This window comes from Sporosarcina sp. FSL K6-5500, assembly GCF_038005665.1.
Lineage (GTDB): Bacteria > Bacillota > Bacilli > Bacillales_A > Planococcaceae > Sporosarcina > Sporosarcina psychrophila.
Genome location: NZ_JBBOTP010000001.1, coordinates 4,124,113 through 4,181,783, shown reverse-complemented (window position 1 = coordinate 4,181,783; position 57,671 = coordinate 4,124,113). Strand labels below are relative to the sequence as shown.

General features: G+C 36.4%; 58 protein-coding genes, 3 pseudogenes, 1 riboswitch and 1 other annotated feature (2 of these 63 only partly in view). Of the genes and pseudogenes, 44 read left to right on the top strand and 17 right to left on the bottom strand.

What is annotated here, in order from left to right:
- On the bottom strand, positions 1 to 33 hold the 5' end (the start) of the coding sequence (locus MKX62_RS19955) for a YczE/YyaS/YitT family protein (RefSeq protein WP_067209661.1). 597 nt of this gene lie to the left of the window's left edge; only the first 33 of its 630 coding nucleotides appear in the window; the start codon lies at positions 31 to 33; its stop codon lies off the left edge, out of view.
- Positions 34 to 153: 120 nt separating this feature from the next.
- Between MKX62_RS19955 and MKX62_RS19950 the strand changes: the two genes are divergently transcribed.
- The 5 genes from MKX62_RS19950 (at position 154) to istB (ending at position 4,844) form a co-directional block, all read left to right on the top strand.
- Positions 154 to 606, top strand: a complete 453-nt coding sequence (locus MKX62_RS19950; RefSeq protein WP_338656549.1) for a MarR family winged helix-turn-helix transcriptional regulator — start codon at positions 154 to 156, stop codon at positions 604 to 606.
- Positions 607 to 631: 25 nt separating this feature from the next.
- Positions 632 to 1,150, top strand: coding sequence for a GNAT family N-acetyltransferase (locus MKX62_RS19945; protein ID WP_338656550.1), 519 nt, complete (start codon positions 632 to 634; stop codon positions 1,148 to 1,150).
- Positions 1,151 to 1,172: 22 nt separating this feature from the next.
- Entirely contained in the window at positions 1,173 to 1,784 is a 612-nt protein-coding gene (locus MKX62_RS19940; protein ID WP_338656552.1) for an FMN-binding negative transcriptional regulator, read from the top strand.
- A gap of 736 nt (positions 1,785 to 2,520) precedes the next feature.
- A complete protein-coding gene (istA, locus tag MKX62_RS19935) occupies positions 2,521 to 4,074 on the top strand; it encodes an IS21 family transposase (RefSeq protein ID WP_338655197.1) in 1,554 nt (517 codons plus the stop codon).
- Positions 4,071 to 4,844, top strand: coding sequence for an IS21-like element helper ATPase IstB (gene istB, locus MKX62_RS19930; protein ID WP_338656273.1), 774 nt, complete (start codon positions 4,071 to 4,073; stop codon positions 4,842 to 4,844). Before istA ends, istB begins: the two co-directional genes overlap by 4 nt.
- A 55-nt stretch (positions 4,845 to 4,899) precedes the next feature.
- Here istB and MKX62_RS19925 read toward each other — a convergent pair whose 3' ends face one another.
- On the bottom strand, positions 4,900 to 5,172 hold the full coding sequence (locus MKX62_RS19925) for a hypothetical protein (protein ID WP_340742158.1): 273 nt from the start codon (positions 5,170 to 5,172) through the stop codon (positions 4,900 to 4,902).
- Positions 5,141 to 5,809 carry a toxin C-terminal domain-containing protein gene (locus MKX62_RS24500; protein WP_445683540.1) on the bottom strand — a complete coding sequence of 223 codons (669 nt, stop codon included), beginning with the start codon at positions 5,807 to 5,809 and terminating at the stop codon, positions 5,141 to 5,143. Before MKX62_RS24500 ends, MKX62_RS19925 begins: the two co-directional genes overlap by 32 nt.
- Positions 5,810 to 6,678: 869 nt before the next feature.
- Here MKX62_RS24500 and MKX62_RS19915 point away from each other — a divergent pair.
- Complete coding sequence (locus MKX62_RS19915) at positions 6,679 to 7,563, top strand: GNAT family N-acetyltransferase (RefSeq protein WP_338656555.1); 885 nt, start codon at positions 6,679 to 6,681, stop codon at positions 7,561 to 7,563.
- Between the two features lie 731 nt (positions 7,564 to 8,294).
- Positions 8,295 to 8,684 carry a YybH family protein gene (locus MKX62_RS19910; protein WP_067209643.1) on the top strand — a complete coding sequence of 130 codons (390 nt, stop codon included), beginning with the start codon at positions 8,295 to 8,297 and terminating at the stop codon, positions 8,682 to 8,684.
- 606 nt (positions 8,685 to 9,290) lie between these two features.
- On the opposite strand, the gene MKX62_RS19905 is transcribed toward MKX62_RS19910, so the two are convergent.
- Positions 9,291 to 9,926, bottom strand: a complete 636-nt coding sequence (locus MKX62_RS19905) for an FMN-dependent NADH-azoreductase (protein ID WP_338656558.1) — start codon at positions 9,924 to 9,926, stop codon at positions 9,291 to 9,293.
- Between the two features lie 164 nt (positions 9,927 to 10,090).
- Positions 10,091 to 10,534, bottom strand: coding sequence for a carboxymuconolactone decarboxylase family protein (locus MKX62_RS19900; RefSeq protein WP_067209638.1), 444 nt, complete (start codon positions 10,532 to 10,534; stop codon positions 10,091 to 10,093).
- 211 nt (positions 10,535 to 10,745) lie between these two features.
- On the opposite strand from MKX62_RS19900, the gene MKX62_RS19895 reads away from it, so the two are divergent.
- The 3 genes from MKX62_RS19895 (at position 10,746) to MKX62_RS19885 (ending at position 12,272) form a co-directional block, all read left to right on the top strand.
- Positions 10,746 to 11,249: an RrF2 family transcriptional regulator gene (locus MKX62_RS19895; protein ID WP_067209635.1), complete on the top strand. Its 504-nt coding sequence runs from the start codon at positions 10,746 to 10,748 to the stop codon at positions 11,247 to 11,249.
- Between the two features lie 551 nt (positions 11,250 to 11,800).
- Complete coding sequence (locus tag MKX62_RS19890) at positions 11,801 to 12,073, top strand: hypothetical protein (protein ID WP_340742157.1); 273 nt, start codon at positions 11,801 to 11,803, stop codon at positions 12,071 to 12,073.
- Positions 12,066 to 12,272, top strand: a complete 207-nt coding sequence (locus tag MKX62_RS19885; protein ID WP_338656564.1) for a hypothetical protein — start codon at positions 12,066 to 12,068, stop codon at positions 12,270 to 12,272. The genes MKX62_RS19890 and MKX62_RS19885 overlap by 8 nt, the downstream gene beginning before the upstream one ends.
- A gap of 169 nt (positions 12,273 to 12,441) precedes the next feature.
- Here MKX62_RS19885 and MKX62_RS19880 read toward each other — a convergent pair whose 3' ends face one another.
- From MKX62_RS19880 to MKX62_RS19870, 3 genes are all read right to left on the bottom strand, one after another.
- Entirely contained in the window at positions 12,442 to 12,921 is a 480-nt protein-coding gene (locus MKX62_RS19880) for a BclA C-terminal domain-containing protein (protein WP_338656566.1), read from the bottom strand.
- 913 nt (positions 12,922 to 13,834) lie between these two features.
- Positions 13,835 to 14,203: a response regulator gene (locus MKX62_RS19875; protein WP_340742156.1), complete on the bottom strand. Its 369-nt coding sequence runs from the start codon at positions 14,201 to 14,203 to the stop codon at positions 13,835 to 13,837.
- A gap of 30 nt (positions 14,204 to 14,233) precedes the next feature.
- A riboswitch (cyclic di-GMP riboswitch) is annotated at positions 14,234 to 14,319 on the bottom strand.
- A gap of 213 nt (positions 14,320 to 14,532) precedes the next feature.
- Positions 14,533 to 14,931, bottom strand: coding sequence for a hypothetical protein (locus MKX62_RS19870; RefSeq protein WP_340742155.1), 399 nt, complete (start codon positions 14,929 to 14,931; stop codon positions 14,533 to 14,535).
- A 295-nt stretch (positions 14,932 to 15,226) separates the two neighbouring features.
- Between MKX62_RS19870 and MKX62_RS19865 the strand changes: the two genes are divergently transcribed.
- Entirely contained in the window at positions 15,227 to 15,457 is a 231-nt protein-coding gene (locus MKX62_RS19865) for a hypothetical protein (RefSeq protein ID WP_338656571.1), read from the top strand.
- A gap of 376 nt (positions 15,458 to 15,833) precedes the next feature.
- Positions 15,834 to 15,989 carry a DUF6877 family protein gene (locus MKX62_RS24495; protein ID WP_422397638.1) on the top strand — a complete coding sequence of 52 codons (156 nt, stop codon included), beginning with the start codon at positions 15,834 to 15,836 and terminating at the stop codon, positions 15,987 to 15,989.
- Positions 15,990 to 16,119: 130 nt separating this feature from the next.
- On the opposite strand, the gene ytzI is transcribed toward MKX62_RS24495, so the two are convergent.
- Together ytzI and MKX62_RS19855 are read right to left on the bottom strand one after the other, a co-directional pair.
- A complete protein-coding gene (gene ytzI / locus MKX62_RS19860; protein WP_338656573.1) occupies positions 16,120 to 16,272 on the bottom strand; it encodes a YtzI protein in 153 nt (50 codons plus the stop codon).
- 192 nt (positions 16,273 to 16,464) lie between these two features.
- Complete coding sequence (locus MKX62_RS19855; protein WP_338656575.1) at positions 16,465 to 17,325, bottom strand: manganese catalase family protein; 861 nt, start codon at positions 17,323 to 17,325, stop codon at positions 16,465 to 16,467.
- Positions 17,326 to 18,686: 1,361 nt separating this feature from the next.
- On the opposite strand from MKX62_RS19855, the gene MKX62_RS19850 reads away from it, so the two are divergent.
- The 4 genes and pseudogenes from MKX62_RS19850 (at position 18,687) to MKX62_RS19835 (ending at position 21,820) form a co-directional block, all read left to right on the top strand.
- Entirely contained in the window at positions 18,687 to 19,127 is a 441-nt protein-coding gene (locus tag MKX62_RS19850; RefSeq protein WP_338656577.1) for an NUDIX domain-containing protein, read from the top strand.
- A gap of 383 nt (positions 19,128 to 19,510) precedes the next feature.
- Positions 19,511 to 20,014, top strand: a pseudogene (locus tag MKX62_RS19845) (hypothetical protein).
- Positions 20,015 to 20,311: 297 nt separating this feature from the next.
- Positions 20,312 to 21,135, top strand: a pseudogene (locus MKX62_RS19840) (methyl-accepting chemotaxis protein).
- A gap of 106 nt (positions 21,136 to 21,241) precedes the next feature.
- Positions 21,242 to 21,820: a hypothetical protein gene (locus tag MKX62_RS19835; RefSeq protein ID WP_338656579.1), complete on the top strand. Its 579-nt coding sequence runs from the start codon at positions 21,242 to 21,244 to the stop codon at positions 21,818 to 21,820.
- A gap of 244 nt (positions 21,821 to 22,064) precedes the next feature.
- Here the strand turns inward: MKX62_RS19835 and MKX62_RS19830 are convergent, their stop codons facing one another.
- Both MKX62_RS19830 and MKX62_RS19825 read right to left on the bottom strand, forming a co-directional pair.
- Positions 22,065 to 22,547 (bottom strand): GNAT family N-acetyltransferase, encoded by a 483-nt coding sequence (locus MKX62_RS19830; protein WP_340742154.1) that lies wholly within the window; start codon positions 22,545 to 22,547, stop codon positions 22,065 to 22,067.
- Between the two features lie 106 nt (positions 22,548 to 22,653).
- Entirely contained in the window at positions 22,654 to 23,208 is a 555-nt protein-coding gene (locus tag MKX62_RS19825) for a GNAT family N-acetyltransferase (RefSeq protein WP_338656581.1), read from the bottom strand.
- A 384-nt stretch (positions 23,209 to 23,592) separates the two neighbouring features.
- Here MKX62_RS19825 and MKX62_RS19820 point away from each other — a divergent pair, with 384 nt between their 5' ends.
- From MKX62_RS19820 to MKX62_RS19755, 14 genes and pseudogenes are all read left to right on the top strand, one after another.
- Positions 23,593 to 24,270, top strand: a complete 678-nt coding sequence (locus MKX62_RS19820; RefSeq protein ID WP_340742153.1) for a GNAT family N-acetyltransferase — start codon at positions 23,593 to 23,595, stop codon at positions 24,268 to 24,270.
- Positions 24,271 to 24,945: 675 nt separating this feature from the next.
- Positions 24,946 to 25,287, top strand: coding sequence for a hypothetical protein (locus tag MKX62_RS19815; protein WP_338656584.1), 342 nt, complete (start codon positions 24,946 to 24,948; stop codon positions 25,285 to 25,287).
- 123 nt (positions 25,288 to 25,410) lie between these two features.
- Positions 25,411 to 26,496 (top strand): annotated as a pseudogene (locus MKX62_RS19810) (IS3 family transposase).
- A 555-nt stretch (positions 26,497 to 27,051) separates the two neighbouring features.
- The gene (locus tag MKX62_RS19805) at positions 27,052 to 27,684 is read left to right on the top strand and encodes a histidine phosphatase family protein (RefSeq protein WP_338656586.1); all 633 of its coding nucleotides are present in this window, start codon (positions 27,052 to 27,054) and stop codon (positions 27,682 to 27,684) included.
- A 100-nt stretch (positions 27,685 to 27,784) separates the two neighbouring features.
- Positions 27,785 to 28,015, top strand: a complete 231-nt coding sequence (locus tag MKX62_RS19800; protein ID WP_231885671.1) for a DUF3953 domain-containing protein — start codon at positions 27,785 to 27,787, stop codon at positions 28,013 to 28,015.
- A 1,371-nt stretch (positions 28,016 to 29,386) separates the two neighbouring features.
- Positions 29,387 to 29,869 (top strand): GNAT family N-acetyltransferase, encoded by a 483-nt coding sequence (locus tag MKX62_RS19795; RefSeq protein WP_338656588.1) that lies wholly within the window; start codon positions 29,387 to 29,389, stop codon positions 29,867 to 29,869.
- Between the two features lie 76 nt (positions 29,870 to 29,945).
- Positions 29,946 to 30,629, top strand: coding sequence for a class I SAM-dependent methyltransferase (locus MKX62_RS19790; RefSeq protein WP_340742152.1), 684 nt, complete (start codon positions 29,946 to 29,948; stop codon positions 30,627 to 30,629).
- Positions 30,630 to 30,718: 89 nt separating this feature from the next.
- The gene (locus MKX62_RS19785; RefSeq protein WP_338652378.1) at positions 30,719 to 32,071 is read left to right on the top strand and encodes an IS1182 family transposase; all 1,353 of its coding nucleotides are present in this window, start codon (positions 30,719 to 30,721) and stop codon (positions 32,069 to 32,071) included.
- 484 nt (positions 32,072 to 32,555) lie between these two features.
- Positions 32,556 to 32,942: a hypothetical protein gene (locus MKX62_RS19780; protein WP_187047894.1), complete on the top strand. Its 387-nt coding sequence runs from the start codon at positions 32,556 to 32,558 to the stop codon at positions 32,940 to 32,942.
- Between the two features lie 81 nt (positions 32,943 to 33,023).
- The gene (locus MKX62_RS19775; RefSeq protein WP_340742151.1) at positions 33,024 to 33,260 is read left to right on the top strand and encodes a hypothetical protein; all 237 of its coding nucleotides are present in this window, start codon (positions 33,024 to 33,026) and stop codon (positions 33,258 to 33,260) included.
- Between the two features lie 1,505 nt (positions 33,261 to 34,765).
- The gene (locus tag MKX62_RS19770) at positions 34,766 to 34,984 is read left to right on the top strand and encodes a hypothetical protein (RefSeq protein ID WP_067209539.1); all 219 of its coding nucleotides are present in this window, start codon (positions 34,766 to 34,768) and stop codon (positions 34,982 to 34,984) included.
- A 127-nt stretch (positions 34,985 to 35,111) separates the two neighbouring features.
- Positions 35,112 to 35,438: a MazG-like protein gene (locus tag MKX62_RS19765; RefSeq protein ID WP_340742150.1), complete on the top strand. Its 327-nt coding sequence runs from the start codon at positions 35,112 to 35,114 to the stop codon at positions 35,436 to 35,438.
- 571 nt (positions 35,439 to 36,009) lie between these two features.
- Positions 36,010 to 36,366, top strand: coding sequence for a hypothetical protein (locus MKX62_RS19760; protein WP_340742149.1), 357 nt, complete (start codon positions 36,010 to 36,012; stop codon positions 36,364 to 36,366).
- Positions 36,367 to 36,505: 139 nt separating this feature from the next.
- Complete coding sequence (locus MKX62_RS19755) at positions 36,506 to 36,943, top strand: GNAT family N-acetyltransferase (RefSeq protein WP_338656598.1); 438 nt, start codon at positions 36,506 to 36,508, stop codon at positions 36,941 to 36,943.
- Between the two features lie 378 nt (positions 36,944 to 37,321).
- Here MKX62_RS19755 and MKX62_RS19750 read toward each other — a convergent pair whose 3' ends face one another.
- Positions 37,322 to 37,957 carry a pentapeptide repeat-containing protein gene (locus MKX62_RS19750; protein WP_187044895.1) on the bottom strand — a complete coding sequence of 212 codons (636 nt, stop codon included), beginning with the start codon at positions 37,955 to 37,957 and terminating at the stop codon, positions 37,322 to 37,324.
- A 607-nt stretch (positions 37,958 to 38,564) separates the two neighbouring features.
- Here MKX62_RS19750 and MKX62_RS19745 point away from each other — a divergent pair.
- Positions 38,565 to 38,807, top strand: coding sequence for a hypothetical protein (locus tag MKX62_RS19745; RefSeq protein ID WP_338656599.1), 243 nt, complete (start codon positions 38,565 to 38,567; stop codon positions 38,805 to 38,807).
- A gap of 91 nt (positions 38,808 to 38,898) precedes the next feature.
- Positions 38,899 to 39,141 carry a hypothetical protein gene (locus MKX62_RS19740; protein ID WP_338656601.1) on the top strand — a complete coding sequence of 81 codons (243 nt, stop codon included), beginning with the start codon at positions 38,899 to 38,901 and terminating at the stop codon, positions 39,139 to 39,141.
- Between the two features lie 352 nt (positions 39,142 to 39,493).
- Here the strand turns inward: MKX62_RS19740 and MKX62_RS19735 are convergent, their stop codons facing one another.
- Positions 39,494 to 40,111 (bottom strand): cupin domain-containing protein, encoded by a 618-nt coding sequence (locus tag MKX62_RS19735; RefSeq protein ID WP_340742148.1) that lies wholly within the window; start codon positions 40,109 to 40,111, stop codon positions 39,494 to 39,496.
- Positions 40,112 to 40,289: 178 nt separating this feature from the next.
- Entirely contained in the window at positions 40,290 to 40,529 is a 240-nt protein-coding gene (locus MKX62_RS19730) for a hypothetical protein (protein ID WP_340742147.1), read from the bottom strand.
- A 378-nt stretch (positions 40,530 to 40,907) separates the two neighbouring features.
- On the opposite strand from MKX62_RS19730, the gene MKX62_RS19725 reads away from it, so the two are divergent.
- Both MKX62_RS19725 and MKX62_RS19720 read left to right on the top strand, forming a co-directional pair.
- Positions 40,908 to 41,150 carry a hypothetical protein gene (locus MKX62_RS19725; RefSeq protein ID WP_338656604.1) on the top strand — a complete coding sequence of 81 codons (243 nt, stop codon included), beginning with the start codon at positions 40,908 to 40,910 and terminating at the stop codon, positions 41,148 to 41,150.
- A gap of 662 nt (positions 41,151 to 41,812) precedes the next feature.
- Complete coding sequence (locus MKX62_RS19720; RefSeq protein ID WP_340742146.1) at positions 41,813 to 43,012, top strand: MFS transporter; 1,200 nt, start codon at positions 41,813 to 41,815, stop codon at positions 43,010 to 43,012.
- 129 nt (positions 43,013 to 43,141) lie between these two features.
- Here MKX62_RS19720 and MKX62_RS19715 read toward each other — a convergent pair whose 3' ends face one another.
- On the bottom strand, positions 43,142 to 44,011 hold the full coding sequence (locus MKX62_RS19715; protein ID WP_340742145.1) for a LysR family transcriptional regulator: 870 nt from the start codon (positions 44,009 to 44,011) through the stop codon (positions 43,142 to 43,144).
- 117 nt (positions 44,012 to 44,128) lie between these two features.
- Here MKX62_RS19715 and MKX62_RS19710 point away from each other — a divergent pair, with 117 nt between their 5' ends.
- The 10 genes from MKX62_RS19710 (at position 44,129) to MKX62_RS19670 (ending at position 57,182) form a co-directional block, all read left to right on the top strand.
- On the top strand, positions 44,129 to 45,277 hold the full coding sequence (locus tag MKX62_RS19710) for an MFS transporter (protein ID WP_340742144.1): 1,149 nt from the start codon (positions 44,129 to 44,131) through the stop codon (positions 45,275 to 45,277).
- A 235-nt stretch (positions 45,278 to 45,512) separates the two neighbouring features.
- Positions 45,513 to 46,016 carry a GNAT family N-acetyltransferase gene (locus tag MKX62_RS19705; RefSeq protein WP_067209475.1) on the top strand — a complete coding sequence of 168 codons (504 nt, stop codon included), beginning with the start codon at positions 45,513 to 45,515 and terminating at the stop codon, positions 46,014 to 46,016.
- Positions 46,017 to 46,460: 444 nt separating this feature from the next.
- Complete coding sequence (locus tag MKX62_RS19700) at positions 46,461 to 47,249, top strand: AraC family transcriptional regulator (protein ID WP_338656611.1); 789 nt, start codon at positions 46,461 to 46,463, stop codon at positions 47,247 to 47,249.
- Positions 47,250 to 47,496: 247 nt separating this feature from the next.
- The gene (locus MKX62_RS19695) at positions 47,497 to 48,735 is read left to right on the top strand and encodes an LL-diaminopimelate aminotransferase (protein ID WP_338656613.1); all 1,239 of its coding nucleotides are present in this window, start codon (positions 47,497 to 47,499) and stop codon (positions 48,733 to 48,735) included.
- A gap of 13 nt (positions 48,736 to 48,748) precedes the next feature.
- Positions 48,749 to 49,660 carry a diaminopimelate epimerase gene (gene dapF, locus MKX62_RS19690; protein WP_338656615.1) on the top strand — a complete coding sequence of 304 codons (912 nt, stop codon included), beginning with the start codon at positions 48,749 to 48,751 and terminating at the stop codon, positions 49,658 to 49,660.
- A 2-nt stretch (positions 49,661 to 49,662) separates the two neighbouring features.
- Positions 49,663 to 50,988 (top strand): type I glutamate--ammonia ligase, encoded by a 1,326-nt coding sequence (gene glnA, locus MKX62_RS19685; RefSeq protein ID WP_338656616.1) that lies wholly within the window; start codon positions 49,663 to 49,665, stop codon positions 50,986 to 50,988.
- 63 nt (positions 50,989 to 51,051) lie between these two features.
- A complete protein-coding gene (gene asnB, locus MKX62_RS19680; RefSeq protein WP_340742143.1) occupies positions 51,052 to 52,902 on the top strand; it encodes an asparagine synthase (glutamine-hydrolyzing) in 1,851 nt (616 codons plus the stop codon).
- Between the two features lie 236 nt (positions 52,903 to 53,138).
- Positions 53,139 to 53,414, top strand: coding sequence for a GNAT family N-acetyltransferase (locus tag MKX62_RS24490; RefSeq protein ID WP_445683558.1), 276 nt, complete (start codon positions 53,139 to 53,141; stop codon positions 53,412 to 53,414).
- Between the two features lie 409 nt (positions 53,415 to 53,823).
- Positions 53,824 to 54,048 (top strand) — a binding site (T-box leader).
- A gap of 226 nt (positions 54,049 to 54,274) precedes the next feature.
- The gene (thrS, locus tag MKX62_RS19675) at positions 54,275 to 56,194 is read left to right on the top strand and encodes a threonine--tRNA ligase (protein WP_338656618.1); all 1,920 of its coding nucleotides are present in this window, start codon (positions 54,275 to 54,277) and stop codon (positions 56,192 to 56,194) included.
- Positions 56,195 to 56,717: 523 nt separating this feature from the next.
- On the top strand, positions 56,718 to 57,182 hold the full coding sequence (locus MKX62_RS19670) for an NUDIX hydrolase (RefSeq protein ID WP_340742142.1): 465 nt from the start codon (positions 56,718 to 56,720) through the stop codon (positions 57,180 to 57,182).
- Positions 57,183 to 57,399: 217 nt separating this feature from the next.
- Here the strand turns inward: MKX62_RS19670 and msrA are convergent, their stop codons facing one another.
- Positions 57,400 to 57,671 carry the 3' portion of a peptide-methionine (S)-S-oxide reductase MsrA gene (gene msrA, locus MKX62_RS19665; protein WP_338656621.1) on the bottom strand. 259 nt of this gene lie beyond the right edge of the window, so the window shows 272 of its 531 coding nt (coding positions 260–531); the start codon falls outside the window, past its right edge — the gene reads right to left on this strand; its stop codon occupies positions 57,400 to 57,402.

Genomic DNA, 57,671 nt, shown 5'->3' with positions numbered 1-57,671 from the left:
TAAAATACATAATACATAATACATAAAAAACATATTTCACTTCACTCGACCCCTTTATTATTTTATGTTGCAAATGCAACAATAATAAGGTAAACTTAATGTATGTTATTTTTATCGCAAAAGCAATAAAAATATGTTCTAAGGAGTAAAGTTATGAAGGGAATTCTTCGTGAAATTGGAATGATAGCAAGGGCATTAGACTCTATTAGTAATATAGAATTTAAAGAATATGACCTTACAAAAGGGCAGTATTTGTACCTTGTACGAATATGTGAAAATCCAGGAATCATTCAAGAAAAGTTAGCTGAGATGATAAAAGTAGATAGAACTACAGCAGCTCGTGCTATAAAAAAACTTGAAATGAATGGCTTTATTGAAAAGAGGGAAGATGCACATAACAAAAAAAATAAACAACTGATTCCAACAGAGAAGGGGGAAAATGTTTATCCTTTCATAAAAAGAGAAAATGATTATTCCAATGTCATGGCATTAGAAGGATTTTCCGAGAAAGAAGCAGAAACCACTTTCAATCTTCTTCAAAGAATAAGAAAAAATGTAGAAAAAGACTGGGTATTTGTAAAAAAAGGAAACAAGAGAAATTATTGATTATATAAAGGAGTGATATATTCAAATGGTTATAAATATAAAAAAGTGTACCCTTGAAGATTCACGTGAACTTCGAGAAATTAGTCATGAAACGTATAATGAGACATTTAAGCATCATAATTCAGCCGAAAATATGAATGTCTATTTGGAAAGGGCATTTAACTTAATGCAATTAACAAAAGAATTATCCAATCCTTCTTCGCAATTCTATTTTGTTTATTTTAATAATGAAGTCGCTGGATATTTGAAGGTTAACACTGATAATGCTCAGTCTGAAGAAATGGGCGATGAATTACTTGAAATTGAGAGGATTTATATTAGGAACAAGTTTCAAAAACAGGGACTTGGTAAGTGCCTCCTAAATAAAGCGATGGAAATTGCGATGGAATGTAAGAAAAATAAAATTTGGCTAGGCGTATGGGAAAAAAATGAAAATGCGATTGCCTTTTATAAGAAAAAGGGGTTTGTTCAAACTGGAGCCCACTCTTTTTATATGGGTGAGGATGAACAATTGGACTTTATAATGACCAAAACACTCATATAACCATTTTGAAAGGTGGATCACTTTGTATATTCCAAAATATTTTAAAATTGAAAATGTTGATGGAATATTGGATTTTGTTCAAAAAAACTCTTTTGGTACGATTGTCACAACGAAAAAAGGTAAACCAATTGCCACTCATTTGCCTTTAGGCTTAAATAAAAAAGGGGATGATTACTATATTACTGGACATATGGCTTATGGGAACCCTCAATGGAGAACATTCGAAACCTGTAAAGATGTATTGATTATGTTCCAAGGACCACACGCTTATATCTCTTCCTCTTGGTATAATCAGGAAAATGTCCCGACGTGGAACTATCAAGCTGTCCATGTATATGGTAAAGCAATCATTTTAGAGAATGATGAGTTAATAGAAGATTTAACAAAAATGCTGGAAAAATATGAAGGAAATCGTGAAAACCCTGTTTTATGGGATAAACTTTCTACTCATCTTTTAGAAAAGGAACTGAAAGGGATAGTTGGATTTAAGATTAAGGTGGGAGAAATTCAGGCTGCATATAAATTAAGTCAGAACCGAAATGAATCGGATTATATTAACATCATTAGTAAATTACAAAATGAAGGGAATTCAAATTCGGAGCAAATGGCGGAGCTGATGAAAAATAGAATGTAAAATTACATATAAGCACACTTATATTCAACCCTCAGACGCAAGAGTTTAAGAACGGGGCATAGCTGCCATTTTGGCAGTTTCTCTCCAGGTTGTGAGAGGTTGTACTTAAACTAACGGGTGCTAGTTTAGTTCAACAACAGGAGATCGTCAATTGACGGTCTTTTTTATTTGCCCAGTTGTCTGTGAAAAGGTTAAATAAGTACAAAGTAAAAGCGACCATCCACAGATTGTGTGGATGGTCGCTTTTTTTGTTCGGTTCTAAGTGGTAGTTTTATAAAGTTTTTTCACTCTAACTTCTGAAATTAGTCTAAAGGTTCATCGTAAAAAGTATCGAAAATACCTTTATACTTCATTTTTAAATTTTCAATATTCTTAGGGTCTTTAGAAAGTATATTGATTACGTCTCCACTCCCTCCGATATGGATCAGATACTTACTTGTGACAATAATAAACAAAGCTTTGGTGGCGCGATTATTTTTGTAGAGAAGTGCGTCTGTTGTATATAATATCGTTTCATTTACTGAAACATCTTTTATTAAAGCAATTTTGCCAAACCCCTCATGAAGATCAAATTCTTCACTAGTGAATTTGTATTCCTTCCAATTTGTTAACCGTAAGCGCTTTTGTAAACGATAAACTAAAGTGAGCAGTTTTCCACAAATAAGATTGAGCAGTTTCCCTCTAAATAATTCACTTCCTTTATACTAAACGTGTAAAAGGAAGTGAGGAAACTGGAGTGAAGAAAATCATGGTTTATATGAAAATCTGCGAGTTATCCGAAATGGGCTTTTCTAAGTCGGCAATTGCGAGAAAGTTGGACATTTCAAGAAATACCGTTTCTAAATATCTAAAGAGTACATCTGAAGAATTTGAGGATTATTTAGTCTCCTTACAATCACGTAAAAAGAAGTTGGATCCCTACAGGGATGTCATTGTTGGATGGTTGAAGAAATACCCTGATATGAGTAGTGCCCAGGTCTACGACTGGTTGAAAGAGAATCAGGGGTTGAATGAAGATAATATTGTGGAGAATACTACTAGGAATTATGTGAATGAGTTACGTACTGCATACCATATACCGAAAGTGTCTGAACAAAGAGTTTATGAAGCAGTTCCGGATAGTCCGATGGGTTTTCAAGCACAAGTAGATTTCGGTCAAGATTTGGTGACTTGTAATGACGGAATGAGAAGAAGGCTTTATTTTATTGGGTTTGTATTATCCAATTCTAGGTATAAGTACATTGAATTCTTAGATAGACATTTCCATACAAGAGATTTAGTCCGCTGTCATGAAAATGCTTTTGAGTTTTTTGGAGGCATGCCTGAAGAAATGGTATATGACCAAGATGCTTTACTAGCTGTAAGTGAAAATGCGGGTGACTTATTATTTACCAAGGAATTTGATAATTACCGTAAACTAAGAAAATTTTCTATTTATTTATGTAGAAAAAGCGATCCCGAATCAAAAGGGAAAATAGAACAAGTCGTCAAGTTCGTGAAGCATAACTTCATGAAGAATCGTGAATTTCAAGACATCCATTTGTGGAATCAACAAGCCATTCAATGGCTTGAGAGAACCGGAAACTACAAAGTGCATCATAATACAAAAAAAAGACCTTCTGAAGTGCATACAGTCGAAAAACTGCACTTAAGAAAAGTCTCTTCAAAATTCTCTTTCGAGAATTCCCTAATAGAAAGTATAACAAGAACAATTCAAAAGGACAATGTCATACGCTTTGAATCCAATCGTTATTCCGTACCTACAGGTACGTACGATGCGAAAACTAAAAACATGGCATATTTAGAAGTAACCGCAGATGACCACCTAAATATTCGATTACAGACATCTGGAGCAATAATCGCGAGACATTTACTCTGTAGTTCGAAAGGACAGTTAGTTTATGATCCAACTCATCATAAGAAACCAAGTCCAAAGAAAACGCTATTGAGAGACGAAATTGTGATTAGGTTTTCTAATAAAGAATTGATTTGTTGGTTTTTAGATGAATTGAATAAGAAGTATCCAAGACACTTATTAGACCAGTTGAAAGTATTACAAATGGTCATTCGAAATCATCCAGAGCATATAAATGAAGCGCTGGAAACTGTGAAAACTTTGCATATGATTAGTGCTAATGACTTCAGAGATGTCGCTTTCACGCTACATAAAGAATCACAGACGCAAGTAAAAGAAGTAAGTACCAATTCACCAAAATATCAAGAATATAAGGCAGCAGAACGATCAGAAGATTACTACACCGATTTATTATCTGGGGGTAAAAGGTCATGACCTCTCCTATTGAACTATTACAAGAAAAATGTAGAACCCTGAGACTCGCTGAAACCGCAAAAGAGCTTCCCGCTCTTTTGCGTAATGCAGAATCGGGCAGTTGGACTTATCACGAGTTTATTAATGAACTCCTTACCCATGAAATGGTGTGCAGAGAAAAAAAGACCATTCATCGACTAATGCAATGGGCAGACTTTCCCTATCCAAAAACACTGGCAGATTATCGACTGGAAGAACAAAATGCGATTGGCGATAGACAGTTTAAATTATTAAAAGATTTAAATTGGATTGAAGAGATGTTTACCCTAATTCTAATGGGCCCACCTGGGACAGGCAAAACACATTTGTCCGTAGGACTAGGCACTTTGGCTATTGAACATGGATATCAAGTGACCTTCGTTTCAATGGGAGAACTAATATATATTTTAAAAAGCCGTGATTACGTTAGTAAATCAAAGACACGCTATAAACGTATTACAACATCAGATTTAATAATTATTGATGATGTTATGTATATGACTGTAGATCCAAAGGAAGCAAGCCTGTTTTTCCAGTTTATATATGACATGTATGATAAAACCGCATTTATATTAACTTCGAATAAGGGTCCAAATGAATGGGGTAAATTTTTAGGAGATACCTCACTGACAACCGCTATATTGGATCGCCTTCTACATCGAAGTGAGGTGATTTCCTTCGGAGAAGACGAAGAAAGTATGCGTATGAAGTACAGAAAGACTTTGTTTCCCGAAGTAAGTGCTCAAACTTAATTGTGGAAAATTGATCAAACTTAATTTGTGAAAACTGCTCAATTCTACTTGACGGTTACAGCTTTGATAAGTTATTAGTGATATATTTATTTCTTGTATTATATTCTAGAGAAATGAATAAATCGACAGTTGGTTCATTCGTTGTAAGGTAATCGATAAACATTTGAATCCCTTTTACTCGAATTTCTCTAAAATAATCCGTTGAAAATCTAACACGGTTTTCCATCGGTGAATCAAAATACATTGAAGAACCCCACGGCTCGGTTAATGTAACTCCAGACTTTGCCTTAATGGATTTATTTGCCAATACGGTTGAGGTCCTTATCATATGTACCACTCCTAGTAGTTTCATTACAGATTTTTTTGGGTGAAGAGCCGCCCTTCCAAGCTCCACCAATATGACCATCTATATCACAAGAAATATAATCAGGTCCCTTTTTGGTCTTTTTATCCTTGCTGAAAATCGCAACTTTACTACATCGTTCACTTACTTTAGTATAATCTAGTTTGTCTGTGGCTGTTTTTGCCTCTGCATCTGTCTTGTATACAGGTTCGGCTTTAGCGGGGAAAATTAGATCCATTACTTTCTTCGCCATCGCTGATCCGGCTTCCCATATTACATTATTAATAATAATAGCACCTGATACAAGCACGGTAACCGTTCCGATACCTGCGAGCTGATATTCCCCTGCCACTGTGCTTCCACGAAGAGATAGTGTATTTAAGTCTTCTTCTAGAGGTTCTTCTCCAAGAACCTCTCCTTGGGATAGTTCTAACTCTTTAATTATTTCAAGTAATTTCTGCTCAGACTCATCAATGCTGTTAGGGAAAACCCCTTCAAGTTGATTAAAATCGCTAGAAATTGGTAATTCTCTTTCTTCTGCACCGGCCAAAGGAACTGAGATAGTAGTAGTGAATAAAGCGAATAGACATAATAAAGCAAGAACCCTCTGCATCTTCTTCATAAATAATTATCTCCAAATTAATATATTTACTTTAATTAACGCAAATTCCATTACTACACAAAATACCCGGAAAACACATTGCATTAAGCAAGGCGTTACAGTAGAAGGAATGGTAGCTCTCATAAATAATTAAGAAGATAGGTAGGAAAGACTTGTTCTTGGCAGTTGAAAGTGAATAAATAATATTACAATACATCCAGAATGTTCTATTGCGACACGAACGTTCATTCGGTATGTTGAATCAAAAGGAGAGAACGAGTGTGCGTGATAAATTAATTAAGTCTGCAGAGTTCAACAAATAAAGATATACAAATTGCCAAAAAAAGTTATACTGTTTTACCTATTTGGTGGCGTTTAGCCAAAGGGGTGTTTTTATGTCGAAGAGAAGAAGGTGAGAAACGAATAATTTATATAAATAAAACTACTTCAGTATAAGTCGTTCTTTATAGAGCATTGATACTAAAAAATCATGAAACAAAAATAAGACAGAAATCTAACAATGTGTTACTATAGATTCATTCTTAAAAACAGATGGGAGATTAGACTTTTATGCTAAAACTTATTATCGCAATTTAAATTCCAATGAATTTAATAGGAGGGCTATTCTATAATTTATTTATAGATTTATTTGTGATGTCCTTTTGCGATAACTAAGAGAAGCAATATAATGTCTAATTCATATAAGCAGATATATTTAATCCGACTAAAGGCAAACACTTGATTTAGGCCGGTTAATTTTATTTTTTGCGTATAAGAAGACTTTATGAGTTTATTCTCATAAAGTCTTTTTCTGTTTTTAGGAGGTGATAATTCCCATATACACATGTAATGCACCAAGGTGAATGAAACAAAAATCGGAGGGAATTTAAATGGGGAAATATGAATTAGTAAGTGATTATCGTAATAATGAAAGCTTGAAGGAGAAATTTAATACCTTAGCTATGAAAACATTCGAATTAGATTTTCGAGGCTGGTATAACAAAGGGTACTGGGATGACAAATATATACCATATTCATTTGTCGATGAAGGTAAGGTTATCGCAAATGCTTCAATTAATAAAATGTCAATAGTTATTAATGGTAAAATGTGTGGAGGGATTCAGATTGGTACAGTAATGACAGATGAAAATTATCGCAATCAAGGTTTGGCTAAGCAATTAATGCAGCATATTATGAAAGAATACGAAAATACTTGTGATTTCATGTATCTTTTTGCGAATGATACTGTATTAGATTTTTACCCGAAGTTTGGATTTACACGTCTAAATGAAAGTGAATTTAGCTTAGACCTAGCAAAAAGTTCAATTCAAATGAATAAGGATGCGAAAGTAAAGCGGCTTACTATTGAAATTGACCTTGCATTACTTGAAAAATTTGCGAAAAATCGCCATGTAAACTCAACGATTTTAGATGTTGAGAATAATGAAAGTTTATTAATGTTTTATTTCACATTAGCATTCCGTGAAGCCATTTTCTATGTGGAGAATTTAGAAACGATTGTGCTAATGGAGGAAGAGGAAGATACACTGCATATTTTCGATATCATTTCGTTAAATGTGCCAAATATAGAGGCTGTATTAGCAAGCATTGTAAAGGAAACAACGAAAAAAGTGGTATTTTATTTCACACCTGATTTTACAATCGAAGGCATGACAGCAACCATTATGCCAAATGATGATGATGCTTTATTCGTCTTAACGAAAAAGTCATTGCTGAAGGGTAACTTTATGTTCCCGTTAACATCACATTGTTAATTGGAGTGAAATACCTATACAGGAGTTAGTATTGATACAGCTTGCACTTTAGGATTTTGTGCCGCACATGGTGCTATGGCGGGAATCAAAACGGAGGATTATAGAAGGAATCGATTTACGGACCATGGTTGTCATACTTGATAACATCGAGAGGATTCCGGTGTCGGATATCATCGGGGCGCAATGTGAAGGGTTAATTGTAATAGAAGGAACAGCCACCAACTCAGTTGAGAAGGTGGCTGTTATTTGTTATGAGTCGTACGCCTGCCCGCGTTATTTAAAGTTTCCCCAAACGTCCCCCAGCATAGTCCTCCAGTTACACGATTTCATAAGAACTCTTACGTTTCACATTAAGCGGCATGATGTGGCGCTTCAATTAAACAAATGTTGCTGTTGTCGCATTTTCACTCCTTTAAAATTCACATACGGAACGCCCAATTAGTAGAAATAGATATATTTTCTATACACGTAAGTCGATAAAATAAATATTCCATTTTGTCATTGATTTTTATTCAAGCATCTCTCACGAGGTGCTTTTCTATTTGCTTGCAATGCGAAAATTCAAAAGGAGAAGTATTTCTACATGGACCGTCGCTTTTCAATTGTCGAACAAAAGAGGTATTCGTATTAATGGAGACGAATCAAGTACAATGCTCTATTCTTCTTCAACTAACAGGATATTAGAGATTAATTGGGAAATTTAAAATTATAAAGATAAGGAGTGGTGTATTTTGGAACACGAATTAAAGGAGTTTATCAAGAAGTGTGATAAAGCAATAAAACAGGAAGATTTTGACACTCTGAAGAATTACTATACTGATGATGCGATTCTGGTAGTAAAACCAGATATGATTGCACGAGGAAAAGAGGAAATTAAGCAAGCGTTCATTAAAATCGCGAAATATTTCAATAACAGTCTTGTCCCAGTACAGGGAGAAATGATTATTTTAGAAGCTGGAGATACTGCATTAGTTATTTCTCAAACGCTACTTGAGGCTGATAAAAATGAAACGAAATATTCTATGGATAGAAGGTCAACCTATGTGTTTAAGAAAAATTCACAAGGCGAATGGCTTTGTGCAATCGACAACTCATATGGTACAGACTTAATCAATAAGTAGACTTTTGTTAAATAAGACCATAGCAAAAGCGGCTCCTCCACAGATTAGATTGTGGAATGCCGCTTTTTTATTTGTCCAAATATCATTTGGTATAATTTATTAATTTCTGATATTCAGTTGTGATAGGAACTATTGTTCTGTATGCTGATGAAAAATGGGAAACGAGTGTGCATAATCAATTAGTTAGGTCAGTGGAATATCGTGAACACCTAGATATGATGTACATGGCTACCGACGACATCACCGGCATGGAAACCAGACTCATAAGTCTTCTTTACAAAATTAGATAATAAACCGAAGTTGCATGCCCCAGCTAAAACAAATAAAATGTATTTCACGATGCTTTTTTGAGTTCTAACTGGCCCCTCAGAACGATAGATACGACTTTCCTGTTTTGATAGAGGTGTATCGCTAAACCACGAAGACTTAATATAAAGTCACCATTCAAATCCCGCATGAGTCCAAAACTCGTAGTTTTAGGATCATGGTAATCTGCAAATGAGAAACTCAAGTTACTGTTTAACCAACCAAATACAGCATGGTGCGATGATACTGGAAATATTTGATTCATTGTCACACCCGATTCAGTTATTTAGTTCACGAACTTTAGAAGCTTTTGGCTAGTTCGATCGCTTGTTGAATAGCTTTTTCTTTAATCGTAAGTGCTTGATCTGGTGCAGCGCTCATACCCTCGATATAAATAATATCAATTGAAGGTATACCTATGAATTTAGATACAGCTGTCAAGTATCGGTGGCTGAATTCGAACCCTGCCACTGGTCCCTCGGAGAGCACGCTGCCGGAAGCTTGAATATGAAGCAGTTTTTTGTCAGATGCTAAGCCAATAAAGCCTTCTGGCGTATATTTAACTGTTTTTCCTGGTACACATATGGCGTCAATATAAGTTTTCAATACAGGTGGGAATAAGAAATTCCAAACTGGATTGACGACGACGATTTTATCTGCAGCGAGAAATTGATCAACCAGTTCACCCAAACGAACTATTTTAGCCTGAGAACCCGCGCTCAATTGATCAAAAGAACTGCCGCTTCTCAATTGGCCCCAACCACTTAACACTTCGGTGTCTAGTTGCGGGATATCTATTTTATATAGATCTAGATGAATAACTTCATCGTTTGGGTTTGCTCCATGGTAAGCTTGGATAAACTCGTGGCCTACAGACAAACTATTGGATTCACTCTTATCTAGTGGGTGTGCGGTTACGTATAAGACGGTTGACATGATTGATTTCTCCTTGAGGTTAACTAGGACCTGAATTTAATTGATTAGCGATGCTCATTAAGGTAAGCCATGAAGACCGGCCTCGGTCTTCAATGGACATACAATTGTAAGAGCTATCCTAAAGTTATTCTTATTAAATTTCACTATTCTCAGTAAGCTTCTCTTTACTCCTTTTCAGGGAACATCCCCGTGGAGATGGCGATTCGATTCCATGCATTAATGGTATTAATCGCCATAATGATTGCCACATATTCTGCCTCATCCACATGTGCCCGAACTCTTTCATACAAATCCTGCGACACACCTTGCTCTGAAATACGGGTTACAGCTTCCGTAAGCTCAAGCACCACTCTTTCTTTGTCGGAATAAAAGGGTACTTCACGCCACGCGTTAAGTAAATAAATCCGCTGCTCCGTCTCGCCCATTTTCCTTGAATCCCGTGTATGCATGTCCATACAATAAGCACACCCGTTAATTTGTGATGCTCTGATCTTAATGAATTCATATAGCTTAGCATCCAATCCACTTGTCTTAATAAACCCTTCCAGTTTCATCATTGCCTGCAAAGCACCTGGGCTTGCACTGATATGATTTAATCTAACCTTCATAGTAATCTCCTCCGTGAATCTAAATTTGTCCTTGCCTCTACAACCTATCGCCGATAACATCAATCGACGATAGGTTATGACCACAATATAACTCTTTAGTTTATGGCTGTCAATAAAAAATAATAGCTGAAAATTTCCATATTTGACAAGGGTTTTAAATCCACCTAAGATGGTTAGTAGCAATCTTTATATGTAGAAAGCAGGTGTTTGCATGCAGTATAGTATTGGTGTTGAATATGGATTGCATTGCTTGGTATATTTAATTGATATTCCTCCTAATGATACAATTGGGATTAAAGAACTTTCCGCTTTTCAAGGCGTTTCAGAGACCTATCTTTCGAAGATTTTTAGTAAATTAACAAAAGCGGGTATCGTAAGTTCTGTTCCAGGTGTAAAAGGAGGCTATAAACTGGCCAAGTCTCCTGCGGAAATTTCTTTTTGGGATGTAATTGAAGCTGTTGAAGGTGCTTCCCCCATTTTTCAATGTAAAAATATTAAAAATAATAGCTACCTATGCCGGGATGAAGACTATGCAGCATGCGCTCTAGCTTCTCCCTGTGTGATTAACTTAGTTATGCTCGAAGCAGAAGATAGTATGCGCAATATTCTTCGTAACAAGTCACTTACTTGGTTGAATGAAGAGCTTGATCGCGTATTAACCCCACAATCGCGCAAAGATACTCGTGAATATTTTGCTAATAGCAACAATGTTTAATGGTTAATTTAAATGGGGAAGTTTCTGGTTCACTTATTATGGGGAAGTCGGGAGCAAATTCAATGTGAAATCGTTTGGATACAACACGCTGAATAAGTAGGATTGAAAAACTATCTTCATCCTGAATTATTCATACTTGACCAATCAAACAACCGGTTAATCCAAATCCATTGTTTTCGAACCCCTTTAAAGTCTTTACTGTTTTTCTTCTTTCAAAACCTTCAGTTTCCATTTAGCGGCTTGTAAAAAAGGGATTTTGAACAGACTTATCCCAAGATGCCCTAAATCTTTTTTAGTATATTTAATAGATGTTTAAGTTTCTAATTAAAAAATTTTTATGTAAACTCAGGCTTTAATAAAAAGAATCTATTTTGATTAAATTTTTCAAAATGGATTCTTTTAAATTACAGAAAAATGCAGGTTTACATGACGCTGTTGACCGAAATTTACTTCTAAGTGACACAAAATCCAAGGTTTAGAAGACAAATAGTAAACAATTACTTGACAACAGAAACGATGAATGATTTATTGATCTAACTGGAACTGAAAAGTTGTGGGGTGATCCAGAACAAACAGTCAAGGATATACAAGCGGAAATACTGGAAACTTTAAATTTTCCGTCCACAGCTGGCATGGAAATAGAAGTTGCGCAAAAAAGGGAATGCAAAGTACACGTAAAGTTGTGGGATAAAGGGAAAGTCATTTTTTACATGGTTGTCATAAAAGAAATAAATGTTGAGGCGATGTGGATTACGGTCGATAGTCCATTCGGTAGGGACCGTATGCCGGTGGAGGACATAATCGGAGTGGAATGTGTTGAATAATAAACAGGGTAAAGGCGACCTCTCGACGAAAGAAGGTCGCCTTTTCAATCTGGTATCTGGGATAATACCGGATAGGAATTTATTGAATATTGCATTCATTTGTAGTGCAGCGAACTTGTTGAAGTTTGTCGGTGCGCAAATTAGAATCATTTGTTTATTTATGGAGGCATCGACTTGTTTAATTGAACCGGTAAATTAAAACGACCAATCCGAATAGGGAAAGGTCGATTTGTTTTTGAGTTTCTTCTATGGATAGTAATTACTTCCGACTTTTCACCTCTATTTTTAGAAGTTTTGCATCAGGTGATTGTTGAAGCCTGTATTAAAATCCAGTGAAACCAAGATGTTTTATACCGAATAATTTCTACCTAAGCATTGGGATTCAACATCTTAATGACAATAGAAGCATTTACATTAGCTTGTGTACCACCTATCACAGACGCAAGACCAACTGCTGCAGCAGAAGAATGATTTCGAAGGGTAAGAACATCGTTGGCTACTATGGCAATAATAGCCTGCCCGTTGTTTTGCTGAGTGCCAGCACCTGAACCATAGACTGTTCCGGGAACCAGCGATCCATTTAAAAACAGTGCAAATTGGTTAGGTTCCGTACCTGATACAGAGAAAGTAACCTCGTAGTCTCCCGGAACGTTAATCATAATTTGAGAGGTTCCAAGGGTATGCACAATTCCAGGTGTCATTAATCCATTTGAATCAAACAAGACATCAGCTTCTATAGGTACCGTTTGAGGAGTTAGATTGTAAATATACCCGTATTCGCATAACCCGCATGTGGCTCCGATAGTACTAGTGGAGCCAGCCTGCCCGATAGCCCTGATTGGCCCCATGAACACTCTTGGTACTCTACATATATTTTTGCAAGAACATGGACTGATGTGACATTTACTACATTTACGATTAGAGAAGTGGTTATTAAAATTCATTCTTTCACCTCCATCTGTAGTATCCTATTCTTGCAAAAGAGGAAATGAAGGGCAAACTCCTTGTTGATTACTAAAAAAGAAATAGACAAGAGATTGATCCTGGTGAAACTGAAGAAATGTGTGATAAAGTCAACCACTTGTTTGAAAAGCTGGGAAATGAAAAGTGAGTATAAAAACAGCCACCAACTCGATTGAGAAGGTGGCTGTTATTATGTTATAAGTCGTGCGCCTGTCCGCATTTAATGTGTCCCCCTGAATGTCCCCCAACCACACGAATTCAAAAGATTTCCTAGGACTTTACTTTAACGGCGTGGCATAGTCGATTAGTACCTGGATGCTGAAACTATCATATTTTCACACCTGTAGAACGTACGTACGAAACGGCTGATTAGTCTAGCACGAAATAATTCATAGTAGCAACAATGCTTATGCCTCAAGGCTTATGAGGGGTTTAAATGAAAAAAATCTCCAAATATTCCACCAATTTGAAAAGTGAATGTGTCACTGTAGGCTTTCGCTAATTTGACTTCGAGGTTTTTAAATGAGTGGCCATCCCGTTACAAGGTTGTGGTGTACGAGCCATTGTTGCAGCGGGAGTTGTATGAGAAAAGGCAAGAGGCTTGGAAGTTATGGCGACAGTAATGACCTCGTTTGAAGGATGGATATTCATTATTTTGACTTTGTTAATCGCGTTAGGATTTTATTAAATTGGTTGGATGCATGGGCGGGCGAAATGATGGAGTAAACACGAATTGTACATTTAAGATGAAAAAAAGACCGTAATTTCTTGGTCTTTTATGTTAGTGTACTATGTTTTTCAATAGATTTTATTTAATTGGGTAATAAGTCCATCAAAAAAAGGCTTCACGATAAAATCTGCGGCTCCATTTTCTAAAGCCTCAATTATTAAATCTTGAGTCCCTAAGGCTGAGCACATAACAACACGAGCATTGGGGTTTATTTTCTTAATTTCTTTTAGCGTAGCGATACCGTTCATATTTGGTAAAGTGATATCCAATAAAACGATATGCGGGAAGTGTGATTTATAAAGAGGCACAGCATCTTCTCCACTCCCAGCTTCAGCTACGACATAATAACCGTTACTTACGATAATCTTTCTTAATAGATTTCTCATGAATTTTGAATCATCTACGAGCATTACTGATTTATTGAAAACGATCCTCATCCTTTTTAACAAGTGATAGAAAGCAATACACTTGGTAACCGGCTACCATTACAAATAGTTGTATTAGGCCCTTGGCTTTGCGTCCTTACCTTTCGATAAGTTTGCCTATATACAAACTAACATACTTTGATAGAACAATCTTATGAAAGAGTCTAATACAAAGGAGTAGTAGGCAAATAGGTGGGTTATTAACATGTGCTGTCCGAAAAGAAAAGAACACTGATTAAAAATAATCAGCAGTCTTTATCACAGTCATCTTGAGATTTATGCCCGGAAATTTCGAACAACCATTGTTAATCCACGTTTTTCAAAATTATTGTCGCTTTCTCTTACCTATCAAAGCTACCTAAAATCATAAAATCTACAAGAATTCCACTCACTGGATTTTCTGAACCTAATACATTAATTCCTAGTACTACTATACTACTATTATTTGTGACATTAGCAGAGACGAATTTTGCAGCAACATTCTTTTCTCGCATTTGTACTCTCGGTCTTGCATTTATCGAAGGATTTGTAGAATATACGCTTGATACAGCATAGTCAATAGTTGTTAATAATGGAATACCATTAGATAATCCGTTTTCTGTGAAATAAAGTGTGGCTATACCATTTGCGTCAGATGTAGCTTGCCCATAAACAATCCGCTTTACTTTTTTTGGATTGGACTCTCCTGCCTTAAACACTTGAAGAGCTGTTGGTGCCATTAAAACAAACTCAACGCTCATAGCTATTCTCCCTCTGTAATACTTTGATATCTATTACAAACAACAACATTGATTAAATGTATGACTGGCTATACCTTAATATTCTTTATGCTTTTTATTAGCTTATTACATTCAATGTTCCTTGAGGATTCTTGCTTTTTTGCAAAGTGAAAATGCAGTGAAAGCCATCAAAATGTAGTACGCAGTTCGACCAAAATATGTAGCAGATGTGATGGAAACTTATTAAACAATTTTATTGCGAATGTAATAAAAACGAACATTAAGGCTTGGTACGGTAAACGTGGAGGAAAACGACTTGAAGACAACTCCTTATAAAAAGGCAACAGAAATGTATATCGAAGTCATTGTAGCGGAAAGTGTGGATGAAATTTTAAACGAGGCCGAACTGAATCTACGGACTAAAGAATATGCATTTATGAAATTCATGAATGCGCCTAATACGCAGGATCACACAGATAGGGATTTATTACAGGAATTTGAAAGCACCACAAATGGCTTTTTGCAGGCTGACAGTTCGTTACTTTAACGCACAGTACGAGGAAATGGGAGACCCATTATATGCAGTAAATTAAGAAGAGGACTAGATATTATCATAACGAAATCAATTTCTTCCCCCAGGCACCTAAGCGATATAGAAGCAGAACCTGGAAAAAAACCACTGACTTTTAGTTTAAAGATAATGTGACTGTTTACAGTACGCCTATTAGCTTAAGCAGTAAAACTATTACAAGAATCGAAATAATAACACTTAGAATGTATCTCAAGGATATCCCTCCTTTAGAATGATTGTACCATGGTTACTGTAACTAAAAGTGTTTTTTTTAGGAGTTTATTTCAAATTTACAAGCTAGTGCAATAAGTGGGAACGCATAGTCTGACCAAAAAGCGAAGTAGATAACTGAATGACCGCATACGAAGAAATAATCAAACTTTTAACCCGGTTACTGTTAGAGGTGCTGAAAGATATTGAACGACGCACCAGGGATTGGATGTGGAGTGCTAGCGATAGGACGATCCGTATATTCGTCAGCACCAAACATTCTGTGAGGGAGTGTTAACCGTGGTGCAGCAACTTACTATTTTTGATGCGCTGTCAAAATGATAGAAAGGACTTTTACTGTCATATGCCGGTCCGCTCTATATGTATAAATTAATTTTCATAGAAATAATTCATTAATCTATATCGATTCACTCTCTATTCATTTCTTCTATATGATCATCAATCGGATCAATCGTATGTTTATATCGATAACTTTTATGGACGACGAAATAGATGAAAATGAGTTCTAAAACAAAGATAATAATACAAATCCATATCCAAATCCATGTTGTAACTGTCATTTGATAGTCTCCATTCTGACTTTATCTAATGTAAGTTTACTACGAAATCTGCTTAATTATAGGTTAGTCAGTTATGGATCGGTGACAGTTTGGAAACAATCCTATAAATCTGAGTTCTGTGAGGTTCTATTTAATGAGGTTAGTTACACGAAGAGATAAAAAAACAGTCCCTTATATAGGGACTGAAAGAATTTAGTTATTCATGTCTTGAATACCTGGACTATGTTCATTTGGCATGTCAGGCAGTAAAGGAACCGGGAATCCAGCAGGTGGAGGAGTAACTTTAAGTTCGCCATTATTTCTGCTAGGGGACTGTCCTTGGAAAATTTCCCCGATTCTAGTTGGGTCTAATCTGAAATTGAACTGGGCATTATGATACCCTAACTCCACATATTTTCTGCATTCAGGATATTTATTTATATCGTAATTCGGGACAGGGAACAGCTTGCCCCAATCAACGCCGAGCGTTTCCAATGCTTTTGCAAACGCATTCTGATGTGCGTTATCTCTCACGATTAGGAAAGCTAATGTCTCGCGAAATGTTTTGTTAGAACTCATTTCGTAAATTCGAGTTTTTTGCAAGACACCGGTTGATTCTAACACCAGGTTATCGAGCATATCACTAATCAAATTGCCATGGCTATAAACCCAAGAACCGTTCCAAGGATTCCCAGTAGCATCTACAGGGAGAGAGGCTTGAGCACCAATAATGTAGTGATGAGGATTTGCGTGTCTAACGGCATCATCGAGAGGTGCTTGATCGACGCCAGCATTACCTGGTACAGCAGATTCACCTGAATCATTTAACAATTGATTGATTGTATTCTGGACAAGTTCAACATGAGCGATTTCTTCCAAAAACACACCACGAAGTAAGTCGCGATATTGTGTTTCCTTACCTCTGAAATTGGAGCTTTGGAAAAAGTACTGCATCATGGTACGCATTTCTCCAAAATGCCCACCTAGAATTTCTTGCATTACTTTTGCAGCTTCAGGGTCGGGTTTATCGGGAGGAGTGACGGGATTGATCAATTCTTCTTTGTAGTAATACACATTTAGCACCTCATTTATATATTTTTACTAACGTAGTATCAAGCAAAATGAAAATTTTATTCACAATCAAAATAATCGTCTATCGGAAAAAATGAGGACACTGATTCAACTTAACGGTTGTTTTTAGTTTTATTATTGGATTTTAGTCTTTGCACTTATTTTGCCCGAAAACAGCTAATGGGGCACCAAAGTAGGAAAAGTCGATGGGAATCAATCAAACTGAAAGGATTAGAGATGTTTTTCGAAGGAGTAAGCATCTCCAACAAGTCATTAGATAGGAACGAAGTTAAGGATAATTCAAGAGCGTATCCACGTAGTTGGAAATGTGAGAGGGATAGAAGTTCTTCGTTGGATTCTTGAGGTGAAGAAGTACTCTTGGATAAGCACGTCCCATCCGACACCTGAAAGGCTCCATCGTGATGCAAATGTCAGAAATGCCAAATACGTCGAGATATTGTTCTTAGAGAATAAAGAAGATAAACTTAAAGGCAAGTCGGGAGTGCGATAATTTGTATGTAGAACTATGCAACAGTCCAATTACATACGAGTGTTAACTTTTAGTTTACCTATATTTCTGATAACATCGGTTGCGGGAGGTGAGAAAATGCTTGAATTTCAGATAACACTTCATTTTAATGATAATGAAACTTTCATTATGAACTTATCTGCGAGTAGTCTAGAAGATGCGTCGATAAAAGTTACTCAAATGATACAAGATAAACACATTCATCAAGATATAATGGGGAATTCCTATATAAAAGGATATAATTTTGCTATGGTACAACGTTTTCATGTATCCAAGAGGTAAAAGTTATGAGTTTATTTAGCATCTTGCTGGGTGCTTTTCTTACGTTCAGTCAAGTGTTTTCGTGGGCTTGCTTGCTGCATACACCGATTGAACCTGACCAGTAATCTCGATGCAACAATGGCCAACTAAACAATTTCCGAAGTTACAACCCAACCCAACCCAACCCAACTGCTTAGCAACCATCCGATTCAAACCCCGCATTATTATTAGCGCCCAGATTCAGCGACAAGCAGCGAATCGAGGAGCTGAGGTTCATGGCTAACAATGCAATTACGTGTGTTCGCGAGATTTTGATTGGCGTTGAATGAATTCTTGGAGTATCTCTTGAATTTAAATAGTACTATAGGTATCATGATTTATAGTCCGTCAAATCAATAAATTGGAGAACTGTAATTAGGGTTCTGCTAATAAAAGTCTGAAACCAAGGATCATACCTTTTCAAGTTGCATAAGGTGCCTATTGACATAAAAGGTTCGAGGAGGAAATTTTTTGCATATGATGCGTTGAAACTTTCTCAATCAGCCTTATTTTATTACTTAAGGGGATAATTGAAATGAAGGAAATTAACGAACTTAAAGCAGGAGTCGCTATTATTATTTTAGATGAAGATAATCGAGTATTATTGCAGAAAAGAGCTGATGTAGGGCTATGGGGGATCCCATCAGGACATGTAGAGATCGGGGAGACAGTATCCGAAGCAGCTATTAGGGAAATGAAGGAAGAAACGAATTTAGATATACGAATTACTAAGTTAATCGGTGTTTACTCTGATCCAGATTCACAGGTGTTTTCATACCCTAAAGGAAAAATAGTTCATTTTATAACAACCTGTTTTTTAGCTGAAATTATAAGCGGAGAACTTCGATGCAATTCTTCGGAATCACTCGATATTCAATATTTCGAACAACAAGATTTGCCATCAGATTTGTTGAAAATGCATCCTTGCTGGCTGAAAGATGCTTTGGCTGAGAGAGATTTGGCGTTTATACGTTAAGGTTCAGCGCTAAGAATAAGTACAAATGGAGAACGTCCAACCGGGCGTTCTTTTACTTTCCCAAAAGAAAACTGGCAAACAATGCGTTTGGTGGTTTTCTATTAATTAAGGGAAAAGAAAACAAATCTACCGTTGACGGCATGCTGCATACGCGAAACGAAAGCCGAAAGATAGAGAAGGTATAAGGCTAGGATAGCAATGCGATTAGTCTGGTTATCCAAAAATAAGGAGTGTGGAATGGCTGACGGAGAGGTGACATTCATTTGAAGAAAATGCTATGATTAGTAAATCAGTGTGTAGAGATATTGGCTTTCTCATTAACCAAAAATATATGTCTCATGATACGTCTGCCATCTGAAATATTATTCGCGGAGATGACAAACATGCATGGAGAAACAAGACTACCTAGAAACGGAAGAGAAGGTATATTATTTTTATTAATCATTTCAATTATTTCAGTAAACACAATCGCCCCTATTATTACAGGGTTGGAACGTGGCTTCAGTAAAGAGGTATATCTAGATACATTAAAGATTATTCCGTTTATGTGGATAATCGTAATTTTATCAGTACGATTGATTGCGGGACCGATTGTTGGTAAGCTGATACCAAAATTCGTGGGACAATCAGATGGGTTTAATGCCAGAATTCTATTGAATACTTTATTGAATGTTACGGTATTATCTATTATTCTATCGATTATCGGAACTTGGGTTGGTACGAAACAAATAAGCCTAGAACCATTTAAAAATTTCTTTCACATTTGACCAAGAAACTTTGGTATAGCATTTTGGATTGAACTGTTGGTTGCACAGCCAATAGCAAGATTTGCGATGAAAAGATTACATGCAAGACAGGGTCGCAAAGCCGAAAGTGTAAATGCGTAACGCGCAGCAGGAACAAACTGCAAAGTAGTGAAATTGAATAATTATTAATGTGAAAACGTCCATTCGGGCGTTTTTTACATTTGTAAACCGATGCTGTGTTGAGTCGATGATGGTGGAGGTGATGGGTTAGGTAATTTGGCACTGTAATACTTGATGGTGATAAAAAGGTCTTTCGTCCTCCTTTGTAGTAGTATAGTGTAGAGGAATTATTATGGGAAATAAAATCTGTAATTCCACTCTTTTCTATTATGTTTTTAAGAATAGGAAATCTATTATAAAGGAAGTAGGCACATGAACATGAACATTGCTACAAATATTAATATTAGTACCCAAGTATTGAATGAAAGAGCGGTTTTAGCTTCACTAGAATCTAATTTAGCTATGATAGAATTCAATTTGGATGGGAAGGTTATTTGGGCAAATCAGAACTTTGCACAGACTTTGGGGTATAGTGTCGACGTAATGAAGAATATGTCACATGAACAATTTTGCACCTTAGAATTCTGGAATAGTAAGGAATATGCTGAGCTATGGGATAATCTAAGGAAAGGTAAAAAGTTTCAAGAGAAGATTCATAGGGTTAGTAAAGCAAAGGATTTACTTTGCCTAGAAGCTACTTATATTCCCGTTCTAAACGATAAAGGTGAAGTAAATGCTGTACTTAAAATCGCAACAAATATTACAGAACGCGAAAATAAAACGATAGAAATAGTTTCTCAATTAAAAAAGTTGTCTGAGGACTTAGGGGAAATGGTTACTGATAACTCTACGGAGAACATAAAAGCATTTCAATCTTTGAAGGAACAAACCAATTTAATAAGTGAAGTTTCTAAATCAATACGAAACATTTCTTCGCAAACTAATATTTTGGCATTGAATGCAGCTATTGAAGCGGCTCGAGCAGGGAAACATGGACTCGGTTTTAATGTGGTGGCAACAGAGGTTCGAAAATTGGCTGGTGATGTCGAAGGTGCGATAAAAAAGTGAATGCCAACGTAGACAACATTACAAAAGAAGTAATGAAGGTCAGTGAAGTAACGGAGAATTCGCAAAGGGCGGTTATTTCAACTCAATCTAAAATTAATGAGACAATGAAGGAATTTGAAGGTATTACTAAGTAGTAAACTAGCGTATTTTATTTGTAAATTAATTATATGCAACAAGTCAGAACGTTCCACTGGGCGTTCTTTTTCTTTGCTCAAAAATAGCGAAGGGGAGTGAATATCCTTGTCTAAGACGGAACGATATAAAAGGCACAATGTATTCAGAGAACTAAACAAAACCCTTGAAATAGAAGCAAATATTTTTGCTTCTATTTATAATCAAATGGTTGGGCTAAGACTTAATGAAAACACGATAAGAAAAGTAGATTACCTTGATGAATCATTACAATTGAATGGCATATCCAAACCAACACTTAATGCTATGTGGGATACAATAGATTCCAATATACATGACCTTTCTGGCTATTTAAGAATTAAAGCAGAAGAAGTAGGGAAAAAGAATATTTCTTGGCATGAGTTGATGACTTCATCTCAAGAAGGTTCTCTTCAGATTATTTTCTCACAAGCGAGCGATGGAATAACAAAGTCTCTTGTAAATATTGATAGCAGTATGTGTGAATTTGTAAAAGAATTAATTACAAAGGGATGGGTAGATGCAGAACAACGTAAAACAAAATCTTCGGGTGGGTTTTGTGCTCCGTTTACTCCAGAAGGCGAATCGCGGATTTCATTAAATTATGATAATAGCATAGAGAGTGCTAGAAGACTTGCACATGAATTAGGTCATGCTTGGCATTTTTAACAAATATTAATCTCCCATGAGTGCTTCCCATAAGGGAGCGATAGTCTGTGATGCACCGTGGACGTTGGAGTCTGACTAACGGATTGGCTTCTATGGCACCATAGTTCATCGATTTTCTTCGCCTGCCGTCCTAATCTATACCCGCTCTGCATACATTTCATCCCATCGTATCTTGAAAGAGGAATTAGGCTTATGATCTTCCATAATCGCACCCGTTAATGGAACAATGGATTGGTAAAGTGATTTATATTTTTTTACTTAGGACTTCCCCTGATAAACCGTCTATTACACAAAACTCTTGGGATTCAAAACCCAGGTTACTCAATATCTTTTTAGAAGGGAGATTCTCTGGATCAATAATAGCTTTTAACACCATAATTTCTAATTGATTTGCAATTTCAATTATTTTTTTGGCCGTCTCTGTCCCATAACCTTTCCCCCAGTATTCTGGTAGCAACATATATCCAATTTCTGCTTCACTAATTTGTTTTTCATTTAGTGTCAAATGCCCAAGTCCAACAAAGGTCTCATCGAAACAATCATAGACTTTATACGATCCGTATTTTTCATATTTTTCATTGCGTTTTAACAACTTTTGAAAATCTACTTTGGCTTCGTCATAAGGGATAGCCCGCTCTGTTATTTGCGCCATTACACTCTCGTTCGAAACAAGACTATAATAACTATCAAAATCATCTTCTTGAAATTTTAATAATTCTAAGTCCATATTTACCCCCAAATTATTATTTTGTGTGCATATTAATTAACAAATTGTATAGTCAATAAATATCTTAATCCTTACTTAATTATCTGGCCCGATTGTGGAAGAGTAATTATTTGTTGTCTGGATGCCATTTCAAAAACATTTCTCTCTCTATTACATTCAAAATGCATGGTGAATTCACTTGCGATTCTAACTTACTATGTTCCTCTAGAAACTCTGATTGTACACCAATTCTTATATAAGGAAGATTCTCTTGGGCCTTTTGAGAACGGACATTTGATAACTTCGCTCCTGCAAATACATGTTCTAAATTCAATATTGTAAAGGCAATATATAGAATTTCTGATTTAGCTAATGCGTTATAACCTTTTCCCCAATATTGATGCCCTATCCAAGTACCAATATGACAAGTTTTAGTGATGCTATCAATGTCTTTTAGTGTAATTACGCCAATTAAATTTTCGGTTTCATCAAGAATGACTCTTGAATATTGCTTACCTAGTCTTTCTTGCACCAGAATAAACTTGATAAAATCAATAGTACCTCCAAGTGAAGTTTGGTCATTGGTAAGTCCTAATGCATCTTTTACTTGAGGTGCCGATGATAGTGCAGACATTGATTTTGCATAGATTTTATTATGTGGCACTAATGAAATCTTTAACAATCTTATCCCCCCAAAAATATTGATATTTAAAACTCTATCTAACAATCAATCTGGTCCGTTTGCGAAAGGTTGATCTTATTGAAAATCAGTCAAATTTATATAACTAGTATAACATTATCAATTCCGGAAAATCTGGTTTTCTATCTTTGATCAACCAGAAGGTATGAAGTGGTAATAACTATGTCAAGGAGGGTACATTTCATTGGGCGTAGTCAAATAAGCTATTATTGTATAGAAAGAGAGGGTATTTTGTATTTGCATTGAAACAATAGGCTTTATTAAGGTCTATTGTTAGTTTTTTGTATTCAACTAACGGACAGGTCAGTACATCAAAATACAAAAACAACGCCTAGATTGATAGGTTTAAATTATGGAGGAATGTTTATGTTATCTGACTTAGAATTGATGGAAAATTATGTAAACGTGTTATTTAAACACGATACTGAAAATCGAGTAACAGTCGTGAATGAACCACCATACGATGTTGCAACAAGAATTTTCATTGGCGGCACCAACCTGGGGAGTGTAGTAAGGTATTCAAATAAGCTGGATGCGAGCCTTGTAGGGAAGTTAGAACAGGTTATTGGTACAAATCCTGATGCTTATCTAGGAGAAGTAATCAATGTTTTAAGCATAGACAGTAAATTAAATAATTTATGGATTGGACCAGCGTATGTGTTTTCTGTTGTAAGGGACAAGGCCCATACACAAGCAATACAAGTAACTCATGAAAATAAAGAACTTTTAAAGCCTTATTTTCCATATACATTTGAGGATTTTGAGCATAAGCAACCTTGTTTTGTAATAGTTGAGGACGATATTCCAGTTTCCATTTGTTGTAGTGCAAGGAGTACCACAAAAGCAGACGAAGCAAGTATATTCACACATGAAGATTACCGTGGACGAGGATACGGTATAGATGTTACAAATGTTTGGGCAACAGAGGTGCAAAAACAAGGACGAATTGCTTTATATAGCACATCGTGGGATAACTTTGCATCCCAATCTTTGGCAATGAGGCTAGAATTGCTTCGGTATGGAACAGACATTCATATAAGTTAAAGTAACCGTAAAATGTAAGACTCCTTCTTCAGCTAACGAGTAGGTTTAATTTAGTTGAATTATTAAACGTATTCAAAATAGAAAGCATTAGTTATAGCTAAGCCGTTCAGTCTATAAAAGGGTACTAATTATTAATGGGATATGATTTTTGAAAGATATATGCTTAAAAATCTGAATAGTATTAGTGGACTGTTATTCAACTCCCGTGAAAATAAAAAACTCTTATTATTGATAATAGCACATAATAAAAAGCTCAGAAAAAATTTTTAAAAAAAGACTGAGCCCTGCAAAAGATAAAATTGAATTGAAAGGTAGATCAAGGATCAACTCGATTCTTCAAAAAAAATATAGCAAGGGTGGTGCAGTAACCAGAGTAGGATTAATCTCCCATAAGTGCTACCCTTATTGGGGGCAACATTATGTTATGCACCGTGGTCGTTGGAGTCAGACTAACGGATAGGGCTCTACGGCATCATAGTTCATCGACCTTCTTCGCCAGCCGTCCTAATCTATACTCGTACTGCACACATTTTCATTCTCTGTAGTGTAGCGCTGATTTTGCGCTACATGTATGGCTAACGGGGCAGGTTACTTGAAGAGTTTTTTATAATTTGTGTTCAACAATCGGACCAGGTTGTTGAACAACGCCAATCAATCTACTTTTAGGAGTTTATTATGAAAAAAATTAATTTCCCTATAATTTTTAATTTAATAGTTCTTTTATATTTATTTGCAACTTTTTTTCTTCAATATGAATTTTTATTTATAACTCGTATTGTTTTAATTGTTTTTACAATAGTATTTTTAGTGATTCAAATAAAAAAAGAGTATTTTTTGGTAAATAAAATGATATTTATTATTTTTAGCGTGATTATTATAATTGCTTTAATAGTAAGTATACTATTCGATAATACTTCCGCGAATAGCCTGACAAATAATAGGTTTTTTTTAATCCCTGTATTTGTTTTTACTCTTGTTGGTATTATGTATAAAGATTTATATGATAATAACAAATAATAAAAAGCTCCTTTTAGTTCAACCGTAAACGGCACTGACCTAGAAATATGAGACAAATAAAAACACCTTTCGTTGAAAAACGGGTATTGATACCCTAACTAGACAACGTGGAGGTGTTTTTTTATGGGAACAAGAGTGAGCTATCCAGTAGAAGTGAAAATGAAGGCAATTGAGATGCGTTTGGCCGGAATACCCGTGAAAGAGGTATTAGCGACGTTAACTATTCGGAACCACTCTCAATTAAAGACATGGATGAAATTGTATCGTGAGGGTCAATTACACCGCCTAGAACAACCAGTTGGAAAACAATATGCCTTCGGCAAAGGTCCTCAGTACGAAACGGAGACAGCTAAATTACAAGTAGAAAATCGTTATTTAAAACAACAGATTGAGGTCTTAAAAAAGTACGCAGAGTTGGAGAGGACGTGGTTCCCAAAATAGTCGTGCAGCTTGTCGAGGAATTAAGCGAAATTATGCCAATCACGGAAATTTGTAAGCATCTGGGTGTACCTCGTTCAATCTATTACCGTTGGAAAAAGGAAAGTGGAATTGAAACAAAGAAGGACAAGCATCTTACAAAGTGAACAAGTAATTTGTGAGAAAACAGTCCAAGATGTGATGCGAAAATACGGGTGGCAATGTCGTGTGAAAGTGAAGAAACGTAAGCGTACTGGACAGCTAGCTTATATTGCGCCGAATTTATTAGCACGTAATTTTAGATCGGAGAAACCGTTTGAGAAGCTGGTCACAGATATTACTTACTTGCCTTTTGGTCAATCCATGTTATATCTTTCAAGTATTATTGATTTGTTTAATAGCGAGGTCATTGCCGAAACGATTGGGCAAACGCAAGATACACAATTTGTCTTAGATACACTCAAGCAGTTGCCAGACTTGCCAGAGGGCTGTATCTTGCATAGTGATCAAGGTTCGGTTTACACGTCGTATGCCTATCAACACGCAGTGAAAGAAAAAGGAATTACCATGAGCATGTCCCGCAAAGGCACGCCCGCTGATAATTCCCGAATTGAGACGTTTCACTCCTCACTAAAGTCTGAAACGTTCTATCTCGACGAAATTCACCGGACAACAAATGCATATGTCATCCAAATCGTCGAAGACTACATTGATTATTATAACAATATCCGTATTCAAACGAAATTAAACAGCCAGTCGCCGGTAAAATACCGTCAACTGGCTGCACTATAAGGTGTTTTCTTACTGTCTCAAAAACGACAGTCAGCGCCAACTGAAAGGGGCTTTTGTTATAATAAGAGACTGTTAGTTGAAGAAAAATAAAGCTAATTAGCATTCTTGTTTCTATATTCGTTATTCCATAATAGTGTGCAATTGTTTAATAAGTGTCTCTGTTCTTCTTAAACTCACATGAAAATTAAAGAACTAACAAAATCAATAAAATAGCATAACAAAAAAGACTGAGCCTACAAAATGATTATATTAAGTTGAAAGTTAGTCAGTAACCAACTCCATTCTTCATAGAATAAAGGCAGGCTGGTGCAATAACCAGAGTAGGACTAATCTCCCGTGAGTCCTATTCGTATAGAATGCGACAGTCTGTGATGCACCGGGATCATGGGGGTCAGACTAACGGATGCTTTAGTTTAAGATCGAGAGGTCTTAGTTAGCTTTTTTTCTTGTTGAACTAACGAAGCAGTTTAGCTTAATAAGATATTAAAATATTGATATAATTCTACAAGTGAGGATAATTTGAAATAAATTAATTTTTAGGGGAGGGAAGTCTGAATGAGAAACATTATCTTGATACAGCATTGTCAATCAGAACACCATATAAATAACATGTCAGGAGGATGGACAGATACACCTTTAACAGATTTAGGGAGAAAACAAGCAAAACTTATAGGGGACAAATTAAAAGAGGAAATAGTAGATAATAACGAATATGCTTTTTATTCATCTGATTTATTAAGAGCAGCACAAACAGCAGAAATAATTGGCAATCAGATAAACTTAAAAGTCATCAAAAATAAAGGACTTCGTGAAATAAATACTGGTATTGCAGCAGGAAAAACAAAGGATTGGGCAAGAGAAAATAGAATACCAAGGAAAAATAGTGGATTTGATTTAGATTATCAAGAATTTAAAGATGGAGAGACATGGAGAGAGTTTTATAGTCGTGTTTGTAGTTGTATGGATAGGATATATGAAATGGAAAAGGGGGGAAATTTATTGATTGTCACACATGGTGGTACTTTGGGTTATATTATAGCTTGGTGGATGAAATTTGAACCTAAAAGGATTGTTAACGCATACTTTTCTTCATCAGTAGGAGGTATTACAGTTCTAAGTCAAAATAGTTTTCAGCAGAATGTTTTAAATAAGTTTAATGATACCTCTCATTTTCCTTTATTGAACTAACGCAGCATGTTAGTTCAATAAGGGATTCCATTTTTATAACAAAAAAGAGTTCGAAATAATATGATTAAACAAGAAATTGTACAGGGGCTTAATAGGGGAGATGGAAATATTGAAAATAATAAAAGTTATCTTATCAGTTATTGTTATAGCATTAGCAGGTTATGGTCTAATTACTAAAAACTTTGAGTTTATGCCATATATGATGTTGTTCTTAGGTGTGTTTATGTTGGTTACGGGGATTTCGGAACTACAAGCAAAAAAGAAAACAAGTGCGATATCTTTTATCCTTGCAGCAGCATTTTTATTTTTTGTTGCCATTTACACTTTTTAAGCTTACGGGGCAGGATACTAAATAAAGAGGGGAGTTGTATAAATACCAACTTGTCAGAATTGTGGTCGGAAATGGAGTTGGAAAGACACGATCACTCAGGTATTTAGAATCAATTTGAGATGTCCTTATTGTGAAGGTGTCCAGTATTTATCTGCAAAATAAAGGGTACGTGCTTCTCTTTTATATCTTCCAGTCCTTATTATTCAATTCTTTTTATTAACTTCGCATCTATCCTATTCTAGTATTATAGGAATCAATGTTATTTTGCTGGCTTTAGCAACCGTTCATATGCCATTCATTTATTAATTATGCAATGAAGAAGAACCTCTCTGGTAGAACTTTTCAATTCATTGTTATTCCATTAAAGAAAGGCTGCTTAAGTGGAAGATCATAGAGTTGCTAAAGCATCTCCTTTTTTACTTGAACTCCAATGAAAATTAAACGCCAAACTTCGCAAAAATGACAACACTAAAGGAGATACTGCTCAATATTTTTTAAAAAAGAGTGCAGCGTCTAGTTCCTGACTCAGATTATTTGTTGGATTAGGAGACTTCTGGTTCAGTGATTGTAATGTTGTACCCTAAGTTTTCGAGCCTTCGAACAGAATACCGTACAATGGATTGTTGTTTTTGTTTGTCGAAATAATCTTCGCCTAAGTCTACATAAATTTCTTTGCGTATTAAGAGATAATAGGCAATCTTCAAAATGGCATGGCGACAGAAATACCTGCACGTTTTTTTCCTTTCCGTGCTGCTGTACGCCTATACATTGCTCCAAGATAGGTTTTTGACCCTCTTATAGAGTGAGCGGCTTCTATTTGAACTGCTCAAATTGATTAGTTACCCATCGCTCTTGATTTTTCACAATGTATTTTCAACCGCTATTAATCAATGGTATTAGGGCGTTTGTTTGTTAAATTCATAAAACGAAACGATCTTTATCACGAACCTTACAGCTCATTTCATGCAGCAAATAATCCTCAACAGCTACTCGTATCTTTCCTTCCGATTCATTCCATCCCACCCGGTTTTCCCGATAGTTAATTTCTTCCTCTAGCCACTAAAAAAGGGGAGTAAGCACTTTGTAATTGTAAAATAAAAATGTATACCTCTAAAATTTCCTTTTGGTAATGTGCATATTAATAATATGTGTAACATTATAAACAATCTATGATGTAATAAAACATCATGTACAATTTCTTGTCTTTAATCATACAGAGTAGAGTGGGTGCCTTTTTTGTTTGTCGAATTAAAAAGGTATTCGTATGAATCAGGACGAATAAAGAGCGATGCTCTGTTTTTCTTCAACTATTGGGGAGATTAGGACAACAATCAGTTATTGTAGAAGTATAGAAATACGAGGGGGATAATAATGCTTATTGATTTATTGTCGAACCGGTCTGATTATGTTAATGATGTTTCAAATATGATATATAAAGAATTTGTAGTAAATACAGGTAGTAAAATGACTTTTGAAGAAGTCTGTATATACTTTTCAAATACAAATTCCGAACGATTTCCAATTACTTTAATTGCAATAGAAGAAAACGAGTGTACAGGTACTATATCAATATTTGAAAATGATTTAAAGGAACGGGAATTGTACAAACCATGGCTCGCTTCTTTATATACAAAACCTGAGCATCGGGGTAAAGGAGTAGGGCAAAAGCTGATAACTGAAACTTTAAAAGTTATAAAGAAATTAGGTTATAAAGAATTATATTTAAGAACAGAAAATGCTTCAGATTACTATCGAGATAGAGGATGGAGTTTTGTCGAGACTATTACAGATGATAAAGGTCAAAAAATTGATGTTTTCAAGTTTGATCTTAACAATAAAAAAATAATCAATTAAAGAGTGGTAATCAATAACTAATTAACTATTCCAATTACTTATTTTTCGGCATAACTAAAAGGAAGAGGTTGTCAAAATGACGAAAGAAGTTATTTTAAATTACGATGATTTATTAAATATGTTAGATAATCAATTAAGAGAACCTAGAGAATTTTGGGAAGGTTTTTATTCTAATCGTGATAAGGAAATACCATTCTTTAAAATAAAAGGTCCTGATGAGAACTTAGTTGAGTATTACGAGAATGGTCTAAATCCAACTCGTGTACTAGAAATTGGTTGTGGACCAGGTAGAAACGCTATTTATATGGCTCAAAAAGGTTGTAAAGTGGATGCTCTAGATATTTCACAGAATGCTATTGATTGGGCAATGGAAAGGGCAAGAAAAGATGAAGTAGATATAAACTTTTATTGCCATTCATTATTTAGTTTTCCCTTTGAACCTAATTCATATGACTTTGTTTACGATTGTGGTTTACTTCATCATTTAGCGCCACATAGGCGGTTATCATATTTAGAAGTAATTAAAAAAGCACTTAAACCAAATGGCTATTTTGGTTTGGTGTGCTTCAATACAGATGGTGCATTAGATACTTCTGATTGGGAATTTTATAGAGCGGGTAGTTTAAATAAAGGTATAGGTTATACAGAAAAGAGACTTAAAGAAGTATTAGCAAAGGACTTTGACATCCTTAATTTCAGGAGAATGAAAAAGATTACTCAACCGAATCAATTTCATATCTCTGAGCCCTTGCGGCTCTAAGTATAAAACGGCAAGAAAATAGAGCACCTCCCCAAATCCTGTATAATGAGAGTTCTGACACACACATTAACAGACTGGAGAAATGCTCTATGCCTATTATACGACAAGAAAGCCTGTTTGACATGAAAGTTTTATTTGATTTGGAACCTACCCATCGATTTAATTCAATTTTATCCGGTATTGAGATTCATCCGATCCTTGACGTAGTAATGAAAAAGTCTAGATTCGGACCTAAACAATCGCTTAATTACTCTGCAATGATCTATTCATTGATCATCCGAATCACCGAGCGTATTCCTTTTATTAAAGACTTAGTAAAACGTCTCTCTACAGACTTACGATTTAAAGTTGATTGTGGATTCTTGGTATCAGATGAAATCCCATCCGAAGCTTCTTATTCACGTATGATCACATTGATTAGCGATTCTGATGCGTTAGAAATTGTTCAAGAAAGCCTACTTCTTCAGGCTATATCAGAAGGTTTCGTCTCAGATGAAACGATAGCCATTGATGCAACGCATGTAGAAGCACGTGATCGTGCTCCATATAAATCAGATAAGGTTGAAAAAGAACCCCAAAAACGAGGGCGTAAAAAGAAAGAGGAACGTGAACAATGGCTAATTGATAAAGCCGAAATAGAAGCGAATCTTCCGGTTTACGAAAAGAAAATTGAATACCAACTTGATATACCGCTTAAGGAACTTCGTTCCTCAGTTCCCACACAACCAAAGTGGGGAATAAAGAAGAACAGTGAAGGGAAAAACGTATTTTGGTACGGATTCAAATGTCATCTGGCAGTTGGGACGAAGAGCCAATACATTCTTCAATCTCTGTTTTCCTCTGGTAATCTTAACGATGGAAAAGCTGCAATCCCATTATTAAAAGGTACTAAAGAACGCCTTCCGTTATTGAAAATAAAACATGTGACAATGGATGCTGGTTACGACTACCAACCAATTTATGAACAGATTTATCGTAATGGAGCGCAATCTATCATTGCTTATAATAAGAAGAACGAGCCCGAGCCAATAGGCTTTGATGAGCATTTCGCACCCACATGCGTGCGGGAACATTCCTATCGTTATGATAGCTTCGATGCGAAGTACAAAACGTTGAAATACACACGGCCAAACGAATGTAAGGACTGCCCATTAGCTAACGACAGTTTATGTCAGAAAATCTATAAAAAGAAAATTTCTGGCGATCTAAGACGTTACACAGCACCAGCACGTGGGTCAATGAAATGGGATGAAATTTATAAGGAACGAAGTTCCGTTGAACGTGTAAATGCTTATCTAAAAGGCTTTTTTCTGCTAGATCAGATTTATCATTGTACCGGAGTCAAAGCCAAAGTTCATTTCGACTTGGTTCATATTGCATACAATGCCAGTAAACTTGCAGTTGATCGTCTTACACAGCTTCAACTATCCGCAACAGCATAATCGTCTATTTCATTCGTTTTTTTAAGAAATCATTTCAAATTCTGTTTCTTTATGATTTTTTAAAAGTACGCATTATGAAATTGATTCAACCAAGTGAATTTTTCGGAGAAGAGTTTTTGTGGACAAGCTTAATGCAAATGAAATAGTTTTTGAAATAACCGGGAGCGTTAGTTGAACAAAAAGAGATCTTCTATTGACGGTCTTACATTTGCTTGCTAGACGAACGTTTATTCGGTATAATGAATCAAGACAGGGAACGAATGTACGCAATCGGTTAATTAAGTCAGTTGAATATGACGAATCCCTAGATATGGATATACATGGCTGCAGACGAATCTAATTAGCAAACGAAGAATCAATGTACTGCAGGTCGCTGAGGTATCATTCCATGCCTAGTGTTTCTACGTAACCCCAATCAGAAATTTACACTTGATAACGTGCTGGCGCTTGTTCCCATCGTATATAAAGAAAGAATGGTGATCTAATGCCGTTAATCCCAGGAGAAGCATTACCGTATTTCGAGAATATGATTTATTTACCGATGATTATAAGTATCTTGGAGAGAGACCGAGAAGTGATTGAAACAAGCTCATTCAAGTTGAAAGGACCTTACACCTATATCGTTGAAAGTGCGTTAAAGACCGTTCGAGCTGAATTGGCAGAAACGAATAATTATGCACGAAGAAAAAACATGAAGTTAATTAAAAGGGGAAAAGATGGGACGTTCACCGAGTATGCATTTATTCATGGCGGCTATGAGGACAAGAGACGCTACTTGAATATACGGCTACGTAACAGGACGGAAGAATTGATTGGTATTTATTTTGCAATGGTAGAAAATCAAGGCATAAGGGGAGTTGCTACAACGTGATTGATCAGAGCGCTGAAGAGTTGGCCATATCACTGATGTTTAGGGAACACCTAGCGGAATTAAGAGACTGGTACAGAAAGAATGATGAAAATGGTAGCACTTCCAAAACCACCGAAATCAAAGGCTGCAGCGGTAGGCCCAAAACTAATAGGAACATATGTTCTTGAAGTTGGCGGGAGAATTGGTGAATCAATAGAATTCGCCGTAGAAGTTGGAATCATGATATTTGCCCATAAGCGGTATGAATCATTTACAGGAGTCGTTAAAGATATAGAAAATCAGCGAGGTTTTTCGGTTTATGCAAAATTATGGAATTAACGTCTTGAACCAGTACAACGAGTTGATTATAGACGTAGCAAGCAACACTTATGCGGATATAAAAGAATGTGAAAATGGTAGTTGTATTTAATCTTTGTCGTCAGATTGGCAAGGGTTTAGAAAAGAAACAAGCTAATAGGTTGGTAGAAAAACTCAATAAATACTTTCATACTGAATTAAGCGGAGAGGACTTACATTTGATATATTTGGAACTCTGTTATAGGTCTAAGTTTGAAGATTTTAAAGACTTTATAAAACGCGGATTCCCTATTGAAGAACTAAGAAGGTAACACACAGTACAAACAAAGCGCATATAAAAAAAAGCCGATTAGGTTTAATCAGCTTTTGGTTTCTTAATTTTTATTATTTGGTAGATGTCATATAAAATCCTAACTGAGAATATAGAGACTGCTAACGCTTTCATCAGTATACTTCCGTTTTGGAGGAATAGAATTACATATATCAATACAAGTAAAAGGAAAATATTTATAACTTTGTTAGTTACCTCTGATATAAACAAGTAGAACACCAACTTTCTAAATATAAGCTTCGCTGGCCTCTGCCTTATGAATAGACCGAACGAAGGAACGAAGGAACGAAGGAATGTGGGTACATGATGTCAAGAGACTTGGAAGGGTACGTCGACATAAGAAAACGCAGAGATCCAATGTGCATAACATATTGGATTAAAACCAGTTATTAGAACTGGTTTCGGCGAAGCGTACTACCATACTCGCAATTTTTAACACAAATTACATTATGTGTTTCTAGGAAGGTTGAAAAATATTTTTTGGCACTCTGAAAAATGGTGATAACCGTTGGTGCATCAACATTTATAGGGGGAGTTATCTAATTTACGTATGTAAAACCAATAAGTTTCAAATGTTTCAATAATAATTGAGTCACGGTACGAACATTAAATGTAGGAAAAGAGACAAATACACTCTGTCTTCTTACCGTTAAATTTGTTTGGAATTTCTTTAAGTATAGTATTTCGTTCTTTTTGGACATTGATAAAACTGATAACGAACCAGATAATAACCAAATAAATAATGAAAATAAATATCGGAGTGAAAGACCCTATTGGATATCCCTCCCTTTTTAACTCGTAAAGGAGTATGACATAAAGTCAATTAAAGGTGAGTGATCAGTACAAAGAAGAAACGAATGGGGGAACCAAGTGACAGGTGAAAGTAGTGAATAAAATACTTGAATTGTTTGGTGGTATTGGTGCTCCAAGAAAGGCATTGATCAATCTAAGAATCAACCATAAATCCATTGATTATAAAGTGGTATTCGTATAAATATGGGCGAATAAAGAACAATGCTCTGTTCTTATTCAACTGGCGGGACTGATTCGTTAAATAAGATCCCTTCCATCTGTTTGATTGTGTGTCAGCTCATGTTATAATGAGGAGCTTAGGATAATTACGACTTTAACTCATAATTGAACGGATGCCCAAAAAAAGCCTCCGCCTATAGATAAAATATGGAGGTGTAAGAGAATGATTAAACGATGGACGATCGATAAAATTAGAGAATTTGTTGAGAAAAATTCGGAAAGTAAGTTGTTAACGACTGAATATCTCGGTTTTTCTCAAAAGTTACAATTTAAATGTGCATGTGGTAGCAACTTTGAAAAAACATTTACGAAATTTAATAATAATAACCAACGTAAATGTGACGTGTGCCAACCGCCAAAAGCATCACGCAGCGTAGAGTGAATAAATGAAGTGCTGATTTCTATTAAAGAGAAATTGGCGCTATTTTTATTTTATGGGAGTAAGATAGATGCCCTTATCAAAATACAAACAGATGAACCATACATGTCTATAAAAGAAAGGAAGCAAAATGAAAAATATGAATTTTAGTGAAGCCGTTGAACGTTCTTTACAAATAAGAAAAACCTACCATAATTTGGAACGACAGTATTATGAAAAAGAATGGACAGTAGAAGAAGATGCGTTAGCTTTCCTGACAGATGCTGGTTTGGTAGGTCGTCTAACAATGTCTCAACAGGGGCGTTGGCCAACAAATGGAGAAACTGAATCTGAACTTGAACATAAGCTTGGTGAATGTATGTGGTGGCTGATTAATTTGGCTGACCGCACGGATATTGATATTAGTGAAGCATTGGAAAAATTCTTAACCAAAACCGAAAAGAAAATAGGGGATTGAGCTAATAAGCTTATTGATAATAGCGCATAACCAAAAAAGCTGAGCTATAAGAATGATAATATGGAATGGATAGGTAAATGAAAAATCATCCCCATACATCCACCCACCCTAGAATATAGGCAAGGCTGGGGCAGTAACCAGAGTAGGATTGATCTCCCGTAAGTGCTGCCAATATTGGGAACGACAGTCTGTGATGCACTGTGGTCGTTGGAGCCAGGGCTTCTCTGCCCATCATAGTAGATCGACCCAATACCCGTTCAGCACACATTTTCATCCTCTATGGTGTAGCTCTGGCCTTGCGCTATATGTATTGTTAGCAGGCGCATTAGTCGAACAACAGGAGATTGTCTATTGACAGTCTTTAATATGGACAATCCGAGAACACTGTTGTGTCAACGTTGCCTAGTTATCCATAAGAAGGTTAAATAAGTACAAAACCAAAGCTACCTGTCCACAAATTGAAATTGTGGCTGGGTCGCTTTTTTACGTTAAGCAAAAAGTTGCGTAATATCAAACCAAAAAGAGGACTTCCTCACTGTAAGTCGAATTACAAGTGTGGGGGAAGATGTAAATGCGTTACGATAGAAACAACTTAATCGTATTAATGAAAAGTGACCTTGCAAATTATCCTTGTCGAAAATATAATGATGAATCATTCACTAATAACGAATTATCAAAAAAGGATAAACAAATTATTGATAGTAGTAAATATAAAAAATGTAATGGGTGTGGTGGTAATATGTCTGCAGAAGAAAAAGAAAGAGAGAGATTAAAGGCAAAAGAACAACAGAAAAATCCAGGTAGCACTTTAAATAATACGTGGGCACAAGCAACCACAGGTGCACCAAGTGGTAGCTGTTTAATAAATATTATTTCATTCATTATGATTATAGTATTTGTGTTTTTAATTAGGGCTTATTCAAATTAATACTTATTCAACTTACTGGAGCATCAGTTGGAAAAAGGATAAAATCTTTAAGAATAGCCGATTCTTCTTCAATAAGTAAGGTAGACGAAAAACTATGTTAGATTCAATTCGGCGAAAAATTGGAAAGGAGTTTCCACTTATGGATACGTTAACAATTAAAGAACTTCAATCACGCAATGAAATTATTGAAGCATTTCCTGTTATGAAGCAGTTACGAACTCACTTGGATGAAAATACTTATCTTGAAATAGTAATTGCTGCGCAAGAGAATGATAGATATAAAATGTTCGCTTTACTAGATGGTGGTGAAATTGTTGCAGTTACTGGTTTGAAGCCGATGATAACACTTTCTAGTGGCAGATTTATTTGGATTTGTGACTTGGTTACAGATACTACTATACGTTCAAAAGGATACGGTGAAAAACTACTTACATATGTTCATGAATGGGCAAAAGAAAATAATTATGAAAGTGTTTCTTTATCTTCAGGATTACAGCGTACAGATGCACACCGTTTTTATGAGGATAAAATGAAGTATGCCAAAACTAGTTATGTGTTTAAAACAACTTTAAAATAAATATGATATTTCACTAATGGATGTAATAGTTGAACAAGAGAAGATTGTCTATTGACGGTCTTCTCTTGTTTGTTCGGAATAAGAGCATTCATTCTGTGCGTTTGGTGAAAAGAGGAAACTAGTGTGCATAATAAATGTGCTACAGGTTGGAGAAGTATCATTCCGTGTTAATTGTTTTCTATGCAAAACCAATTAAAGGGGCCTTACATCAATCTTATAGAAGAAACATCTTACGTTTTTGTATGATATTCAGTGGTGTGCCATTATAAAAATTCCTCTTATTGTTAGTCAGCTAACGACTATGATGAATGGGATTTTATAATGGCCATTTTTTGTCTAAGTTTAGTTGGCAAAGTTAATTATATAACTAGAATAAATTCAATCAGTAACTATCAAGCCTAATAGAGAAGCAAATTGAATTGCTTGGAAAGAACTCACTTTGCAGCCTTTAAGATCTGCTAGAGATACTGTAAGTGATTCAAAAGTAGAATTACTAATATCGATTCCTTTAAGTGGTGTCTTTTCAAAGTTTGCACTGTTTATGTTGCATAATCTAAATTCGACGTTTTTAAATATACAATCATAAAAATCAGAGCTTACTAATGATGTGTCTAGAAATTTAACTTTTTCTAGTTTTGAATTTCCGAATGAGGCTAAGTTCAGTGAAGAATTATCAAACTCAACATTGCCAAATCGAGACTCTGTAAAATCCAGACCTAATAATTTACAATTTTTAAATACCGTCCTATGTATAGAAGAACTACTCAAGTTAGCATTTGAAAAATCGCAGTTATCAAAAATAACATCAGTAATGTCGATATTACTAAAATTAGTATTGTTAAACTTACAATTTTTTAAAGACATTTTAGATAATCGCACTCTATGCAACACTTCATTAGCAAAAAAGGAATCATTAATTATACATAATTCAAGTTCTGGATCTTCTTGGTAAAAAATATCTTGGAAATTGATTGTAGGTAAATCGTTTGGTATTCTTGGTGAATCGATTTTCATTTAACTACCTCTCTCAAATATAAATTTTGTGCATTTGTTTAAGGAAAGAACTTCATCCCTTGAATAGCAACTCTAAGCTATTATTGATTATTATAAAAGACTATATTTTTAAGGGAATCTGTGTGCAACGTTAGGAGCTTTTCTTAAATTAACGGCGAGATTCAGTTAAATACGCGAAGTTTCTCCAACGCTAACTTATCAACATCAAGAAAATAAAGTATTCATTTTACTTTAATTTTTGTTATCGATGGATACTCAGAATAGAAAGTTATGGGTATTTGGGCAAGATGTGTCTGAAGATGATGGTAGAAAATTAAAAGACCTGCGAGCGAAAAGACAGAACTCAATGCAATCATTAAGGGGGAACCTGAATTACTATGTCACCATAGTCAAGGTGATATGATTTTCAGCTTTAATCAATTCTATAAAATATCTTGGTTTGATTCTATTTCTACAACAAACGAACACCTAGGTTGAGAGGTGTATTTTTTATGACCAATCTGAATCCTTTTATTAGGATTGATATTCCTTTTTTTGTCGGATATTATAGTATTTAAGCATTAAGGTGTTAGAGTGTTAAAGTGTTAGATATATGAGGAGTGGTTTTATGAGTGGGGCTGTCAAAGTTTATGCTATTACTGAATTTGGACTGGGAGCTAGAGGGAGCAGTGAAGGAATTGTTGATTTTCAAACTGCGCAATTGATGATGGATGCGGACATTGTTAGGATAAGCAATAAATGCTACCGAGTAAAATACAAAGAGGTTACAGAATGTGGGAAAATAAATTTTTATTCTGAAGAAATTATCAGAAAAAGTTTTACGGAATTGAAATTAAGTGAAATCGAGTAATACTATAACGTTCGTCCATCACTGGCGATTATTTATTTAAAGGATTCCTTCCTCATTTGTCGAATGGTAGAAGGAAGAGGAGGGATTACATATGACTAATGAAGAAAGAAATAAATTATCAGATATACTATTACAAAGTCTTTATGATTATCATTTCGCTAATAATGGAGGAAGTTATAAATTACCCAAAGCAATGATAAATGCAGACGTAAACAGCAAACTGGCTATTGAATACCTAATCGAAAAGGAATATGCCATAGACAGTGGGCAAGGGTCAGATAATCTAGTATTAGCAATAACAACGCAAGGGATGGACTATATAAAAAACAAATAACTGTATGCATTAATCGATTAACAAGAACGTCTATCCGGGCGTTCTTTTTTATTTACCCATAAATAGAGAAAAGGGGAGTGAGGAGACAAGTGGAGGGGAAGAACATGCAGGATATAGTACAGGCCCAGGAAAAGAGGATTATCAGTCTGGAGTAGAACTATTAAGAAGTTCAACGTGAAGTGAAAAAATGACCGACACAATCGTCAGCAGCTCGATTCGTTGTCAGTGAGAAGGTTAAATTGAACAAAGCTAGAGCGACCCGTCCACAGATTAGTGAGGAGGTCGCCAATTCGAACATCAAGTAAAGTAATGAATGGGATGGACGCGTTCAAAGAGAAAGAACGATAAATTGTTATTTTTGATAAGTATATGGACACATTTGGTCGGCGTATTGCTCTACAGAATGTGGGACTGGATATGAGGTGGTTTCTTTCACTCTGTTACAGTCCTTTGGGGGTCCGATAAATGTAGAAGGCTCAACGGGAGCAATTGCTTTTTTCCATTGACTCTCATCCATACAATAGGTATGTGCCATAATATTCGAAGGCGTTAATTTTAAGAGGTCAGACCCTAGAATTACTTCCGGAGTTGGTGCATCAAAAATACCTAAAAAATGAGTGTTATTAGCAGTAGCTACTATATAGTGCCACCATCCTTGCGGCACGTTTGCAACTTGCCCAGGGGTAATAGGATAATTTTGGATTTCTTTTGTAAAAGGATTCAGAAATGAAACAGTACAAGCTCCAGAAATACAATAAACAAGCTCTGCAGCATGTTGATGGTAATGTGGCTCGATGACATTGCCAACGCTAAGAAAGATATCAAGTAATGACACATTTTCTAATGTGTTTAATTGCTTGATACCTAACACATTAATAAAATTTTGATTGTCTTTTTTGAAAATCGGACTGTCATTTACGTCAAAAGTGAACTGAGTTGCTGGTGAAGTGTAATCAATATTCGAACTCATAAGTACATCCTTCCTTATATGATGTCAAATATGCATTGGTAGCATACTTTTACAGGATATGTATGAATCCACTTTAGTGTGAAGGGTCATTTACTTTCTTGCGCTGATACATGTGCGGTCCGATAAACAGTGGACACATTATGTGAAATAAAAAAAGCCATTAAAAATAGAAATAGACTTAATCGTCTATTTCCTTCTGCATCGCTGCCCATTGTGCTTTATGTTTAGATTTTGGGATGCCATGATACTGTTCATAGCAGCACATTCTACAAGAACAATGGACTTTTCCTTTGCTTAATGTTCCACGCACGGGCATGGACTCGCCTTCTCGTTGCAGAGCATCTTTTAGAATTGCCCATTTTCTTTGAATGATTCTCTCTCGCTGATGGCGAGTATAGGCTTTGGAACGGTTTTTCATTTGGATCAGCTCCCTTGGAGAAACCCGAGCTTGCAAGGCACGTCAAGGGGTGTTGCAGCACGCCCTACAAGCTGGGTATTGAGCTGATCAACTGTATTAATATAATCATGGCTTTAGTTCCTTTCATTATGTATTAAATGATAGTACCACAGAGGCAATCGGAACACATTATGAAAACTGTTTAATACGCAGTTTGAACATTAAGCGAAAGAGCAATATATGAATCCGATAAACTTAATAGCAAACATATCAAACGCATATCGCGCACGTATTTCCGAGTGAGGATAATACGGATATCATGCCTAAATTGATTGAAACAACAAAAGTAAGTGAATAATAAAAGTACATTATTGTTGTTCCAAGAAATGAGGGTATGGTATGAGTGAGAAATTGACGGGAGAGGAAGAATGTGTGAATATAACTTATTATTTCACGGTGATATTCACAGCAATTGGAACCGTTTTAGTCTTCTATTTTTTGTACCAAAAAGTAGGGAGGGTAGATCTTTTTATTATTTTACTTTCAACCTCTGCAGGCGGTATACCTATAGGGTTCATTGGTGCATTTATTGATTATAAGGTTTCAGCATATAAGTTTGAAAAGAGAAGTTATGAGCAATGAAAAAAGTCCGAATTCCTCTCGTATAACACTGGGAGGGGATTGGTAATGGCGGAATTAATAATAGAGTTTGCTATAGTGGATAAGTACTCCGGTTAGCTATACACACATGGCACTATTCGCAACACTACCCTCATAACGTGATAGAATGTAAACTAGACACTCTATTGAATGTTTGGTTATTTTGTGTTTTCACTGGGATATGTGATTGTAGCACCACACACTAATTATTATTTTAAATCTACGGTTTGCTATGCTAGACAGAAAGCTCGAATTATAAAAAATAGCGAACCACTTGGGTACGCATGACAAAGAGCCGTCTATGAAGATTTATTTAATTGTAAGACGGCTTATTTTATTTAGTGTTACATGCCACTTTAGTGTGAAAAGATACTCTCCATTACAGTGTTGTCCCAGCAGTTTTCTCTTCTTGACATGCTTGGAATAAAGCCAAGTTTCTTTGATTGTTTATGGTGTTGAAGTGATGTAAAGACAGTTCCTTGATCAATATGGAGAAGAAAACCTTCCATCCTAGATAGGATAATTAGAGTTCTTGCATAGACTAGACTATACCCTACTTTGTCCGTTTTAGGGGGATGACCAGAGTTTCCCTCAGCAATGAACGCCCAGAGCTATTTGTTTTACTGAAAGAAAGGAACGAGTAAATGTCTAAAAAAGTAACTAAACAAAACGCATTTCTTATTATTTTCGCGATTTTTGCGATATCCATTAACATGAGGCCAGCTATCACTTCCATTGGGCCCATGCTTGAAACAATTCGTGAGCAGTTGACGTTATCTAATGCACAGGTGAGTCTATTGACGGCGGTACCTGTCATTTGTATGGGCGTTTTTGCCTCAATGGCACCGGTGTTGAACCGGAAATTTGGATTGAAGTATACAATCTATGCAATGCTTATACTAATTGGACTAATGACCGCTTTACGCGGGTTCATTTCCAGTTTTTTAATTCTAATCGGAACAGCCTTCCTTATAGGTATCGCTATTGCAGTAATCGGGCCACTCCTTTCCGCAATGATCAAGCAGTATTTCCCGGACCGCGCTGCATCTGTTATCGGAATTTATTCATTCGGGATGGGGGTCGGGTCTGCAGCTAGTGCAGGACTGACGGCTGTATTTTTTGATAGAACAGGATCCTACTTGTTTGCACTTAGTATTTGGTCCATGCTAGCACTTCTCGGTCTAGTTGCCTGGTTTTTAGCAATGAGAGGGAACATGGAAGTACGTCAACTCGATTCCGTTGTCGTAAAGGGGAAACAGAAAAAGGTGAGATCCCCATGGAAAACACGGAAGGCATGGCTATTCTTACTATTTTTCGGTTTGCAGTCATCTGCATTCTTTTCAATTATTACTTGGCTCGCGCCAATTGCAATTTCTTCCGGAATGACATTGCTGCAGGCGGGAACTCTCCTTAGCATTATGACGACGGTCCAAATCTTTTTAAACATTCTCCTACCTTTGCTGATGGAGCGTTTTCCAGCACGAAAGTTTTGGCTTATGCTAATGCTTATTGCGGGGATGCTCGCAGTCGCGCTGTTCTGGACAGGGATCCATCCACTCATGTGGGCAGGCGCATTCATCATGGGGATACCACTTGGCGGTTTATTCCCCATAGCACTTCTTTTACCACTTGACGAGACAAAGACAGCTGAGGAAGCAAGTTCTTGGACTGCAATGATGCAAACAGGCGGTTTCATCATAGGGGGATTATTGCCTCTTCTGATTGCAGTTGTTTATGACGGGACGGCGAACCATCATTATACGTTCGGCATTATCATGTTACTGTATGTGATGATGCTCATCCTGACGTTTATGATTGGCGATAAAAAAATGCGTGAAGAATAATGAAGTAAATAGAGTGAAAACCCCACAGAGAAATATGTTCTTTGTGGGGTTTATTCAATTTAAGAGCTTTTAGAATAGAACTATTTTTACACTTCAGCTATAAATAAACATTTAAATGGTATTTTTACATTAAAAAAAGGTTTCCATTCGGTTCAAGAATGCTTTTGCAGATTGACTTAAATATTTATCAGTACGATAAAACATCTCTAAGTTCCTAGTAGGGGAATCCTTGATTGGAATAGCACGGATACCGAGTGATTGGAAACTTTCAATTAGTTGACTAGGTTGAATAGTAGCCCCAATCCCTGCTTTTACAAGTTGAAACAAAGATGTGGCTGATCCTGTTTCCAACAGGGCATCGATAGCAATTTCTTGACCTAAACACCAAGTCTCAATCAAATCTCGTCCAGAGAATCCCTTCGGATACATAACTAAAGGCAGATTTTCTAAGTCAGCAGGCAAGATAATACCTTTGTCTGCTAATTCATGGTCTTTAGTAACGAAAAGACTATACGATTCGGTATAAAAAGGGATGCGATTTAAACGACTGTCTGGTTGAATCGCTAGTCCAACACCAATATCAACTTCATTTTCTAACACCTTATTTAAAATATCAATCGATGGAATCACTTGCACTTTAGTATTTGGAAATTCTTTGTGAAAATCGATTAGTAATGCTGTTAATCGATAATCAAGATCGGATGGTAATACTGCTACACGTAAGTGACCGGTATTCAGATTTGTAAGATCTTCTATAGCATTTTTTGCGTTTTCTAGTTGTTGAACAATTTGCAATGCGTAGTGCTCAAGGAGATTACCTGCTTCGGTCTTAACGGTTTTTTTTCCAAGGCGATCGAACAGAGGTAGGCCTAATTCATCTTCCAATACCCGTATTTGCTGGCTTAGGGTTGGTTGTGAAATACCTAGTTTGTAGGCAGCTTCAGTAAAATGAAGTTCTTTGCATAACATAAGGAAATAGTGTAACTGCCTGATTTCCATTTAACATGCTCCTTTTATGATAGCTTACAGCTATGGTTTGTATAGAAAAAATAGTATTGAACTATTATAAGCGCAAATATACAATGAATGCAATGCTTAATGAAGGAGATGTTTCACATGCGTTTTGTTTATCTTGTGATGATTATATTTTTTGTTTCATTAAATTTAAGACCGTCGATTACTTCTGTTGGGCCTTTACTTGATATCATCCAAACGGATTTAGGTATGAGCGGGGTGACAGCTAGTTTACTAACCGCACTACCGGTTTTTTGTATGGGGCTATTTTCCATATTGGCCATTAAGTTAAATAAGCGTTTGGGAATGGAGAAGTCTCTGCTTATAGCAATGACTTTGATATTCGTTGCTACATTCCTTCGTATGTTCATTCATAATAGCTTTTTGTTGTTTGCGACAGCTTTATTCTCGGGGATTGGAATAGGGATTGCTGGACCATTAATTACAGGATTTATAAAAAAATACTTTCCCAACAATCATGGTTTAATGGGGGTTTATTCCGTGTCAATGGTGATTGGTGCAGCGGTTGCATCCAGTCTTTCTGTGCCTACATACCAGAGGATGAATGAATCTTGGCAACACGCATTAGGTTTCTGGAGTATATTAGCGGTTCCTGCATTTTTACTACTTATTCCACTTCTAAAAAAAGCGGAAAAGAGTACAGATACCCTGCCTATTTCAGCTTTTTTTGTAAAAAATAAAAGGGTGACATTATTCATGTTATTTTTTGGATGCATGGCGGCTATCTTTTATTCGCTAACAGCTTGGTTAGCACCAATCGTACAATCAATGGGTTTCAGCTATTCTCAATCCGGTTTGATTCTGACTCTATTTACAGTAATCCAAATTCCCATAAGCTTTTTACTACCTATACTCGTTAGCAAAACGGGTAATAGAAAAGTTTGGTTACTAGTCTGTAGTTTTTCAGAAATAGTAGGGATTTTGATTTTACTGCTAAATTACTCTCCGTGGATAGCTACAGTTTTCCTTGGTATTGGGGCTGGTGGTTTGTTTCCTTTGGCACTACTTCTACCTATTCAAGAGGCCAAAAATAGTGAAGAAACAGTGTCTTGGTCTGCGATGATGCAATTTGGTGGTTATCTACTCGGGGCCCTCGGTCCTGCATTTATTGGATTAACAATTGATGTTTTTGATAATTTTGTTCCAGCATTGGGAGGACTATTGATTATTTTATGTGTAATGCTTTTCACAATCTTAAAAATAGGGAACACTGAACAAGTTGAAGGATGAAATTGCTAAATTGTATTGAAAGAGGCTATTTAAATATGAAGAATTGATTTATTGATTTGGCGCTGTGAAAATTTAATGTTGTTCTATTTATTGTGATTCTACAATAAGAAGGTAGAATTTAGAATAGTAGCTACGTTTAACTGTGAAAAATTGGAGAGAAAAATCAACAATAACATTTACCAAAGCTGATAAAATCACAGAAATTGAGTTAACAATAAATAAGTAGGTGAAAAAAATGGAAATTATATATGAGACTAAACGTTTATATCTATGTGTGTTTAATGACTCTCACTTAGATTCAGTGAAAAAGTTTTGGGGTGATGAAGAAGTGATGGCATTATGCGATGGTGCTTCTTCAAGTGATGTGTTGGGCCGAGTTATCGAAGGCTATAGGAAATGTCATGAAATTAACGGTTTATCCGTGTACGCAGTAAAAGATAAAGAATCTAAAGAAATTATAGGTGCTGCTGGATTTAATTGTGTGAATTCATTAAGCGATGTGGAATTAATTTATCATTATAGTAAAAAATCTTGGGGCAAAGGTTTCGCAACAGAAGCGGCGTATGCTTGTGTAGAAATCGCCATAAATCATGGGGAAGTACAGGTTATCACTGCTTCTGCAAGTCCAGAGAATAAAGGGTCTTTAAAAGTATTAGAAAAGATTGGATTTCCTTTTAAATGCATGAAATGGTTTGAAGATACAGAGCAAGAAGAACTTTATTATGAATATAGGATATAGAAGTTATAAATAATCTACGAACTATAATGAATTGATAATAAAAAAATCTCTAAAACCTCTTTTCTTTTTTTCCTATTTCGTGATAGAGTAGTCCCTTATGCTTCACGCGCAACTCTGATTTCGCTTTTTATGTTACCGTCGCGCGTATGTATCAACGGTTGAAATACTGTTGCTTTAAAAAACAGTTTGACAATCACCTCAAGATGGGCAAATTTTTCATACCTACTTGCTATCTGTGCTTGGAAGCTTTATGCGGTACATCTACGACATATAATAGCAAGTAAAGGATTTCTATCCATTCAAGACTGTATTGAATACACTGTTGATAGTAATTTTAGCGAGTTTTATCGAATATGGTTACATAGAGTTAAACGAAGACAAAAGGTAGACGAGCATTATTAGGAATTACCTAAAAAGGTTTGCTGAAAAATAAGGGGGTGCTGCATGTTAGATTTGAATCCGGATCAATTTATTTTGAAACCGGCATTTGCCACTATTCATTGTGAGCCGACTTGGAAATGGAAAAAGCGCGATAAACCGTTCCCTAATTATGATTTATTTTATGTTTGGAGCGGTGAAGGAATATTGGTACTAAACGGAAAGTCTTATGATATACAAAAAGGGCACTGTTTTCTTTTTAAACATGGAGACGTGACAACTGCCACGCATAATCCCCAAGACCCCCTAGTATTAACCTATATTCATTTCGACTTAACTGAAACACCACAATTGGTCCCTACCGCCCATCGGATGGTTGAAAATACTTTCAGTTTTGAATCACTCTTAACTCAATACGTTCGCTTGTTATTAGTGAAAACATTTGGAATGGAAATAGAGGCAAAGCTCATCTTAAAGCAACTAATGATTCACCTATTGAGAGCAGAAGAAGAAAAGGTAGAGCAAATGGCTTACACGAGCAATATCTTGCTGGAAACTGTTCGGGAAATAGCTAACTATATTCAGCAGCATCCCGGTGAACAACATTCAATTGGAAGTTTAGCAGCTCGAGCCAATCTTTCTCCAAGATATTTTTCTCTGAAGTTTAAACAAATAATTGGCCATACGGTTAGATCATATATCATTCGTTCGCGCATTGAACGAGCGGAACATTTACTCCGTTATTCAGGTATGACAGTGACAGAAGCTGCGTATGTCCTTGGATACAGCGATCTCCATTTTTTCAGCAGACAATTTAAAAAGTACACAGGTAAAAACCCTTCAGAAATTCGTTAAACTCGCCAGGCTCTTATGCTTGGCTTTTTTTATTGCAAATTTACGGTATCACTAAAAAAGTGCAAATGTTTAAGCAATAAGTCTAAATCAATTCCATTTAATAATCGATATTATAAAAGTAGAAAATGAATTCAAATAGTAGAGGAGAACAGAGGTAGGTTGGGCTATTCAAGAAGTATGGAGGTAGTCATTGAATGTAATGAGTACATCATAAGCAAAATGTCATGAATGTTTTGGGGGAATAGATATGTCAGCTGATTATATACAACAACTGTTTGCAGACCGTTTAGGGGGTCCGCAATTTGGTTTAAAAGAGGAAATCTATAAATTTGAAAAAATAAAAAGAATAAAAAAAGAAGCATTGCAGGCAAATCCTCATATGGAATTGATCGATCTTGGCGTTGGAGAGCCTGATGCAATGGCAGATGAAGCAGTTGTGGAAATATTGGCAGAAGAAGCAAAGAAGCCTGAAAATCGCATGTATGCGGATAATGGGATAGTTGAGTTGAAGCATGCAGCTGCCAAATATATGAAACATGTATTTGGAGTGTATGACCTCGACCCAGAAACCGAGATCAACCATTCGATCGGATCAAAGTCAGCCTTGGCGATGCTTCCTGCAGCCTTCATCAATTCTGGTGATATTACACTTATGCCATCGCCCAGTTATCCTATTTTAGGCACTCACACAGAATACTACGGAGGAGAAATTGTCCATCTGCCGCTATTGGAGAGTAATTCATTTCTGCCAAAACTAGATTCATTGAATGAGGGTATTCTCAAGAAAGCGAAGCTACTTTACTTGAATTATCCGAACAACCCAACAGGGGCTGTAGCAACTGTAGAATTCTTTGAGGAAGTAGTCCAATTTGCAAAGAAAAATCAATTGATCGTTGTGCATGATGCTTCTTATGCTGCTCTCGTATTCGATGATGAAAAGCCGTTAAGCTTCCTTTCTGTACCCGGGGCAAAGGAGGTTGGAATAGAGCTTCATTCCTTATCGAAATCATTCAATATGACAGGCTGGCGCATTGGTTTTATGGCAGGAAATTCGAAACTTGTCAAAGTGATTAAGACAGTGAAGGACACTATTGACTCTGGTCAATTTATCGCCATACAAAAAGCAGCGGCATTTGCCCTTTCTCATCCAGAAATTACAGAACAAACTGTAGCTAAGTATTCACGGCGTCACAATCTTTTGGAAAAAGTTTTACGTGAGTGTGGCTTTAATGTTAAAAAACCGAAAGGATCATTTTTCTTATATACAAAGATACCAAAAGCGGTAGCAAGCGGTCCTCACTTTCAGTCAGCGGAAGAGTTTAGCCAATATTTATTACGTGAACATTTAATATCCAGTGTTCCATGGGATGATGCCGGACACTATGTGCGATTTTCGGTTACGTTTCAAGCGAAAGGAGTGAAAGAAGAGCAACGAGTAATCACTGAAATCAAAGCGAGGTTGAGTACATCCAAATTCATCTTTTAAGGGGGGGATAAAGTTGTTGTTTACTAAAATGCATGGTTTGGGAAACTCCTACGTTATTTTCAATCAATTAGAAACTGAAATGGACTACCAAGACTATAATCAGCTTGCTCAAATAGTATCTGATGTGAACTTCGGTATCGGGTCTGACGGCATAATAATAATAGGCTCTTCGGATATAGCAGATTTTCAAATGAGAATTTTTAACGTGGATGGATCGGAAGCAAGGAATTGTGGCAACGGATTGCGTTGTGTAGCAAAGATTCTTTTTGATCAAAAGTACGCTACAACATCCCATTTTACAATTGAAACGTTGGGTGGGGTGGTGCGTTTGGAAGTAGATGTAGACCATGAAAAGTACGTGCAGTATGTAACTGTTGATATGGGCGAGCCCAAACTACTAAAAAATAGGATACCGATGCAAGGAGATCCATTCTCGGTAGCGATAAATGAACCGCATTCTTTTGGAGGAGATGTGTATTACATGACTTATGTATCGATTGGGAATCCACATGCAATCATGTTTGTTGATGATGTGAATGAAGTGCCATTAGATAAAATAGGTCCTGTAATTGAACACTCTGATTTGTTCCCGGAACGAATAAACGTCGGAATTGTTCATGTCAAGAACAGCCAAGAAATTGATTATCGAGTGTGGGAACGTGGATCGGGTATAACAATGGCTTGCGGAACAGGGGCTTGCGCTGCGGTAGTAGCTGCCACATTAAACGATATGTTGGATAGACATCTTCCGATAACCGTTCATCTACCTGGAGGAGATTTGACGGTAAGTTGGGATGAACATGGCCACATTTGGAAAAGAGGTAAAGCAACATATATCTGCCATGGAGAATTGGGGAGAGACACCTATATTAATGGTTCAGTAATCGATGAAGGCAATGATTTTAGACAAAAGGGGAGGATCTAAGTATGAACAGAGAATCTATTTTAGATTTGGCTAAGATGCAAAATGTAAGGTATGTTCGACTACAATTTACAGACTTATTCGGGAAAATTAAAAATGTTGAAATTCCGATTAGTCAGTTGCCGAAAGCACTCGATAACAAAATGATGTTTGATGGCTCATCAATTGAAGGATTTGTACGTATTGAAGAATCTGATATGTATTTATACCCAGATTTAGATACGTTTATTATCTTTCCTTTTACAACAGAAAAAGGAAAGATCGCGCGTCTCATCTGTGATATTTATCATCCAGATGGAACACCATTTGAAGGTGACCCTCGCAATAATCTCAAAAGGATTTTAAATGAAATGAAAGTACTTGGGTTTTCTGATTTCAATGTTGGACCTGAACCTGAATTTTTCTTATTTAAACTCAATGACAAGGGTGAACCATCATTGGAATTGAATGATCATGGCGGTTATTTTGATCTTGCACCAACTGACTTAGGGGAAACTTGCCGTCGCGATATCGTATTTGAACTGGAAGAAATGGGATTTGAGATTGAAGCTTCCCATCATGAAGTAGCACCGGGCCAGCATGAAATTGACTTTAAATATCAAAGTGCCATAAGAGCCTGTGATGATATTCAAACCTTTAAGCTTATCGTTAAAACTATTGCTCGCAAACATGGGCTACACGCGACATTTATGCCTAAACCATTATTCGGCATAAATGGATCTGGCATGCATTGTAACTTGAGCTTATTCAAAAATGGCGAAAATGCATTTTATGATCCAAACGGGTTGCTAGAAATAAGTGATACTGCAAGAAGTTTTGTGGCAGGAATTCTGAAACATGCTCAGAGTTTTACTGCTATTACAAACCCTACTGTAAACTCCTACAAAAGGTTAGTTCCCGGGTATGAGGCGCCATGCTATGTGGCTTGGTCAGCAAGAAATAGAAGTGCACTTATTCGAATCCCCGCATCACGTGGAATGAGTACACGTGTAGAGGTTCGTAGTGTTGACCCTGCTGCAAATCCATATTTAGCCATGGCTGTCTTGTTAGCTGCGGGATTAGATGGCATTAAAAATAAATTAACACCTCCTGAAACAATTAACAAAAATATCTATGTGATGTCAAAAGAAGAGCGGGAAAAAACCGGAATCATTGATTTGCCGGCTACTTTAGCTGAGGCACTAAAAAAATTAAAAGCAGACAAAGTGATTACTCAAGCTATAGGCAGCCATTTGTTGGAACGGTTTATTGAAGCAAAAGAAATTGAATGGGATATGTATAGGACACAAGTACACCCATGGGAACGCGATCAATATCTGTCGCAATATTAATGAAGCGGTGGATAGTGAAAAAAAGCTAATATGTAAATTTCTAATGAGAAGGAGTGATTGCGAGTGTGTGGAATAACAGGATGGATTGATTGGCATCAAGATTTGACACAGCAAGTATTCATTGTGGAAAAGATGGCGAATTCATTGGCGAAGCGTGGTCCGGATGCTTCTAATGTATGGAGTTCGCGCCATCTGTTACTTGGTCATACCCGGCTTATAGTTGTCGATCCTGCCGGAGGTATACAGCCGATGTCAATAGAAAAAAACAACCATACTTTTACTATCGTATATAACGGAGAGCTTTATAATACAGAAGAAATTAGAAAGGAATTACTACAAAGAGGGTACTCTTTTCAGTCATATTCCGATACGGAAGTGTTACTGACGGCATATATCGAGTGGGGAGAAAATTGCGTAATGCATCTAAATGGAATTTTTGCATTTGCTGTTTGGGATCAACACCGAGAGCAGCTTTTTATGGCAAGAGACCGACTTGGTGTCAAACCTCTATTTTACCGTGAAGAAAACGGATCGCTCATATTTGGTTCAGAGATTAAAGCAATACTGGCACATCCAAAAGTGAAAAGTGAAGTGGACAGGGAGGGGTTTCAGGAAATATTTGGATTAGGTCCATCCCGGACTCCTGGTCATGGTGTCTTTCGGGGCATTAATGAACTTCGCCCAGCTCATGCATTAATTTACAATCGAAATGGACTGAAAAATTGGCGGTATTGGAATGTAGAAAGCAAAAAGCATCATCATACGTTAGATGAGACGGCTGAACAAGTAAAAATTCTTGTAAAGGATGCCGTTGAGCGCCAGTTAGTTGCTGATGTACCTGTTTGTACATTCTTATCTGGAGGAATTGATTCGAGTGCTATTAGTTCATTTGCTTCTGAATATTTTAAAAAAGAGGGACGTGGTACTCTTCATACGTACTCCATTGACTACGAGCACAACAATCAATATTTCAAAGCGAGTTCCTTTCAGCCTGATCAAGATGCACCATGGATAGAGAAAATGCAACAATATTTGGGGTCTATTCATCACTCGGCTATTATAAATAATGATCAGCTGGCAAATCTGTTGGAAGAAGCAGTGATGATGAGAGATTTACCTGGTATGGCAGACGTAGACTCATCATTGTTATGGTTTTGCGAACAGATGAAACAAGATTATACAGTTGCATTGTCTGGTGAGTGTGCGGATGAGATCTTCGGAGGATATCCATGGTTCTATAAAGAAGAACTGCTGCACGGAAAGGAGTTTCCGTGGATGCGGTCACAAACGGAAAGACAGCAGCTGTTGCTTCCACATTGGCAAAAGAAACTCGATTTGGAAGGCTATGTGAGGGATCGCTATAACGAAACGATTAGTGAAGTGCCTCTTCTAGGGGGAGAAACCCAAATAGAAGCACGGCACCGGGAAATGTCTTATTTAAATATGATTTGGTTTATGTCAACGCTTCTGGAGCGAAAAGATCGCATGAGTATGGGAGCAAGTTTAGAAGTACGGGTTCCATTCGCCGATCACCGAATTGTTGAATATGCCTGGAACATACCGTGGGAAATGAAAATGCTGAACGGCCAAGAGAAAGGAATATTACGAAAGGCTTTAGAAGGAGTACTTCCTAATGAAATTCTATACCGGAAAAAGAGTCCGTACCCTAAAACACATCATCAAACATATATGAAACTCGTAAAGACTAAGTTAAACAACATCCTAGATAATAAAACATCTCCCCTACTAGAACTTGTCTCAAAACAAAGAGTCAAGGACATCATCAATTCAGACGGATCCTCATTCAAAGTTCCTTGGTTCGGTCAGCTTATGACAGGCCCCCAACTCATCGCCCACCTATCCCAAATTAACATGTGGTTAGTAAACTACAACATAAACATCATTGATAACTAATCTCCTTCGTTCTTTATTGTTTTTAAGTGGCCGCAAGCAGCAAACGTTTTATGTCAGTGACTCCGCTCATTTATATAGCTTGCTTGACGTGTGAATAAAGTAACCCCACGGGAATTAGAATAATCCTTGGGGTTATTATTCCCATATTATTTCGTTCAAAAGGTTTTTTCGCTTACCTTAAGAAAGAGAGGAAACCCCTGAGAATATAACCACAAAATGAACATGGATTTCAGGATATATTCATAATTAATTACTCCTTTGACGTAGCTAATGAAATTATAAATACTGCTGAATTTAATTGTATGAATTTATTAAGTAATATAGAATTAACTTATCATTACAATGAAAAATATAGTGGCAAAGGTTTCGCAAGAGAAACAGCGCATTCTTACTTAAAAATTGCCAGAAATCATGTGGAAGTGCACGTGGTCACAGGATCTGGAAGTCCTGATAGTCAAAGGTCACTAAAGGTATTGGAAAAGGTCGGCTTTACTTTTTTAGGTATGAAATGATTTGAGGATACGGGCCAGGATGAACCTAACTATGAGTATCCTTTTTAACTAATCATCCATAAACTGTATTGGATGCAACCAAAAAAAGCTTGATAATCCATTTTCTTTGTTGTAGGATATTAACTAATTCGATTTCAATGAATTTTAACTATACTTGTAACAGCGATGATAAAGACATGAATTGTTTTGATGGTTTCCAGAGAGGGAAGTATTGCTGAAATCTTCCTAACTTAGAAAAACAATTTACCACTTTTGAGCTGCATGAAGCCGTCTATGCTACGTTACAGCACCATGAGCAAACGCCATTGTTGGATGGTGTTAGAAATTTGGGTGGAATCACGAGCAAACACACTCGTCCCTTTACTAGGGATGGGTGTGTTTATTTGTATAGAAATTTAACTGAATAACGATAAAAGCGATGACGAAGACATGAATTATTTTGATGGTTTCCAGAGAGGGAAGTATTGCTGAGAACTTCCTAACGCAGAAAATAATTTACCACTTTTGAGCTGTATTAGTGAAATGAAGTAACTAATTCCGTTAATGCTACGTTACAGCGCCATGAGTTAACACCATTGTTGGATGGTGTTAGAAATTTGGGTGGAATCACGGGTAAATCATACTCGTCCCTTTATTTGGGACGGGTATTTTTTTGTCTAGGAAATTATAAAATCTCGTACTATGGATAATTTGTAACTTAGAGATTTTACGTCTAGACTCCAGCGCCTAGCCCCTCGAGTCGCTTCTGTCATGTAGGTAAAGGCAAAGAACGCCTTTACCTACATGCCTTCCAGCGCTTATCATGGCTGAACAGGCGCTTAAGCTTTTGTTCTATAAAAAATTGGATGGGGTGTTTTAAGATGAATGACAAGCAAATTGAGATTCGATTTCCAGACGGTAGCCGAAAGAATTTTCCTCTAGGTATTACATTAGCGGATATTGCACAGTCCATTAGCTTAAGTTTGAGAAAGAATGTTGTAGCGGGAAAAGTGAATGATCAATTATATGATTTATCACAATGCATTATGGAGGATGCTGCGATTACACTTTTCACAAAGGAATCGATAGAAGGACTCGAAGTTCTAAGGCACACAACTGCACATGTGCTAGGGCAGGCGGTTAAAAGACTTTATGACGATTCGAAGTTAGGGATTGGACCCATAATTGAACACGGTTTTTACTATGACTTTCTATCGGATACAAGCGTCACTTCGAATGATTTAGTAATGATTGAAAAAAAGATGCAAGCTATTATCGAAGAAGATTTGAAAATTGAACGTATAGAAGTCACGTATGGAGAGGCAGAAGAACTATTTGAGAAGCGTGGCGAATTGTTTAAGTTAGAACTATTAAAAGACATACCAGCGGACGAGAAAATTTCCCTTTATAAACAAGGAGAATTTATAGACCTTTGCCGCGGACCACATTTACCGTCAACTGGATGGATAAAAGCATTCAAGTTAACGCAGGTGTCAGGTGCTTATTGGCGGGGAGATAGTGATAATCAAGTGATGCAACGTATCTATGGAATTTCCTTTTTGAAAAAGAAAGACTTAGAACAGCATTTGTATTTTTTGGAGGAAGCAGAAAAAAGGGATCATCGAAAACTTGGAAAGCAACTTGAATTATTCATGTTCTCTGAGGAAGCACCAGGCATGCCGTTCTATTTACCGAATGGGCAGATAATACGCACTGAGCTAGAGAACTTTTCACGTGCACTTCAGACGAAGGCGGGGTACGCAGAAGTCCGCACGCCTTTCATGATGAATCAACGTTTGTGGGAGCAATCGGGGCACTGGGATCATTACCATGAGAATATGTATTTTTCAGAAGTGGAAAACGCAAAATTTGCGATGAAGCCGATGAACTGTCCTGGCCATATGCTAATATTCAAAAATAGTCTTCATTCATACCGTGATTTACCAATACGTATGGCTGAATTCGGTCAAGTCCATCGCCATGAATTTAGTGGTGCTCTTAACGGACTATTAAGGGTTCGAACATTTTGCCAAGACGATGCGCATATTTTTGTGAGACATAATCAAATTAAAAGCGAAATAAAGCAAGTTATTCATCTGATTGATGAAGTTTATCGAACTTTTGGTTTTGAATATTCGATTGAACTTTCAACTAGGCCAGAACAATCACTAGGAAGTGATGAGATTTGGAATGATTCAGAAGAGGCTCTAAAGAATGTATTAGAGGATCTAGCGGTTACTTATCAATTAAATGAGGGGGATGGTGCATTTTACGGACCAAAAATTGACTTTCATATTAAAGATGCACTTGGACGCAGCCACCAATGCGGCACAATTCAACTCGATTTCCAAATGCCTGAAAAGTTTGACCTCACGTATATTGATGAAAACAACGAAAAAGTTCGGCCGGTGGTCATTCACCGTGCAATTTTTGGCTCAATCGATCGTTTTTTCGGCATACTGATTGAACATTTTGCAGGTGCTTTTCCAACATGGCTCGCTCCTAGGCAAGTACAAATTGTTCCTGTTTCAAGTGTACATTTGGATTACGCATTGTGTGTACAGTCCGTTTTAAGAAATGAAGGCATACGTGTTGAAATTGATCAGCGGAACGAAAAGTTAGGTTACAAGGTAAGAGAAGCCCAACTTCAGAAGGTTTCTTATACACTTATTCTTGGTGACAAAGAGGTTAGTGATGGAACGGTGAATGTTCGGGAATTTGGTAGTCAGAAAACGGAGTGTTTATCTATTGAAGGCTTTACTTTGCTAATTAAACAACAGATAGAGCAGCGTGTCCTTTAAGAATCTTAATTCTTCGAAATTGTGAGTAGTTGGAATTGACGGTATAATTGATTAAAAGAATATCTTTCCAATAAGAATAGGGGGATTTAATGGTCTATAGTAGAAGTTATACGTTCAAGACGTGAAATCACTAGTTTTCAGGAGAAAGAAATTCCTAAGGCATACTGTATCAAATCATAGACTCAGCTTTATGCACCTTGGAGGAATAATTTTCCTTATCGTGAATTTATCGTCATTGAAAAACGTGGGACAATTGACTGTTTGGAAAAAACGACACCCTTCATGAAATGGCTGTCTACTGCGCAAGTGGCGATTGTTATGACTGGGCGACCTGATATCAGTAAATAGTGGCTGCAAGATGCATCCATCGCGACAGCATTTACCTGGATTAGTCATTTCAGTTCTGAGTAGGCATAATTTGACGCATATGTTTACTTAATACTTATCTTTTCTTTCTGATACTATTACTATTATTTTATGTGAAATGAAAATAAGAATGCTTGACTTGAAGGGAATGAAATTCATGGATGTTGTGTTTAAAACTGAAAAAGCTGTATTTAATTATCGAGTAGCTGGAATTTGGATTGAAAATGGGCATGTTTTATTACATCGGGATGTAAATGAGTCGCAATGGTCGCTTCCTGGGGGAAGAGTTGAAATTGCGGAGGATTCGCAAAGCAGCCTTAAAAGGGAATTTCGTGAAGAATTGGGAATTGACGTGCATGTGGACCGAATGGCTTTGGTCATCGAGAATTTCTTTGAACATGGCGGGAGAGACTTTCATGAAATTGGCTTTTATTATGCGATAACATCAAAGGGGAATCCATCTTCATATAACGAAGCCCCTTTTCATGGCATTGAAGGCGAGCGATTAATATTTAAATGGACACCAATCAAAGAACTGAATGAATTCGCATTATACCCTGAATGTTTACGTGCCGTTTTAAAAGATATGACGCCGTATATCCAACATTTTGTAGTTAAATAATAGAAGTTTATCAATCTTAATTCTAGTAAAAATGATTATTCTTTTAGAACAGGAAAAACTAAATAATGAGTACTTTGATAAGCGCTCATTATTCAGTTTTTTACATATATGATGGGACTTAGCTTGGAAGTCCTGCTTTAATCCCAAAAATAAAGAATATCATAGAAATTGCTAGTAGTTTAACGAAATACATTGTCGGGCACTCCAGTTCTTACTGTTACGACCAGTGCCCTGCAATAAATTCATCCCGACCAGAAAGTGCGCGGTCTTCTTCGTAATGCTCTTGTTCTTTTGCGTGATAATCCTGGTGATAGTCTTCTGCACGGTAAAATGTTTCAGTGGGACGGATTGGTGTCACAATCGGTTTAGAGAATGTACCGCTTGCACCAAGTTTATCTTTAGACGTTTCGGCAATTTGACGCTGCTCATCTGTATAATAGAAGATAGCTGTTGAATATGAATGTCCGCGGTCTTGGAATTGTCCATCTG

Bases quoted from the DNA above. Each gene is read 5' to 3' on its own strand.
- MKX62_RS19950 (WP_338656549.1), top strand. From the start codon at position 154: ATGAAGGGAATTCTTCGTGAAATTGGAATGATAGCAAGGGCATTAGAC.
- MKX62_RS19945 (WP_338656550.1), top strand. From the start codon at position 632: ATGGTTATAAATATAAAAAAGTGTACCCTTGAAGATTCACGTGAACTT.
- istB (WP_338656273.1), top strand. From the start codon at position 4,071: ATGACCTCTCCTATTGAACTATTACAAGAAAAATGTAGAACCCTGAGA.
- MKX62_RS19925 (WP_340742158.1), bottom strand. From the start codon at position 5,172: ATGATAAGGACCTCAACCGTATTGGCAAATAAATCCATTAAGGCAAAG.
- MKX62_RS24500 (WP_445683540.1), bottom strand. From the start codon at position 5,809: ATGAAGAAGATGCAGAGGGTTCTTGCTTTATTATGTCTATTCGCTTTA.
- MKX62_RS19915 (WP_338656555.1), top strand. From the start codon at position 6,679: ATGGGGAAATATGAATTAGTAAGTGATTATCGTAATAATGAAAGCTTG.
- MKX62_RS19905 (WP_338656558.1), bottom strand. From the start codon at position 9,926: ATGTCAACCGTCTTATACGTAACCGCACACCCACTAGATAAGAGTGAA.
- MKX62_RS19900 (WP_067209638.1), bottom strand. From the start codon at position 10,534: ATGAAGGTTAGATTAAATCATATCAGTGCAAGCCCAGGTGCTTTGCAG.
- MKX62_RS19895 (WP_067209635.1), top strand. From the start codon at position 10,746: ATGCAGTATAGTATTGGTGTTGAATATGGATTGCATTGCTTGGTATAT.
- MKX62_RS19880 (WP_338656566.1), bottom strand. From the start codon at position 12,921: ATGGGGCCAATCAGGGCTATCGGGCAGGCTGGCTCCACTAGTACTATC.
- MKX62_RS19875 (WP_340742156.1), bottom strand. From the start codon at position 14,203: ATGAGGATCGTTTTCAATAAATCAGTAATGCTCGTAGATGATTCAAAA.
- MKX62_RS19870 (WP_340742155.1), bottom strand. From the start codon at position 14,931: ATGAGCGTTGAGTTTGTTTTAATGGCACCAACAGCTCTTCAAGTGTTT.
- MKX62_RS24495 (WP_422397638.1), top strand. From the start codon at position 15,834: ATGACCGCATACGAAGAAATAATCAAACTTTTAACCCGGTTACTGTTA.
- ytzI (WP_338656573.1), bottom strand. From the start codon at position 16,272: ATGACAGTTACAACATGGATTTGGATATGGATTTGTATTATTATCTTT.
- MKX62_RS19850 (WP_338656577.1), top strand. From the start codon at position 18,687: ATGAAGGAAATTAACGAACTTAAAGCAGGAGTCGCTATTATTATTTTA.
- MKX62_RS19830 (WP_340742154.1), bottom strand. From the start codon at position 22,547: ATGGACTTAGAATTATTAAAATTTCAAGAAGATGATTTTGATAGTTAT.
- MKX62_RS19820 (WP_340742153.1), top strand. From the start codon at position 23,593: ATGTTATCTGACTTAGAATTGATGGAAAATTATGTAAACGTGTTATTT.
- MKX62_RS19815 (WP_338656584.1), top strand. From the start codon at position 24,946: ATGAAAAAAATTAATTTCCCTATAATTTTTAATTTAATAGTTCTTTTA.
- MKX62_RS19805 (WP_338656586.1), top strand. From the start codon at position 27,052: ATGAGAAACATTATCTTGATACAGCATTGTCAATCAGAACACCATATA.
- MKX62_RS19800 (WP_231885671.1), top strand. From the start codon at position 27,785: ATGGAAATATTGAAAATAATAAAAGTTATCTTATCAGTTATTGTTATA.
- MKX62_RS19795 (WP_338656588.1), top strand. From the start codon at position 29,387: ATGCTTATTGATTTATTGTCGAACCGGTCTGATTATGTTAATGATGTT.
- MKX62_RS19790 (WP_340742152.1), top strand. From the start codon at position 29,946: ATGACGAAAGAAGTTATTTTAAATTACGATGATTTATTAAATATGTTA.
- MKX62_RS19785 (WP_338652378.1), top strand. From the start codon at position 30,719: ATGCCTATTATACGACAAGAAAGCCTGTTTGACATGAAAGTTTTATTT.
- MKX62_RS19780 (WP_187047894.1), top strand. From the start codon at position 32,556: ATGCCGTTAATCCCAGGAGAAGCATTACCGTATTTCGAGAATATGATT.
- MKX62_RS19775 (WP_340742151.1), top strand. From the start codon at position 33,024: ATGATGAAAATGGTAGCACTTCCAAAACCACCGAAATCAAAGGCTGCA.
- MKX62_RS19770 (WP_067209539.1), top strand. From the start codon at position 34,766: ATGATTAAACGATGGACGATCGATAAAATTAGAGAATTTGTTGAGAAA.
- MKX62_RS19765 (WP_340742150.1), top strand. From the start codon at position 35,112: ATGAAAAATATGAATTTTAGTGAAGCCGTTGAACGTTCTTTACAAATA.
- MKX62_RS19760 (WP_340742149.1), top strand. From the start codon at position 36,010: ATGCGTTACGATAGAAACAACTTAATCGTATTAATGAAAAGTGACCTT.
- MKX62_RS19755 (WP_338656598.1), top strand. From the start codon at position 36,506: ATGGATACGTTAACAATTAAAGAACTTCAATCACGCAATGAAATTATT.
- MKX62_RS19750 (WP_187044895.1), bottom strand. From the start codon at position 37,957: ATGAAAATCGATTCACCAAGAATACCAAACGATTTACCTACAATCAAT.
- MKX62_RS19745 (WP_338656599.1), top strand. From the start codon at position 38,565: ATGAGTGGGGCTGTCAAAGTTTATGCTATTACTGAATTTGGACTGGGA.
- MKX62_RS19740 (WP_338656601.1), top strand. From the start codon at position 38,899: ATGACTAATGAAGAAAGAAATAAATTATCAGATATACTATTACAAAGT.
- MKX62_RS19735 (WP_340742148.1), bottom strand. From the start codon at position 40,111: ATGAGTTCGAATATTGATTACACTTCACCAGCAACTCAGTTCACTTTT.
- MKX62_RS19730 (WP_340742147.1), bottom strand. From the start codon at position 40,529: ATGAAAAACCGTTCCAAAGCCTATACTCGCCATCAGCGAGAGAGAATC.
- MKX62_RS19725 (WP_338656604.1), top strand. From the start codon at position 40,908: ATGAGTGAGAAATTGACGGGAGAGGAAGAATGTGTGAATATAACTTAT.
- MKX62_RS19720 (WP_340742146.1), top strand. From the start codon at position 41,813: ATGTCTAAAAAAGTAACTAAACAAAACGCATTTCTTATTATTTTCGCG.
- MKX62_RS19715 (WP_340742145.1), bottom strand. From the start codon at position 44,011: ATGGAAATCAGGCAGTTACACTATTTCCTTATGTTATGCAAAGAACTT.
- MKX62_RS19710 (WP_340742144.1), top strand. From the start codon at position 44,129: ATGCGTTTTGTTTATCTTGTGATGATTATATTTTTTGTTTCATTAAAT.
- MKX62_RS19705 (WP_067209475.1), top strand. From the start codon at position 45,513: ATGGAAATTATATATGAGACTAAACGTTTATATCTATGTGTGTTTAAT.
- MKX62_RS19700 (WP_338656611.1), top strand. From the start codon at position 46,461: ATGTTAGATTTGAATCCGGATCAATTTATTTTGAAACCGGCATTTGCC.
- MKX62_RS19695 (WP_338656613.1), top strand. From the start codon at position 47,497: ATGTCAGCTGATTATATACAACAACTGTTTGCAGACCGTTTAGGGGGT.
- glnA (WP_338656616.1), top strand. From the start codon at position 49,663: ATGAACAGAGAATCTATTTTAGATTTGGCTAAGATGCAAAATGTAAGG.
- thrS (WP_338656618.1), top strand. From the start codon at position 54,275: ATGAATGACAAGCAAATTGAGATTCGATTTCCAGACGGTAGCCGAAAG.
- MKX62_RS19670 (WP_340742142.1), top strand. From the start codon at position 56,718: ATGGATGTTGTGTTTAAAACTGAAAAAGCTGTATTTAATTATCGAGTA.